Below are 54,886 nucleotides of genomic sequence, written 5' to 3' on the forward strand. Positions count from 1 at the left end.
GCTCAGGCGGGCGCGACCGGCTGCCGGAGGACGGTCTTGAGCTTGTCCGGGGCGCTTCGCCGCGGGTCGCCGAGGTAGACCTCGTGGTGCAGCCCGTTCGGGCGCAGACCATGCTGGGCCAGGAACTCCCCGTGCAGCCGCGCGAGTGCCGGCCCCTCGTCTTCGTAGGGTCCGACGTGCAGCAGCTGAGCGCAGAGGCCCTCGTCGAGGGACTCGATGCGCACGCTCGCGAGGGCCGGAAGCTTCTTCTTCGCCCTGGTCGCCGTCACGGCCTCGTCGATTGCGGCATCCGTCACCCACTCGGGCTGGCTGATCAGCATCGTCCAGCTCCAGGAGGCCTTGTCGCCGGCCGCGAACGCGGCATAGCCGGCCGGGTCATCGGCGTACCAGAGTCCTTCGAGCGGGGCGACGACGAGGTCACGCCCGAGGCCGCGCTTGGCCGCGAACTTGATCGCGTACGCAACGGCATAAAGCGCCTCGACGGCCTCGGTGTATGCGGGCGCGACGTTCGGGTCGCCGCGTCCGTCGACCGCGATGAACCGTTGCACGGGAACCTCGATCAGCTCCCAGTCGCGGTTCGTCGGCGCATACAGGGGCTTGTCCTCCCGCTTCACGTCGTACGGTCCCGTCACCCGCGGTGCGGTGTTCCGCGGCGCACGCAACTGACCGGTGCGCCGGTCGGTCGTGAACGGTACCTCGTCACTCATCGGGCTGTGCCGACTCCTCCAGCACCGAATCTTCGAGCACCGAGAGGATGTTGCCGGCCGGGTCAGTGAACCAGGCAATCGTCGGTCCGTACCCGCGCATGATGCCCTTCTCGTCCTGGGGCGAGCCCTCGTACCGTTCGAAGACCACCCCGCGGGCCATGAGCGTGTCGACGGCGGCGTCGATGTTGCCGACAGCAAGGTTGAGCATCGTGTACGTCGCCGGCGCGTGGTCGGCCTTCGGATAGACGATCACGTGCGCCCCGCCGGGCAACTCGATGCGCAGCAGTCCCATCCCGCCGTCGGTCACCTCGAGTCCGAGCGTGCCGCCGTAGAAGGCGCGGGCGGCCTCGATGTCGGGGACAGCGAAACCGCTGAACACGTCGAGGATGCCGATGCCCCGGTCGGTTGTCGCCGTTCCGGTCTCTGAGTCAGTCATGTCGAACTCCCTTGCTCGAACGGATGGAACAGGTTAGTCGGTGGAACAGGTGAGTCGCTGGATCACGCCGGTCGTGTCACGTTACCGCGAACTGATCGACGCGAACTTGCGGATGCAGAGCGGCACGAACACGACGAGCATGACGGTGATGCCGATCAGCACCGTCTGGATCGGGTGCTGCATGGTCCAGATGTCGGGCACGGGCGCGGTGCCCTCGTTGCCGAAGAGCTGCCGTGCCGCCTGCACGAGCGAGGAGACCGGGTTCCACTCCGCGAAGATCCGCAGCGGGGTCGGCAGGGTGTCGCTCGGCACGAAGGCGTTCGAGACGAAGGTGAGCGGGAACAGGATGAGGAACGAGGCGTTATTGATCACCTCGGGGCTCTTCACGCTCATTCCGAGCAGCGCCATCAGCCAGCTGAACGCGTAGCTGAACAGGAGCAACAGCCCGACGCCGGCCAGGAACTCGGCCGGCGAGGAGTTCACCCGCCAGCCGACGGCGAGGCCGGTGGCCATCATGATGACCATCGAGATGGTGTTGAGCACGAGGTCGCTGTTCGTGCGGCCGATCAGCACCGCGGACGAGCTCATCGGCAGGCTGCGGAACCGGTCGATGATGCCCTCCTTGAGGTCGAGCGCCATCGCAGAACCGGAGAACGTCGACCCGAACACGACGGTCTGGGCGAAGATGCCCGCCATCAGGAACTGGGTGTAGTCGGTGCCCTGCACCTGAATCGCCCCGCCGTAGACCTGGCTGAAGAGCAACACGAACATGACCGGCTGGATCACGGCGAAGACGAGCATGTCCGGGGAGCGCTTGATCTTGATGAGGTTGCGCTTGGTGACGGTCCAGCCGTCGGAGTACCAGAGCGAGAACGGGTTCCAGCTCGGCAGGGTCGTGGAAATCGCGCTCATCGGGTCTTCACCGCCTCCTTCGAGTCGAGGGCGTCGTCATCCGCTGCGCCATGCGCCTTGTCGGCCTTGTGCCCGGTGAGCTTGAGGAACACGTCGTCGAGCGTCGGACGGCGCATGCCGGCGTCGTGCAGCTCGATGCCGGCGTCCCCGAGTGCCGCGAGCACGAGCTGCAGCGCGCGCGGGCCGTCGGTCACCGCGACCTCGAGGCCGCGGCCGTCGCTCGTGACGCTCGGTTCGCCGTCGCCGAAGCGGGCGAGGATGCCGCGAGCCGCCTCGCTCGCGCCGGCGCCGGCGTCGACGAGCGCGACTTCGAGGCGGTGGCCGCCGATCTGCGCCTTGAGCTGATCGGAGGTGCCCTCGGCGATGACCCGGCCGTCGTCGACCACGACGATGTCGTCGGCGAGCTGGTCGGCCTCCTCGAGGTACTGGGTCGTGAGCAGCACGGTCGTGCCGTCGGCGACGAGCCGCTTGATCACGTTCCAGAGCGCGATGCGACTACGCGGGTCGAGCCCGGTGGTCGGCTCGTCGAGGAAGAGCACCTTGGGGTTGATCACGAGCGCGCCCGCGAGGTCGATCCGCCGGCGCATGCCGCCGGAGAACCCCTTGACCGGTCGGTTGCCTGCCGCGGTGAGCTCGAAGAGATCGATGAGTTCCTGGGCGCGACGCCGGGACTCGCTCGCACCGAGGTGGTAGAGCCGGCCGACCATCTCGAGGTTCTCGAAGCCGGTCAGGTTCTCGTCGACGGCCGAGTACTGGCCGGACACCCCGATGATCCGGCGCACGGCCTTCGGGTCGGCGACGACGTCGATGCCGTCGACGAACGCTGTTCCGGAGTCCGGCCGGATCAGCGTCGTGAGCATCTTCACGACGGTGGTCTTGCCTGCGCCGTTCGGACCGAGCAGGGCCTTGACGCTGCCCCGCGGCACCGAGAGGTCGAGCCCGGCGAGCGCATGCACCGGCCCGCTCTTGGAGCGGTAGGTCTTGGTCAGGCCCGTGGCCTCGATGATCGTCATCGTGTTCATCCCCGCGGTATTGTGGACGTTGTACACATTGTGGATCCAGCGTAACGAGGCGGCCTCACTTTGACAACCACGAACACCGATTCAGCCACCGAAGGCCATGGTCGCACGACCTACCGACACGGCGACCTGAGGCGTGCCCTGATCGACGCCGGCCTCGAGCTCGCCCGGTCCGGCGGCCCGTCCGCCGTCGTGCTCCGCGAGGCGACTCGCCGTGCCGGGGTCACCCCGAACGCCGCCTACCGTCACTTCGCCGACCGGAGTGCGCTCCTCGAGGCGGTCTGCTCGGAGTGCCAGTCCGGCGTCGCCCGCGCGATCGAGGACGGGCAGGCGGCGCTCCCAGCCCCGCCCGCGGCATCCGCCGCGCCCGCAATCGCCCAGGCGGATGCCGCTCCGGCGCCGGCCCCGGCCCTCACCGCGGCGACGGCCCGGCTCCGGTTCCGCGCCGTCGGCACCGGTTACCTGCGTTTCGCCCTGGCCGAACCGGGGCTTTTCCGCACCGCGTTCACAGCCTCGTCCGACCTCGAGAGCGCGACGAGCGCTGCACGGGCCGGTGCGCGCGGGCTGACCCCGTTCCAACTGCTCGGCGAGGCGCTCGACGACCTCGTGACCACCGGGGTTCTCCCCGCCGAGCGCCGACCGGGCGCCGAGTTCCTGGCCTGGTCTGCGGTGCACGGCCTCGCCTCGCTCCTGCTCGACGGCCCGCTCCGCGCCCTGCCCGCCGCCGCGACAGAGGCGCTCATCGGCCGCGTCGTCACCATGGTCGAGCAGGGCCTGTAGCCGCGAGCGCGCTACTCGTAGCGGAGGGACCCGATCGGGTCCTGCCGCGCGGCGCGCCAGGCCGGCAGGGTGCCGGCGAGGAACGCGATGCCCATCACGATCAGGATGATCGTGATGATCGACGCCGGAGTGAACGAGATCAGCTGGAGGCCGGGCAGGTCGGCGAACAGCCTGGTTGAGAGCGCGCGGCTCACGACGGTGCCCACGATCATGGCGATGCCGGCGCCGATCGCGCTGCCGAGGAAGCCGATGAACGCGGCCTCGATGCTGAACAGGCCGAAGATCCGGCCGGCGCCCATACCCATCGCCTTCATCAGGCCGATCTCGCGGGTGCGCTCCTGCACGCTCATCAGGAGCGTGTTGACGATGCCGAAGCTCGCGGCGAGCAGGGCGATCACGGCGAACGCGTTGAGCACGAGCACGATCGCATCGATCACCGACTTGAAGGTGCCGATCTGGTCGGCGACCGTCTTGGCGGTGAAACCGGCGTCGGTGAAGCGGGCCTGGAGCGCGGTGACCTCGCTCGCCGAGGCGTTCGCGTCGAAGTGCACGACGGCCTGGGCGTAGCTGTCCTTCGCGGTCGCGCTGCGTCCGACACTCTGCGCTTCGTAGAGCGCGGTCGTGAGCGCCGCATTGGCGGTCGCGTTCCCTGTCGCTCCGAGTCCCGCTTCCGAGACCCCGACGACGGTCGCATCGATGACGCTCGACGTTCCCGCGGCAGACGTGATGCCGATCTGCACGGTGGTGCCGATCGCATCCGCGTCGCTCGCGAACCCGAGCGGTGCGACGAACGACACCGGCAGCGCGATCTGCAGCTCTGACGATGCCGGGTCGAGCTGGGCGCCCGCGGACAGCTGCAGGGTCGTCCCGGTGACGAAGCTGCCGAGCCCGAGCCGGTATTTCTTGCTGCTGCCCGTCGTCACGTAGTCCGGGGTGGCCGAGAGGCTCGGCTCGACGGAGGTGACCCCGTCGATGGCGGCGATCGTGGTGAGGTCCGTGGACGTGATCGCGGCGACCGTCGTGCTGCCCGGTCCCGCCGCGGCGCGGCTGGTGATCTGGTCTGCCGAGTATTCCTGCGGGCCGGTCGCTGTCGCATCCGCCGACACCTTCGTCACCGTGAGCACGTCGTTCGCGCCGATGGATGCGACGGTGTCGGTGATGTAGGCGTTGATCCCTGTGCCGAGGCCGTTTGTGATGGTGAGCGTGAACGCGCCGATGAAGATCGCGAGCACGGTGAGGGTGGTGCGGAGGCGGCTGCGGAAGCTGTTGCCGATGGCCGAGCCGACGACGTCGATGGCCCTCATGCTGCGACCCGGGCTTCCTCGGCGACGACGAGGCCGTCGCGAATGTAGATCCGTCGGTCGCAGCGGGCGGCGAGGTCCTCGTCGTGGGTCACGATGATCAGCGTGATGCCCTGGTCGCGGTTGAGCCCGAAAAGGATGTCCTCGACGATCGTGCCGGTGGCACTGTCGAGGTTGCCGGTGGGTTCGTCGGCGAAGATGATCCGCGGATCGTTGACCAGGGCGCGTGCGATCACCGCTCGCTGCTTCTGGCCGCCGGAGAGTGCGTTGGCCTTGCTCCTCGCCTTGTCGTCGAGCTCGAGGCGTTCGAGCGCCGCGTGGCCGCGCAGCTTGCGACCTCGGGAACCGACCCCGGCGATCTTGAGCGGCAACACGACGTTCTCGAGCACGGACGCCCCCGGCGTGAGGAAGAACTGCTGGAAGACGAACCCGAAGGTCTTGTTGCGCGTCTCGTTGAGGCGCTTGCCCCTCAGGGTCGAGGTGTCGCTGCCGCCGAGCTGCACGGTGCCGGTGCTCGGCTTGTCGAGCAGGGCGAGCAAGTGCATCAGGGTGGACTTGCCCGAGCCGCTCTTCCCGACGATGGCGACCGATTCGCCGGCGAAGATCTCCAGGGTGACCCCCTTCAACGCGTCGAATCGGTTCTGGCCGCGACCATACGACTTCTTCAGGTCGTAGGCGGCGAGGATGGGGTGGGACATCGTGTTTTCCTCCGTGTGCTGTGGCGCTCTGGGTGCGCCGGGCCGGGCGTGGCGGATGCCGCGAGTCGGCACTGTCCCAGCGTCGCGGCATCCGTCGCGCGGGGCATCCTCCTGCGGCAGCAACCTGCCGTACCGCGGGCGCGGTACGACCCCTCCTCCCACGGGAGGATGCCGCAGCCCGGTGCAGGGGGCATCCTTGAAAGATGACCTCGATGTACAGCCATGCGCACGTGCCGCGCTGGGCCGCCGACGTGCTGGTCAGCCTCGCCGTTCTGGGAAGCGCGTTCGTGCCGGCCGGCCAGTACGCCAGAGTCGCGTCGAGCCCCACCGGCGTGCTGATCGCCCTCGCAGCGGTCATCGTGCTGCTGCCGCGCCGCCGCTGGCCGCTGCCGGCACTCGCGGCGTGCGTCGCCCTGTTCGTGCTCGCCGGCGCCCTCGGCGTGCTCAATCCGGCGTTCTCCCTCGCGACGGCGATCGCGGTCTGGAACGTCGCCATCCGCACCGACCGGCGCACGACGCTCATCGCCACGGCGATCGCCGCGGCCACGCTCGTCGGCACGAGCCTCGCCGTCACAACGGCCGAACTGCTCGACGCCCGCGTGGTGCAGTATGCGGCGGTCATCGCCTTCGCCGGTGCTGCGGGGGACGCGATGCGGTCGCGCCGCGCATACATCATGGCGATCACCGAACGCGCCAGGAACGCGGAGGAGACCCGCGAGTCCGAGGCGCTGCGCCGGGTCGCCGAGGACCGCCTGCGCATCGCCCGCGAGCTGCACGACGCCGTCGCCCACCAGATGGCCGTGATCAACCTGCACGCCGGGGTCGCCGCCCAGGCCCTCCCCGACCGCCCGGCCGATGCGCAGGACTCGCTCACGACGATCCGCCAGGCCGCGCAGGCGGTGCTGCGCGAGATCGGCACCCTGCTCGCCGTGCTCAGGGACGACTCTGCCGGCCGCCCCCGCCCCCGGCCGCCGAGATCGGCCTCGGCCGCGTCGACGCGCTCCTGGCCGACTTCGCCCGCGACGGCCTCGCCGTGACGGTGAGTGCGCGCGGCGCGGGCACCCGGCTGTCGGCCCCCGTCGACACCATCGCCTACCGGATCGTGCAGGAGGCGCTCACCAATGCGCACAAGCACGGCGCTGGCCACACCGCAGAGCTCCGCATCAGCTACGGCAGCGGCAGCGTCGACATCGAGGTCGAGAATCCGGTCGCGTTCCACGTGCTCCACCCCGCAGCGGATGCCCCGGCCGGCCACGGCCTCGTCGGCGTCGCCGAACGCGCGGGCACCATCGGCGGCACGGTCGAGTTCGGCGTGCGTCCCCCGGACACCTTCCGCCTCGCCGTGAGCCTGCCGATATCGAGCGCCGGGGCGGATCCCTCCGCCGACATCCCGAACACCGGGCCGCCGGCCCCTGCTCGCATCTCGGCCCCGACCTCGGTTCCGGACCCTGCAGCAGGAGCGACCTCGTGATCAGGGTCCTGATCGCGGACGACCAGACCCTGATCCGCACGGCCGTGCGCGAACTGGTCAGGCACGAGCCCGACCTCGAGGTCGTCGGCGAAGCCGCTGACGGGGCCGAAGCGCTCGCACAGTCCCGGCTTCTGCTGCCCGATGTCGTGCTGATGGACATCCGCATGCCAGTACTCGACGGCATCGAAGCGACCCGTGCGATCTGCGCGGATCCGGGGCTCTCGACCGTGCGCATCTTGATCCTGACGACCTTCGAAGAGGACGAATACGTCGTGCAGGCCCTTCGGGCAGGGGCCGGCGGCTTCGTCGGCAAGGGCACGGAGGCCGCCGACCTGATGCGGGCGATCCGCACGATCCACCAGGGCGACGCGCTGCTCTCCCCCACGGCGACGCAGAGCCTGATCCGCCGCTACGTGCTGCCGGCCGGGCCCGGGCGCGCAGCCGTGGTGCCGCCGAGCCTCGCGCACCTGACCGATCGGGAGCGGGAGGTCCTCACGCTCGTCGCGCGCGGGCAGTCGAACGAGGAGATCGCGGCCCGCCTGTTCATCTCGCCGCTGACCGCGAAGACCCACATCAACCGGACCATGGCCAAGCTCTACGCCCACGACCGCGCGCAGCTCGTCGTCATCGCTTACGAGAGCGGACTCCTCGTGCCGGGCACCGGCAGCTGACCCCGGTCGCGCGCGCCGCGGCATCCGCCACCCCGACACCGGCCCCGAACCAATTCGACGGAGATTTTCGGTTCTGAACCGGTTGATGAATACCGCCCACGTCTCAGAAATCCAAATACTCCGTCGAATTGGTTCCGCCATTGTTCGGGCATCGGTTCGGGACCTGCTCGTGCTCGTGCTGCCGGTGCTGCGTTCGTTGCGCCTGCTCCGCCTCGTGACCGGCCTCTCCGCCTTCCCTCGCTCGCCGGGGACAGCGATGCGGTCCCGCGTCGGCATCTACGTCACGCCCGCGACCGTCCTTCTCGTGTTCCTGGCCTCCCTTTCAGTGCTCGACGCCGAGCGGCGCGCTCCCGGCGCGAACATCGCCTCGTTCGGCAACGCGCTCTGGTGGACCTTCGTCACGATCGCGACGGTCGGCTACGGCGACTTCACCCCCGTGACGATCGAAGGCCGGCTGGTCACGGTCGCCATCATGCTCGGCGGGATCGCCCTCATCGGGGCCGTCACGGCGACCGTTGCTTCGTGGGTCGTCGACCGCGTCGCCGATCTCACCCGCGACCAGGGCGCCGACAAGTGATGCGGCGCGCCGATTGAGGTCCCCGCGCCCCGCCGCCGCTACCGAATCCGCAGCCCGCTACAGAAACGGCGGGCGCGGGCTGCCGGAACCGGCGCGGCGGCGGATACATCTGGGCGCGGGCTGCCGGAACCGGCGCGGCGGCGGATACATCTGGGCGCGGCCTGCGAAAACCGGCGCGGCCGCGGATGCGTGTGGGGGCATCCGCTCAGTGCAGGCGCACCAGGGAGTACCGGTCGTCGCGCGGCAGGGTGTCCACGGTCGCGGTCACGGTCAGGTCGCGGAGGAATACCGCGCCGCCGACCGTGGTCAGGAAGGCGGTGTCCGCGGCGTCACGGCCGGTCGCGATGCGCAGGAGCGTCTGCCGTGGGGCGAGTCCGGTGGCGTCCACGACGTGCCAGGCGTCGTCGACGAAGACCTCGGCGACCGCGTGGAAGTCCATCGGCGAGAGCCCGGGCGCGTAGACCGAGACGACCCGGGCCGGCACGTCCCGCGCGCGCAGCAGCGCGACGACGAGGTGGGCGAAGTCCCGGCAAACGCCCTGCCGGTCGATCAGGGTGCGCACGGCGCCGTCGGTCGGCAGGCTCGACCCCGGTTCGTAGCGCAGCTTCCCGCCCACCCAGTCGGCCACCGCGTTCATGAGCACGGTGCCGGAGAGCCCGGCGAATTCGGCAGCGGCCGTGCCCCAGAGCCGGTCGGATTCGCAGTACCGGCTCGGGCGCAGGTAACGCACGAGGTCGATCTCCGAGTAGCCGGCGTCGCTCGTCTGCCCGGTCGCGGTCACGGAGTAGTCGATATCGACCGAACCGGCCTCCGCCTCGACGACGTGCAGCCGGGTGCCGTGCTGGTCGAACACGATCCGAGACTCGAGCGGCGCGCCGTCCTGCACCGCAGTGAAGGTCTCAACGACCGAGACGGCCGGGTCGTCGGCGACGCCGATCGAGAGGATCAAACGGGCGGGCGCGCGCACGTCGAGAGCGAGGCGAGCGGATGCGTTACGTTCCATCCCACGATGATGGCATGCGCCCGGCGCGTCGCGGTACCGCCCTCGCCAGCGCGTCGCATCGATGCCGCAGACCCGGAGAGGACACGCCGTGCGGCGCGGTCCGGGCTGGTGCACCTCGCCAGGCGGGTCCATGCTGGGGACATGCTCGGGGAATTGAACAATCGTGAAATCGACGCAGTCCTGCAGACCAGTGTGGTCGGCCGGATCGGCTGCCACAGCGACGGCCGCACCTATATCGTGCCGATCACGTACGCCTATGATGATGGCACCGTGTACGCCCACAGTGCCGCCGGCACCAAGGTCGACATGATGCGGGCCAACCCCGACGTCTGCTTCGAGGTCGAGCAGCTCGACGACCTCGCGAACTGGCGCACGGTCGTCGCCTGGGGCGAGTTCGAGGAGCTCCATGACGCGGATGCCGACGACGGCCTGCGCAAGCTCCTCGCCCGGCTCGCACCGTACGTGACCTCGACGACGGCGCAGCCGGTCTCCGGTCCCGACGGCACGTTCCACGGGATCAGGACGACCGCGTCGGAGCCGGTGCCGCCCTCGGCGGGCCGGGTGGCGGCATCCGGTCAGGCCCCGGTGATCTACCGGATCCGGCTGACCGAGAAGACCGGCCGATTCGAGGAACGCTCGACGTCAGGCCGTGAGCGGCGGGCGGCTGAGTCCAGCGACATGTACACCTGAGGGGTCCGAGTCGACCGCGACAATGCGGTTGTCCGCGTCGACGTGCACGACGACGGGCACGTAGCTGCGGGACTCTTCGTCGCTCATCTGCGCGTAGGAGATGATGATGATGAGGTCGCCCTGCATGCCGAGGCGGGCCGCGGCGCCGTTCAGGCCGATGACCCCGCTGCCGCGTTTGCCGGCGATGAGGTAGGTCTCGAAGCGGCTGCCGTTGTTCACGTCGACGATGCTGACGCGCTCACCGGCGAGCAGGTCGCCTGCCTCCATCAGGTCCTCGTCGACCGTCAGCGAACCGACGTAGTGCAGGTCGGACTGCGTCACGGTGGCGCGGTGGATCTTGGACTTGAACATCGTGCGCTGCATGGTGGAACTGGGCCTTCCGGCGGCGGCCCGAAGGCCGCCGCCTGGTGCGGGTGTCTGGTTATGCGGTTACGTTGCTACGCGATCACGCGGTCGCGAGGATGTCGACGACGAACACGAGGGTGTCCGTTGCCGAGATGCCCGCGGTCGTGTTGCCGGTGCTGCCGTAGCCGAGCGCCGGCGGGATGACGATGACGACCTGCGAGCCGACAGTCTGGCCGATCAGGCCCTGGGCGAAGCCGGGGACGACGTTGGCCGTCGCGAAGGTGGCCGGGCCGCCCTTGCCCCAGCTCTGATCGAAGACGGTTCCGGTGGCCCAGACGACGCCCGCGTACTGCACGGTCACGGTCGCACCGTCGGCGACGGTCGCGCCGTCGCCCTTCTTGAGGACCTCTGGTCTTGAGCTCGGTCGGCGCGTCGTTCTTCGGGACGGTGATCGTCGGGGCGCCGTCGTCGGCGAGCACGACGGTGGGGAAACCGTCCTGCGGGGCCTGGTCCGTGCCGCTCGCGCGGGTGGGAACCTTGCCCTTGACGTCGATCACGAAGATGATGTTGTCGGTCGCGGACACCTTGAGGTCCGTGTTGCCCGTGGTACCGAACGCGTCGGCCGGCGGGACGACGACGGCGACGCGCGAGCCGATGTTGGAGCACGCGATGCCCTTGAGGATGCCGGGGATGACGGAGCCGGTCTCGGCGACGGTGACAGTCAGGCCGGCTGCGGCGCCGTAACCGCCGGCGTTGAGCTTGGCGCCCGAGGTTGCGTTGTACGCGGTGTAGGCGATCTCGACGGCGTCACCGGTGTTGACGGCTTCGCCGTCGCCCTTGGTGATCACGGTGCGCTGGGTCGCGGTCGCCGCGAGCGGCGCCGTGAAGGTAACGGTGGGCTCGACACCGGCGTCACCGGCGACGGTGACGGCGTCGGAGCTCGTGCCGGGGTCGGTGCACGTCAGTGCGGCGGCGGATGCCGTCGGCGTCGACGACGGGGATCCGCTGCACCCGGTGAGGGCGAGCACCGCGACGGTTGCGACGGCGAGGAGGGCAGGAAGTTTGCGCACGCTGATCTTTCTTTTCGAGAATGGTCTCTTCGATGATGGGCCTCGGCCAGTATGGACCATGCATCTATGAGGAACCTGAGTCGGCCAGCCGGCGGAGGCCCGACGGCGGCACGCGGAAGCGGGCACCCGGAAGCGGAAGCCCGGCGGCAGTCGCTAACCGACGTTGGTGTCGGGAGCTCCTGTCGCGGGGACACCGGTCGCGACGGGCGCGGTCGCCGCCGCCGTCAGCACGTCGACGACGATGACGACGTTGTCATCCGCGTGGAGGTCGAGGTCGATGTTCTCCTTCGCTCCCCAGGCGTCCACCGGACTCGCGACGACGGCCACCCGGGAACCCACCGTCGAGCAGGTGACGCCCTTGACGATAGCGGGCAGTGTGCCGTTCGGTGCGTCGAGGTTCACGCCGACGGGGGCTCCGGTGTCGAGTCCCGAGGTGCCTGGCCCGAATCCGCGGGCGTCGATCTTAGCCCCGGTCCTGCCGTTGTAGAACGCGACGCCGAGTTCCACGTAGTCGCCGGTCTGCACCGGGACGCCGGTACCGACGGTCATGACGGTGCGCTCGGTGTCCGCGGCGGTCAGCGGCGTGGTGAAGGTGACCTCTGGCGCACTGCCGATGGCCCCCGGCGCGACCACGGCGTCGGAGGCGGCCCCCGGCTGGGCGCAGCCGGCTGGGGCGGCGGGCGACCGGGTCGCTGCCGGGCTGCATCCGGCGAGCGCGAGCACAACGCAGACCGCGACGAGACCGGCGGAGACTCCGAGGGAGATAAGGGCGGGGTAGCTGCGCACGGGTGGACCTTCTTGTCGGCGGGCGGCCCCGATTGGCGCGCCCGCCGTGCATTATGGCGTATCGAGGCGAACGGGAAGGTTCACGTCCCCCGCTCCGGACGCGGCCTACAGCCCTTCGGCGATCGCCGCGGTCGCGTAGAGCCAGGCCTCACGGGTGCGCGGGGCGAGGGCGTCGATGTTGAGCGGCCCGCCGGCGACGAGCGCCGGATCGTACGGCACGTCGACGACGGTGCGGGTGAGCTGGCTGAAGTGGTCGTGCAGCCGGGCGGACAGGGCGCGGTCGGCGGTCTTCGCCGGGGACGCGAGTACGGTCACGGCCTGGGCGACCTTGTCGCCGTGCCCCTTGAGCCGCAGCCCGTCGAGGAGGGACGCCGCGCCGTACGCGGTGTCCTCGCGAATCGTCGACACGACCACGAGCTGGTCGGCGGTCTCGACGGCCGCCTCCCAGTTGGAGGCGCGCATGTTGTTGCCGGTGTCGATGATCAGGATCCGGTAGAAGCGGCTGAGCGCGGCGTGGAGCTTGCCGAACGCGACGTCGTCGATGCTCGCGGCTCCGGCGGGGTCCAGGTCGGAGGCGAGCGCGTCGAAGCGTGCGTCGCCCTGGTTGCGCACGTACTTGTCGAGGTCGCCGACCCTGGCCGACGTCGAGTAGGCGAAGTCCTCGAGGTCGCGCAGCAGGTCAACGGCCGTGTTCGTGTGCTGGGCGCCCTGCGCCCGCACGCCGAGGGTGCCCATCGTCTCGTTGTTGTCCCAGGCGAGGGTGTACCCGCCACGGTGGATGCCGAAGGTCGCGGCGATCAACAGGGTCGCGGTGGTCTTGTGCGCGCCACCCTTGGGGTTGAGCACCACGATCGTGCGAGGACCGCTCAGGCTGCGCTGCACGGCCGCGATCGCGGCACGGCGGGCGAGTTCGCTCCGGCCGGGCGAGGGGTTCACGAGTCCGCCGGTGACCCTGCGCACGGTGCCCTGCCAGCCGAGGAGGGCCGGGCCGGCCACGATCGCGGGGCGGGAGCTCATGAAATCGGCGAGGTTCGGACCGTCTTCCGCTGCGACAAGGGTCGGGTGCTGTGCAGGCACGAGCAGAGCGGAGGACGCGGAGATCGGCGTGGACCGGAAGGCTGCCAACGGGCCGGCCGCGATCTCCTCATCGTCATCGTCGGCGTCGAGATCGCGGTGTTCGAAGATGATGTCCTCGAAGAGTCCGGGCGGCGGTACTGGCGTGCGGCGGGGTCCGGCGGGCAGGGACTCGGCGGCCTGCGAGGCGTCGTGCCCGGATGCGGGCTCACCCGCGCCGTCCGTGCCTGCGAGGGCATCCGCTTCGGCTTCCGCTTCTGCTTCGGCTTCTGCTTCGGCTTCCGCCTCACGCTCCAACACTGACTCGGCGTCCGCCTTGTCGACGGAGGTCCGCGCCGCGGCATCGAGGGGGTCACCGAGGGCCGCGAGCTCTGCCAATTCCTCGAGGGCGTCGATCGGTTCCATCGGTTCGGCCATGAATGCCGCTGCGCTGCGGTCTCCGGAGTGCGCCATGGTGCGCTTGGCGGCCTTGCCCTGCGACGCTGCGGGAGCTTCGGCTTCGGTGCGTGCGGCGGCCGGGATGAAGTCGCCCGCGGCCTCCACTTCGCCGTCCGGGTGGACGACAAGGGGCCATTGGCCCTGCTCGTCGTCGGCGGTCAGCCGCACCGGGCGACCGAGTACACGGGCGGCATCCGTCACGCGGTTGATGATCTCTTCACGAACACCAGCCTCGTCGCCGGCCGTCACCTGCTGGCCAACCCCGTCGATGATCAGCTCGCCGGTTCCGTTGCTACGAATCGTTGCCTGGATGCGAGGAGGTACGGATACTTCGTGTTTCATGGTCAGCCTTTTTTCCGTCGAGCTCAGCTCTTCGTTCTTTGGTGCGCTCCGGAATAACTGGACCGCGCCACAGACCAGCCTAACGGGCGGGAGTGCTTACCCCTCGTTTAGGCGTGATTCTTCCTCAGCTGTGCCCTCGGCGACCACGCACCGACGTGCGGAACGCACCCCTGAGCGCACCCGACCTCGCGAGAGTCGCCGTTCGCGCCGACGGTTGCCGCCATACCAGGGTCACTCGACGGAAACGGCGACTCTCGGTGGTTATCGCGTGCGCCTGTGGTCGCAGGCGCGAGTCGTATGCTCGGATGGCCGGCGCCGTGTGCGGATGCCGAGCCGGGCATCCGCTATCGGCGAACTCCGTTCGCCTGTTCAGCCCAGAGGCTCAGCCCGGGAGCGGCAGGTTTTCGGCCTCGGGGTGCCAGCGGATGGCGCGGAGGCCCGAGCGGGTGGCGTGGGTGTCGTCGTGGCCGTTCTGGCGGCGGCACTCGACGAGGTCCTGGGTCGACGTGATGTGCGGGTCGCGGCAGGAGTTGGCGTAACTCGTGTAATCCGTCTCGAGCAGGAGTTCATCATCGGTCATGGCGGTGCATTTCTGGTTCCCAGCACTGTTTCGTGGTGCACGACACCGCCGGCCTGCGTCGTGCGCCGGCAACGGTGCCTGGTGGTTCAACTGCTTCGGACGGTGGTGAGCTACACCCACTGCGGGCATCGAGCCGGTCGTCACTCTCGCGTGGGGTGTCGACGGATCGACACTCCATGCACGGTGTTCTGCTGCTGACCAGATTAGGGCCGGGGCCGACGGATGCCCAGTAAAACTGATGAATCGTCACATAAACGTCACTGTGTTACGGGCGTGTCACCGGGCCGGAATCGTGCGGGTGCGGGTGCGGGTGCGAATGCGGGGGCGGTGGCGGGCCGTCGTGCGGATGCGGGCGACCGTCGACCTCGTGCTTGCGCAAGTGAGGCGGGGGCGGGGGCGGGGGCGGACCGTCATGCGGCCCGTTCGGAGCATGCGGAGGGGGCGGATGCGGACCGTCAGGCGGGTGGGGATGCGGATGGTCCGGGGTGGGCGGCGCACCCGGAGACTGCACCTGCCGCGCCGGGGTGCCCGTGGCATCCGCTGCTATTTCGGTCGGTTCGACGGAAACGCTCGACTCGGCCGACTCGGCCGACTCGGGCGTCTCGGGCGACTCGGGCGACTCGGGCGACTCGGGCGACTCGGGCGAACCACCCGACTCGGGCCCGGAGGTGCCGTAGTAGCCGTAGAGTTCGTTCTCCTCGTCGGCGGTGATCGATCCACGGTCGCTCTCGATGCGGGGGCCGTTGCGGATGCGGTCGCGGTCGAAGGCCACGACCACGCGCGGGCCGTCGATGGTCGCGCCGGCCAGCGGAACAAACGATTCGAGCATGCCGAACAGGCCGGTGCGCACCGTGACGAAGGCCGGCTCGCCGGAGTCCTCGCTCAGGAAGACCTGTTCGACCGAGCCGAGCTTCGCACCGTCGCTCGTCACGACGACACCGCCGTTGACGACGATGTCGTCGATCCCTTCGAGGGTGATCATGCGGTCATTCCTTCACTGGAGGCACGCGCTGGGGGCACGGACAGGTTTCTGTATTCTCGCACCGTCCGGTGCGGCTGCCCAGGCGTCACGCGGTGACCAGGATCATCGTGAGCACGCTCAACCCGACCGTCACCGGGGCGAGCACGAGGCCGAAGAGCGCATACCCGCGCCAGGGGATCAGCACGTTCATCTTCTCGAGCCTGCTGTGCCAGAGCAACGTCGCGAGCGACGCCCACGGGGTGACCAGCGGGCCGACGTTCGCGCCGATCAGGACGGCGAGCAGCCGCGGGGTCGAGTCGGCGACCGGTTCGAGCGCGAGGTAGGCGGGCAGGTTATTGGTCAGGTTCGAGCCGACCAGACTCGTGCCGGCCAGGCGGAACAGGTCCCTCGGCGCGTTCCCCGCCCCGGCAAGCGCGGTGAGCAGCACGGGCAGCCCGAGGTTCTGCAGGGCCTCCATCGCGAGGAACAGCCCGCCGCTGAACAGCAGGAGCGACCAGGGAATCAGGGTCATCCGGAGAACGCTCTGGCGCCTGACGAAGAACACGACGGCCAGCACGAGTGCGGCGATGCTCGACGGCAGCCATACCGGCACGCCGACGACGAGGGCGGGCAGCAGGGCAGCGAGCACGAGCGCGCTCGTCCCGAGCAGCACCCGGTCGACGGATGCCACCGCTCCCGACGTTCCCGCGACGCGCATCCGCTGCACGGGGACGCTCGAATACCGTTTGCCGAGGTCTTTCCGGAAGACGATCGCAACCATTGCCATCGGCACGACCACGGCGACGAGCGCCGGGGCCGCGGTCAACCCGGCGAAGGCGATCGGTGAGATGCCGCCGAGGCGGTTCTGGGCGAGCAGGTTGGTCAGGTTGCTGATCGGGAGCAGCAGGCTGCCGGTGTTGGCGAGCCACACCGTCGTGAGCGCGAACGGCAGCGGCGGCAGGCCCGCCTGCCGCGCGACGACGACGACGACCGGCGTCAGGAGCACGGCGGTGGTGTCGAAGGAGAGGAACACCGTCGTGACGATCGCGATGCCGGCCACCCACAACCAGAGCAACCAGGCCCTGCCGCCACCCCAGTGCCGCAGCCGGCGGGCGATCCAGCGGAACACCCCCGCTTCGCTGCAGAGCTCGGTGACGACGGTCATGGCCACGACGAACACGAGGATCGGCGCCACCCGGTCCACGAGAACGAGCAGTTCGGGGAGCGGGAGCAGGCCGGTGACCGCGGCGACGGTGCCGAGCAGGAGCAGACCGGCGCCGATGAGGGACAGGACCATGAATGGGAGTGTATCGGCCAGGAGCGCCACGCCTCGCAGGGTGAGCGGATGCCTGGTGTGGCGGGAGCGGGGCTGGAGGGGGCGGGCGGGCGGTGGGGAGGGAGGCGGGTCAGCGGAAGGCGCTCACGCCGGTCAGGTCGCGGCCGATCAGGAGGGACTGCACGCTCTCGGTGCCCTCGTAGGTGTGCAGCGACTCGATATCGGCGAGGTGCCGGATCACGTGGTTCTCGAGCAGGATGCCGTTGCCGCCGAGCACGTCGCGCGCCGTCGCCGCGATCTCGCGGGCGGCGCGAGTGTTGTGGTACTTGGCGAGGGACGCCTGGATCGGACGCATGGTTCCGGCCGCGTCGAGTTCGGCGAGGCGCAGGCAGTAGAGCTGCATCGCGGTCAGCTGGGACAGCATCCGCGTGAGTCGTTCCTGCACGAGCTGGAAGCCGGCGAGCGGCTTGCCGAACTGGATGCGCTGGTTCGAGTAGCTGAGGGCGGCCTCGAAAACCGCGGTCGCGTGGCCGAGCGCCGACCAGGCCACACCGAGGCGGGTGGCGAACAGCACGGTCGCGGTGTCCTTGAAGGTGCGGGTGCCCGGCAGGAGGGCGTCGAGGGGCACGCGCACGTTGTCGAGCACGATGCGAGCCTGGTGGATGCCGCGAAGGGAGCCCTTCCCGGTGATCGTCTGGGCCTGGTAGCCGGGGGTGTCCTGCGGCACGAGGAACCCGCGCACGTTGCCGTCGTCGTCGCGGGCCCAGACCACGGTCACGTCGCCGACGGAGCCGTTGCCGATCCACTTCTTCTCGCCGGTGATCACCCACTCGTCGCCCTCGCGGGTCGCGGTCGTCTCGAGCGCGACGGAGTCGGAGCCGTGGTCGGGTTCGGTGAGGGCGAAGGCGCCGAGCTTCTCGGCGCGGGCGAGGGGGATGAGCCACTCGGCCTTCTGGGCTTCGCTCCCGTAGAGGGCGATGCTGCGGAGCGCGAGCCCGCCCTGCACGGCCACCACGGTGCCCATCGAGCCGTCGCCACGGGAGATCTCCATGTTGACGAGGCCGGCGGCGAGCGGGGACATCGGGGTAAGGCCGGGGCCGACGACGCCGTCGGTGAGCAGGTCGAGTTCGCCGAGCCTGCGGACGAGGTGCAGCGGATACTCGGCCTTGTCCCAGGCCTCGGTGACCTCGTCGAGCGTCTCGATCGCGAAGGCGCGGGCCCGGTCCCAGAAGACGCGGTCGGCGGCGGGCACGTCCCGGAAGAGTTCGTAGTAGTCGGTGTCGAGCGGCACGGATACGTCGTAGTCGGGCACGGTTCCCCTTCATTGGGTTCGGCTGGTGTGACACTCAGTGTCGGGTCAAATGACACTGAGTGTCAAGTTGCGCGCCCCGGCGTGCTCGCGGCGCGGCGTCCACCGAGGGCGCGTGCGACCTCTCGGGAGAGCTCGTCCGGGGAAATCGTTTCGGAGAACACCGCTACGACGAGCTCGGCTGAGGCCTCCCCGCCCGCTGGTGCCCGTCCGCGTGCTGCCCGGCCTGGTCAGGTGCCGCGTCGGGGTGGAAGAGGCGCCCCACTTCGCGGAGCTCCGCGGCGAGTTCCTCTGCGAGATGCGCGGCATGCTCGGCGTCCCGCGCGGCATCCATGTCGGCGTCGCTCACTGAGACCGGCTCGGCGTTCGACGCGGCGTTCGACGCGGCCCCCGTTTCGGACGAGGACGGGACAGGGCCGCGGATCAGGCGGCGGAGTTCGTAGTTGTGCGTTGCTGTGATCGCTGCGGCGTAGCGGATGGCGGTGAGCTGCGGCACGTCGGGACGGGCGGAGCGGAGGTAGGCGGCGAACATCCGCTCGTAACGGATGGCCATGATCGTCTCGCGGTCGCGGAGGGCCGGGGTGTCGCGCACGATGAGATCGCGGACGCGGACGTTGTCGAGCCGTTCGCGGAATCGCTCGAAGACCATCGTCGCGGCGTCACGGACCGCAAGCCAGGGGTCGTCGTGTTGCGCGGCGAAGTAGGCGGCGATCTGCACGGCGAGTTCGTCATGGTCGGCGAAGATCACATCTTCCTTGGATCGGAACTGCCGGAAGAAGGTGCTGCGCGAGACGCCGGCGGCCCTGGCGACGTCGGTCGCGGTCGTGGCCTCGTAGCCGTTGGTGCGGAACAGGCGCACGGCGATGTCGGCCACCTCGACGCGGGAGCGGGTGCGAGCCGGACGGGGCTGGCCGGAGGCCTCTGTTGCGGAAACGGACATCAGTCGTGAAAGTAGCACGGAATCGCGCAGTCTCCTTCCCACCCGAACGCCTGGCGCAGGGCGGGTTCAGCGCAGGGCTGCGAGCTCCTCCGTCTCGGCGATCACGTCGACCATCGCGGTGCCCCGGAGCACGGTGACCGGAAGCGGCATCGGCGTACTGACCAGGCCGAGGTATGCCCGGCGCACCCTGCCTTCCCGCTGAAGCGTCTCGATGATGCGCCGGGACGTGGGGTTGATCGGCACGGCGGGGCCGAGTCCGACCTCTGCGGCGGCCGTGTTGATGCCCACGACGGTGCCGCGCGAGTCGGCGAGCGCCCCACTGGAGTTGCCGGGGTTTGACGGCTGCATCCGTCTGGATGACGTCTTCGATGACCCGGGCAGCCGACGCGGAGAGTGTCGGCGTTGCCGAGCCGGGCGGGCTCCGGCGGGGTCAGCGCACGGGAACGGACCACGGCGAGGTCGGAAAGCGGGTCGGAGCCGACGATCTCGATGGCGCTGCTCGTGCTGTCGGAGAAGAGGGCGAGGCCGGCATCCGCCCCGAGCACGACGTGAGCGTTCGTGAGCAGGTAGCCCTGTGCGGAGTAGAGCAGGGCCGAACCGGCGCCGCGGCGCACCCGTCCGCGCGGCGTGGCGACCGACATCTCGATCGCCGCGACCTGGCGGGTCACGGTCGCGGCGACCTCGGTCACGACCCGGGAGTACGCGTCGAGCGGACCCTCCCTCGGGTCGTCCGTTTCTTCGGCCAGCTCCTCTCCTCCCGTTCTCGCTCACCGCGGTCGCCGCGGATGCCGCCCCCTGTAACCGGGGTCTGCCCGCGTCACCGCTCCCCGGTCAACGCCCTCGGCGCACACAGCAGGCGGGCTGAGCGCACGTTTCTCCCCGGCCGGCAGCGCGAGGCTGCGACGGGCGCGATCACCCTCGAGGTGCGGGAGTTCTGCGCCCGGGCGCCCCGGCAGGACCAGGCCGAGCGCGCCTGACCGCAACCTGACCGCGCACCCGATCCGTCATTGTTCCTGGCCCGCCTCTCCGTAAGTTGGGGAGCGGACGAGCGGAGCACACGTGGCAGAGATCGATCAGAATCCCCTTCCGATAACTGACCGGGCACGGGTTGCGGAGCCTGCGACGCCTCTGGGCACGGCCGAGGAGACGGCTCCGCGTGGCCAACGGTTGCGTGTCCCGCGGTTCAGCGGCCGCCCGATACTCAGCAAGGTCCCCGAGGTGACCGCCGCGTTCTGGGTCACCAAGGTGCTCACGACCGGGATGGGCGAGACGACGGCCGACTACCTCGTGCACCAGATCGACCCGCCCGTCGCCGTCGGCCTCGCGGGCCTCGGCCTGTTCGCCGCCCTGCTCCTGCAGTTCGCCGTTCGCCGTTACGTCGCGTGGGTCTACTGGCTCGCCGTCGTCATGGTGAGCATCTTCGGCACGATGGCAGCCGATGCCGTGCACGTAGGCCTCGGAATCCCCTACCTCGTGTCCACGGTCGCCTTCGTCCTCGCGCTCGCTGCGATCTTCCTTGCGTGGCGGACGACCGAGAAGTCGCTCTCCATCCACAGCATCGTGACCCGCCGCCGCGAGTTCTTCTACTGGGCGACGGTCCTCACCACCTTCGCCCTCGGCACCGCTGCCGGCGACCTGACCGCGATGACCTTCGGCCTCGGCTACCTCGCGTCGGGAATCGTCTTCGCTGTGCTCATCGCCATCCCCGCACTGGCGTATCGCCGCTTCGGCATGAACGCAACGCTCGCATTCTGGTTCGCGTACATCCTGACCCGGCCGCTCGGGGCATCCTTCGCCGACTGGGCCGCCGTCTCGCTCGAGCGGGGCGGCCTCGACTTCGGCACGGGACCGGTGAGCCTCGTGCTCTTCGGCGCAATCGTCGCCCTCCTTGCCGCCCGCGCGATCCCGCCGCGCTCTCCCGCCGCGCTCCCGCGAGAATGCACGTTTGGCCCTTAAGTTACCGGCGATAAGGGCCGAAAGTGGACTCTCGCGGCGGGAAGCGGGGCTATTCGGTACCGAGGCCCGCGGCCGAGACCGGCTTCTCACCGGCCGCCGTGCGCACCTTGTTGAGCGCGGTCAGGTCGAACAGGCCGTTCAGGTCGCCGGTCTTGGTGGTGCCGGCCGACACGCCGTTCTCGAGGCTCACCGCGAACGTCGACGCGAGCGGGTCCGTCGAGAACGTCACCTTGGTCAAGGCTCGCGTGATCACGGCATCGGAGAGAGCCTTCCCGCTGTCGGCCGTGAGCTTCTTGTTGATCACGGTTGCCGCATCCGTCGGGTTCTTCGTGAGCCAGTCGACGGATGCCGCGTTGCCGGCCACGAGGGCCCGGACCGTCTCCGGGTGCTCGGCCAGGAATCCCTTCCGCACCAGGAGTACGGTCGTCGGGAAGGCGCCGTCCGGCCACAGCGAGGACTCGTCGACGAGCACTTTGGCGCCGGCGTCGACGACGAGGCGGGAGACCCAGGGCTCCGGTAGCCAGGCGCCGTCGATGGCGCCGCTCTGGAACAGGGTGAGGGTCTGTGCGTTCTCGGTCGGCGTAATCTTCACGTCGCCGCCGCCGGAGGTGTCCGTTGTGAAGCCTTTGCTGCTCAACCAGGCTCGCAGTGCGACGTCCTGAGTGTTGCCGAGCTGCGGGGAGGCGAGGGTCTTGCCCTTGAGGTCGGCGGCGGAATTGATCCCCTCGCGCACGACGAGGGCTGCTCCGCCGCTTGTCGCGCCTGCGACGATCTCGACCGACTCGCCTTTGCTCTTGATGTAGCTGTTCACGGCCGGGCTCGGGCCGATGTATGCCGCGTCGATCGCGCCGGCGCTGAGCGCCTCGATCGTCGCGGGGCCGGCGTTGAAGATCTGGGTGCTGAGCTTGGTGCTGCCGAGGGAATCCTGCAGCAGGCCGTTCTCGATTCCGACGAGGGCAGGGGCTTGGGTGACGTTGTCGAAGTAGCCGAGCCGGAGCTCTGCGGCCGGACCGGCTGCGGTGGCACCGGAGGTGGCATCGGCCGAGGCGGCGCATCCGCTCAGGGTGGTGGCGAGCAGGGCGACGGATGCCGCGCCGAGGGCGAGGCGCATCCCCGTGCGACGAGCAGTGGTGTGGGTCTTGGTGGACATGGGCTTCACTTCCATTCGGTGGACGGCGTACGCTGCGGCACCCGGGGTGGTCTCGAGACCTGGGGTGGTCTCGAGACGACGTTATTCACCGAATGACCTGAGCGACATTCCGGCCGGTCACGCCCGGTCACGAAACGTAGCGCAGCGTCACACAGCATCGACGAGCCTCGGCGCGACGGCGATGAGACTCGGCAGGAGCGTTGACCCCGCTGCTCCGCGGATGCTGCTTGACTGAGGTGTGCGCACACCGAAAACCCGCTGCTACCGGAACGGGGACCTCGTCGACGAGGGCTTCCCGCTCGCCGACGTCTCCGAACACCTCGCCGACGAGGGCTGTGTGGTCTGGGTGGACCTGTGCTCGCCTGAAGAAGCGGACCTGGACCTGCTCGCGGAGGAACTCGGCCTGCATGCCCTCGCCGTCGAGGACGCCTTGAAGCTGCACCAGCGTCCCAAACTCGACCGGTACTCCGACCACCTGTTCCTGTCGGCGTATTCGATCACGTTCTCGCCGGAGACGGCCTCGGTGGAGACCTCGGAGATCGCCGCTTTCATCACCGAGCGGGCCTTCGTCACCGTGCACAAGGACCCTGACTTCGACGTCGACGCCGTCGTCGCCCGCTGGGACTCCTCCCCGACCTCGCCTCGAACGGTGTCGCGTTCCTCCTGCACGGACTCCTCGACTTCCTCGTCGACGGCTACTTCGAGGCCGTCGAGGCCCTTGACGAACAGGTCGAGGAGCTCGAGAGCCAGCTCTTCGAACCGAGGAGCGACCAGGAGGCTGTGCAGCGCCGCTCCTTTGATCTCCGGAAGAGCCTCGTGCTGATGCGCCGGGTGATCCTGCCGATGCGTGAGGTCGTCAACACCCTGTTACGCCGCGACGTGCACCTGCTGCCAAACGACATGGCGCCGTACTTCCAGGACGTCTATGACCACGTGCTGCGCGCGATGGAGTGGACGGAGAGCCTCAGGGACCTGGCCACGAGCGTGCTCGAGGCGAACCTCGCGATCCAGGGCAACCGGCTCAACGTGATCACGAAAAAGGTCACCGGCTACGCGGCAATCATTGCGGTGCCCACGGCGATCACCGGTTTCTACGGCCAGAATGTTCCGTACCCGGGCTTCAGCGAAGTCGGCGGCTTCTACAGCTCCATCGCGCTCATCGTCGGCCTGTCCGCCCTGCTCTACCTGCTCTTCAAGCGCAACGACTGGATCTGAGACCGGCACGACAGGCACGACAGGCACGACAGGCACGACACGCGCGCACAGGGGATGCCGGGCGCGGCCCAGGGCGGCGCGACCGGCATCCCCTGCCATTACAAGGCCGGGGCTCCGACCGTGTCGAACATCGCGTAGTCGTCGGTCACGAGGGTTCCGTTGCTGAACAGGTTCAGCCCGAAACTGATCGCGGTGGCACCGGCCGGCAGGGCCGGGGTCGTGAAGCTCGCCTGAGTGTACGCGGATGCCGTCGCGAGCCACGGGCTCGACGTCCAGTATTGCCAGGCCCCGCTCGCATCCCGGTAATAGACCGCGAACTGGGTGGAGGTCGTCGACGTGTACCAGGCCCGGAGCGAGTAGGTGCGCCCGGCTATCGCGGGCGGGGCGCAGGCCCCGCTGTCCAGGCTCGGCAGCAGCTTCGCGTCGCCGTTCGCGTAGTTCGTCACGACGAGCTTCTCCGCCTTGGTGCCGGTGTGCGCCGTCGCGACGGTCGTGAACGCAGCCATGTTGGTGCCGTAACCGCCGATCTGGTAGCACTGCGGGAGGGCGGCGACGCCGGCGGTCTCCAGACTCGAGTTCTGGATCAGGTTGGCGCCGGGGGCCGGCGGCGGGGATACGGGCAGGGTTGCGGCGTCGAAGGCCGTGTAGTCGTCCGTGGTCAGGGTGCCGTTGCTCAGGAGGTTGAGGCCGAAGGTGATCGCGCTCGCCCCGGCGGGCAGTGCCGGGGTCGTCCAGCTCGCCTTCTGGTAGGTCGCGGACGCGGCGAAGAGCGGGCTCGCGGTCCAGTAGGTCCAGGAGCCGAGTCCGGTCCGGTAGTAGACCTCGATCTGGGTCGCTGCCGTGGACTTGTACCAGGCCGCGAGCGCGTACGCCGTGCCCGGGGTGGCCGCGGGGGCGCATCCGCCCAGGTCAGGGGTCGGCAGCCATTTCGCGTCACCGTTGGAGTAGCCCGTCATGGTCAGGCGGGCCGCCCGGTTGCCGCTGTGGCCCGGGGTGACCGTGGTGAAGGCGGGGGTGTTCGTGCCGTATGAGGCGCCCTGCCAGCACTGGGGTAGTCCGGCGGTCAGGGTTTCGAAGCCGGGGTTGGAGACCAGGTTGATGCCGGCGGGCTTCGGCGTGACGGCCGGGCCGGAGACGACGGCTTTGACGGTGCCGCCGATGACCTGGTCGACCGTCTTGACCGTCGTCGTCGCAGGGCGGGTCTTCAGCCACTGCACGAACTGGGTGAACAGGGTCGGGCTGATCGTGAGCGGGTCGGTGAGCCCCGTCGCGATGTGGTGGAAGGTCAGCTGCTGCCAGCCGCCCGCGGTCTCGGCCTGGGTGACGGTGTTCTGGAGGTCGGTCAGGCTCCAGGTGTTGTCGACCTCATCCGGAGCCTGGGTCAGGTACGGGTCGGGCGGCGGGACGCTCTCGGTGAGCGCGCATCCCGTGCAGCCGAACCGGGTCTGGATGTCTCCGAGGCCACGGGCGCTGTTGTACCCGCAGTTCTTGACAATGGTTTCGGTGGCAGGGGTCAGCAGCGAGGCGAAGGGATAGGCGAAGCTCGTCACCCGGAATCCCCAGTTGGTGAGGTTGACCCGGTCGTTGCAGACCTGGCGGGTCGCCTCGTCCGTCGGGAGGGTGGCGAGGTCGGGGTGCGTCACGGTGTGGCCGCCGATTTCGTTGCCGTCGGCGACGAGAGTCTGCACCTGGGCAAGTGTCATGTAGCCCGGCTGGTTGATATACCCGGACGGCGTGTAGAAGGTGCCGTGCAACCCATTCGCCTTAAGGATCGAGGCCGCGGTCAGCTGGTCCGCGTTCGCGTCGTCGAAGGTGAGCGTGATGACGGCGGGAACGGCAGCGCTGGCCGGAAGGGCAGCGAATCCGTCGGCGACTCCGACGGAGACGAGTGCAAGCACGAAGGTCGAGACCCAGGCGAGCCAGCGCGGGCGGCTCCGACTGAAATTACCGGTCAGCCGGTGTTTGGCGGCCGCAGGATTGCCTGACTGAACGTCCATATCGCTGAGCTCCATTCTGGGCCCCTGTCTCCCGCGCCGGGATGGCGCGGAAGACAGTCGGGTTAGGGCGCCGGAATCCCCATTAACGGGTGACCTCTCGGCCCTGTCAATGCGCGGCGCCCCACCAGAATGGGGGGTAGAACGGATGCCTAGACCGCGCGGCGGCGACCCGTTGCGAGTCCGTAGATCAAGAGGACGACGATGGAGCCGCCGATGGCGAGAAGCCAGGTCTGCAGCGAGAAGAAGTCCTGCAGCGGAGCGTTGAACAGGATGCCGCCGAGGAACCCGCCGAGGAGTGCGCCGACGACGCCGAGGAGCAGTGTCACGAACCATCCGCCGCCCTGCTGGCCGGGGAGGATGAGTTTGGCGATGGCCCCGGCGATCAGGCCGAGGAAAAGGAAGCCGAAGAAGCCCATGGGGTGCTCTTTTCTGGATTGGTCACACGTGGTTGCGGATTTTGAAACGGTCTAGCGGTGGAGCGGTCTGGCGGCGGAACGACGGCGGCGCGGCAGGCCGGGGCCCGCCGCGCCGGAAGAGGTCTAGTCCTTGAAGATGTCCTTGATGTTCTCGCCGGCCTTCTTGGCGCTCGCGGATGCCTGCTCCGCACGCCCCTCCGCGACCTTGGAGTCGTCGTTGGTGGCCTTGCCGATGGCCTCGTTGGCCTTGCCCTTGAGGTCTTCGGCCGCGTTCTTGATCTTGTCTGATGCGCTCATCGTGTTGTCACTTTCTCTCGGTGTTTCTCTGGGGGTGCCCGACGCGGTTGCGCGGGAAGTCTGGTCGTCTTCCGAGGGGTGGTGCACGTCATTGATCGTGACGTTCACCGCCGACACGCCGAGGCCGACGAAGTCCTCGATCGCCCGCGTGATGCTCGCCCGCACCTCGGCGGCGATCTGGTGCACCGGAACCGGGTACTCGGCCACGATGACGATGTCGACGACCACGTCCGTGTCACCGACCGTGACGCTGACGCCCTGGCTCAGGTCCGTTCCGCTCAGGGCCTCGCGAATGGCGCCGAAGGCCCGGACGGGCGCGCTGCCGAGGGAGTGCACCCCGGTCACGCCACGGGCGGCGACGCCCGCGACCTTGGCGACAACGCTGTCGCTGATGACGGTCTGTCCGCCGACCGAATCGCCGCCGGAGACACCGCCGGACGAGTCGCGATCGGAAATACCGCGGAGAGCACGGGAGAGCGGCATGTTGGGTATTCTTTCGTTGTCGATGGGCGAAGATCGTGATGATCGTCACTGGTATGACGTAGGCCGCCACCGGTTCGTCACGCGGAGATCGAAAATCTATTGGGCGCACCACCGGGTGAATCGGGAAGGACGTGATGACCACCGTTACGAGGCACGCCGTCCCATCCGCTCTCGACGCGGCATCCGACGCCCTGCTCGCCGACCGCGCGGCCGACGGCGATGTTCGCGCCTTCGAGGTTCTCGTCCGTCGCCACGGCCCTCTGATGCGCGTGCACGCGACCCGGATCCTGGGTTCGAACGACGAGACGGACGATGTGGTGCAGGAGTCATTCATCACGGCCTGGCGGCAACTGCCGACCCTTGAGAACTGCGCCGCGGTGAAGAGCTGGCTGATGCGGATCTGCGGTCGCAAGAGCATCGACCGGGTTCGCGCCCGCCGCGACCACGCCGACATCACCGAAACGGATGCCGCGGCTCCGGCGGCGCTCACGCCGCACCACGTCGCCGAGACGCAGGAACAGGCCGAGGCGCTCGCGCGATGCCTCGCGGAGCTGCCGGACGACCAGCGGCGCTGCTGGACCCTGCGGGAACTCGGCGAATACAGCTACACCGATATCGCCGAAGAACTCGACCTGCCCGTGTCGACCGTGCGAGGCTTGTTGGCACGCGCCCGAAAAACCCTGCTGCGGGAATTGGAGGACTGGCGATGAACGCCCCAGACACCCCCTTTGTGGCTTTCGACCCCGAAGAGCTGGCCGAGGAGCAGGCCCGCCTGTCCGGGCACACGATCGAGGACCTCAACGACTACCTCGACCGAGGTCGCACCCCGAGCGACTCGAGCATCGACGACTCCCCGGCGTGCACAACGGCCCTCACCCGCCTCGAGCGGCTCCGAGCAGCGCTGCGCCGGGTCGACTCGGCCGCCGTGGACCGGGAGTCGTCACGGACTGACGGCTGGGTCGCGACCATCATCGACAGCATCCGGCTCGAGACCCGGGCCGGTCGGCGGATCCCGCTCACGTCCGACTCACCGGTCGCCCGGCTGGCGCTCACCGAAGGCGCGGTCATCGGTGTCCTGCGCACGGCGGGGGACGGGATCGACGGCATCCTGATCAGTCGCTGCCGCCTCGACGGCGACGTCACCGAGCCGGGAGCCCCGATCACGGTGCGCCTCGAGGTGTCGGTCGGGGCCGACGGGATGAATGTCGGCGAGAGCATCACGGCCCTCACCGCACGCCTGCGCGCGGCGGTCTACGCCGTGCTCGTGCAGCAGACGGAACTGTCGATCGCCGCCGTCGACATCACGGTCACCGACCTGTACCTCACGACAGCCCTGCCGACCCCCGAAGGAGAAGCCGATGAGTGAGCCCGCTGTCGCTGCCGACCAACTCGACGACTACATTCTCGCGGTCCCCGGCGTCGACGCGCTCTACCCGGCCGGCCCGCTCCTGACCACGGTCGTGGCCTCAGTCGTCGCCGCGCTGATCCCGAGCGTGGCTGCGCCGAATCCAATCGTCGTCGTCGAGAGGTCCGGCGCACTCTCGATCGCCGCGAACATCGGCGTCGGCCCCGATCATGCGGCACCGGATGTCTGCCGCCGCGTTCACGATGCCATCGCCGAGCACTTCCGTCACGCCGGAGACCCGGTCATCTCCGAGATCGCTGTCACGGTCGCCCGCATCGGCTGACGCCCGTGAGTCGCGCCGCAGACTCCGATACGGCAGGATGAGTTCCGTACCGATTGGTTCACAATCTTCCGGAGGAACCCATGCTCATCGCCGCCCAAATCGTCGCCACCATCGCCGCACTCCTGCACGTGGTCTTCTTCCTCTTCGAGAGCGTGCTCTGGATGCGCCCCGCCGTCTACGGGCGGTTCGGGATCGCATCCAGGGACGAAGCGGCGACGATCCGCGCGATGGCGTACAACCAGGGCTTCTACAACCTCGCCCTCGCGGTCGGGGTGCTCGTCGGCGTCGTGCTGCTCGGGCAGTCCGGTTCCGCGTTCATCGCGGGCAAGACGGCGGTCATCTTCGGAACCGCCTGCATGTCGGTTGCCGGCGTCGTCCTCGCTTCAACGGGACCCTCCTACCGACGCGCGGCCGCACTCCAGTTCTTCCCCGCTGCCCTCGCCCTCGTCCTGGCGAGCCTCAGCTAACCCCACGAACAGCGCCCGCCGCGTGGCGACCACGCTCGGCGCGCACGCCGACGCTAGTCGACCGCTGCCTGCGCGGTCAGCAGACGGGTCACGGCCGCGAGCATGGGTGCGCCCCAGCCGGTCGCCCGCGTTCCGCGGTCGTGCTCCGGAATCGTTCGGTTGTAACTCTGGTCGAAAACGACGACGCTCCGTCCGGCCTTCAGCAGACCGGTCACGACGGGCGGGGCGTCGTCGACGAACAGGTCGATCCCCTCGAGCGCATGCTTGTCGAAACCCGAATGCACGACCGTGGCCAGGGGCAGTCCGTTCGACGCGATCCACTCCCGCGTATCGGGGTTGAACTCGTCACTCCTGGCCGTGACGGCAACAAGCTCGCATCCGGCAGCCTCAAGGGCGAGAAGCGTCACGACGGCCTCGTCGAACACCGCGAGGCCCAGGTAGAAGCCGTGGCGTTCGGCATGACCAAAATGGCCGAGGAAGTCCGGCATATCGACAAACCACGCGTCGTCGCCGATCCACATGGCGTACTGGTCGAGGTCGGGGAATCGCGTGGACCGTTCAGCCAGGGGGATCGAGAGCTTCTCCCCCATCCAGTTTCGGAGACCACCGACCGTGTCGGCGGTCGTCGCATCGAGGTCGACCCCGATACGCGGGGCGCGGCCATGCGCGGTCCGGAACCGATCAAGCGCGGCAGTCAGATCGGCGGGAGCCACAAATGCGTTCGGAGTCATTCGAGAGTGTCCTCTTTCAGAAGTTGGGTGATGGTGCGCAGAGTCTCCGGGGAGACATCGCCGAGAGTCCTCGCGGCGAAATTCACGACTCGTTGTGCGCGGAGCTTCTTGACAAAGGCGAGTTGGGTGTCCACTCGGACGGGGATATCGTCGTCGGAACCCAGGAGGTAGGCCGGCGGGATCCGGAAGAATTCGGCAATTCCGGTCAGGAGTTTCTCGTCTGTCACGAGAGGGCCGGTCCCCGCGATCATATATGCCCACCGGGCTCGGGAGAGGGAAAGCGACCGGTCCCGCAGGCCCTCGGCTATCTCGCGGTAGGTATACGGGGTATTTCCCTCTGCGACGACGACGTCGAGCAGAAGGTTGAGCTTCCTCGCCAGTTCCATCTGCGCGCTGAGACCCTGTGCGGTCGGAGGAGTCTTGCCGTTCACGTCAGGCGTTCCCCTCTTCATCGGTGCGCCGTCCCCGCTACGTCTCGTCGCATCACGGCTGCCCCTCCACAGTCATAACGGGCAACGCTCGAGCGCCACCCGGGGAAACGAGGTGCTCAGCGGTAGCCAACAGCGCCTGGTCCGACCGCGATATTTCCTGAGGATACAGCAGGAGGCAATCACGAACCTCGACATAGCGACGGTAGAGTCGCGCAGCGGCGCCGCGGGTCAGAACCAAGTGGATCCTCGCCTCAGGAACGTCAAGGCTGAGTTCGGGCGACTCGGACAACAGCCGCTCCCAGAGAGGTGCGAGCCTCACCAGGAGAACGCGAACCTGGACTTCCCGTTGGACTCGTATGACGCCGTCCACCGCCGCCGTGAGGCCGAATCCAACGGCCAGGCACGAGGGCGCGATCAATAGCGCCGCATAGTAGACGCCGCCCGTCCCGGTCGCGAAGTCAGCATTGTGGTTGACGTTCGCCATGACCGCATTGAGGAGGCTGACGACGGCGTACACGATGACACCGGCGCAGCCGACAACGACGAAGCCGAGTGAGACCCGGGTCAGCCGTCGTCGCTGCCTTCGCCGGTCCGAGAGACATGCCGCCGCCACCGTGACCGAGAAATACGCCAGGGCCACCCAGGTGGTCGCCGCGTACGCCGTGTAGTCCCACCGATCGAGAAAGCGGATGTCCGGCAGCAGTCGCCAGTCGGCCCCAAAGAACAACACTGACTGAATGAGAATGACCACCCCCGGGAAGATCGCAGAGAGAGGTTTGATCCGCCACCCACCGGGGTGCGCCGACGATGCGGCCCGCACGAGTTCGTTGAGAAGTGCTATTGCGATGACCGCAGTGACGTGGAAAAGGTAATACGTCACGTTCACGCCGCCGAGAGCGGCATCGAGCACGTCGAAGACAAGATCGGTCTGCAGCGACATCGTCAGCGCGAACACCGCAAGAAACGAGAACAGCAGGCGCCGACGGCCCCGCACGACGGACGGGAGGCAGAACAGGGCGGCCAGCCAAAGGAGCGCGCTCACGCCACCAGCGATGAGGGAGGCCACTACAGCACCCGCCCGAATCCGGTCCGGGCGCCGTCACGGGCCTCCGCGCGGTCACTCAGCATAGTCAAGGCGAGCCGGTCGCCGATCGCTTCGGCGAGTGCTTCCAGCTCGTCGGTCAAACTGCTTCGCAAAAGTGCGTGCACGATGGCGTCATAGGGGATCAGGGGCGCGAATCGCGCGACTTGATCGGCCGAGAGTAATTCCTTGTCGTCGCTGAGGATCATATGGCCATATTCATGGTTGATGAGCTGCTGCCGATGCACTGCTGAGATCGTCGGGGCATGGTGGATGCGCTCGAAGGCTTCGCCGGCGACCTCGATCCAGAGTCCGCAGACACCAGCGTGCAGCATCGTTTCGCTGCCCTCGCGGATCACAATCTGTTTTTTCCGGAGGCTCTCCATATGCGCGTGGAGCCGCTCGGGCGTGAGCGGCCGCGGCAAATCGAGTGCCGCGACAAGCTCGTGCGCGCGCTTCTGGCGTTCTTGGTGATCCATGGTCTTTCCCCCGGTCGATGCCACGTTCAGCCAACCCCGGACCTCAACATTGGACATGTCTATCGTCTGCTACGCTTGCCTTCGGTTGGACATGTCTAGGTTACAGTTCCGGGGGAACGCCGTAACCGGCATGTCCGAACCACGCACGATGCGGATTCACGGGCGACAGCGGGGCGTCGCCGTGCGCGTGGTGCGGAGCTGCCCACAGGCCTCCGCACCACGCAGCCGCCTCGCCACATCGTCTTCTCGCCGCACAGGCTCCTCACCATGCCGCCCCTGCGCCACGCTGCCTACCGTGCCGCCCATGACTTGCGGCTGCGCTTGATCCGGAATCTGGCCTTTTCCGACACCTTTCGCGTGGCGCGGAGCAAAATGTGCTCCTGTGGTCTGACCACAACAGGTAGTATCGATCTCACGCCCCAACCACTAGATATGGTCTTTCGCCCGACTAACTGTCCCGCTCGATTGTCGTGGGGAGTATTAGTCAAGGAGGCAGCAGCGCGTGTTGAAGACAGAAGACCCCGGCACAGGAACGCCTACGGCTGGCAGCGGTCTCAGCACCCTTATGGTGTCGAAACGCGACGGTCGCCGGCTCGCCTTCGATGACGCCCGGATCTATGCCGCACTGGCCAAGAGCTTCACGGAAGTGAACGGCGAACTGACCCCGCTCACGCACCGGATCATCCGTGACCTGGTCACTCGTATCGATCGCGAGATAGCCTCGCGCTTCGCGGTCGACATCAAGATCTACGAGGTCCAGAACATCGTGGAACACGCCCTGCTGGACAGCAAGGAATACGAAGCCGCAGAGGCGTACATCAATTACCGGATCCAGCGCGACTTCGCGCGCAGTAAGTCCACCGACATCAACCACTCGATCATCAAGCTGATCAGCAAAGACGAAACAGTCGTCAACGAGAACGCCAACAAGGACAGCGATGTCTTCAACACCCAGCGTGACCTGACCGCCGGCGCGGTGGGCAAGGCGATCGGCCTGAAGATGCTGCCGCCGCACGTCGCCAACGCCCACCAGAAGGGCGACCTGCACTACCACGACCTCGACTATCACCCCTATGCCCCGATGACGAACTGCTGCCTCATCGACTTCAAGACGATGCTCAGCACCGGCTTCCGGATCGGCAACGCCGACGTCGACCCGCCCCGCTCGATCCAGACGGCCACCGCGCAGATCTCGCAGATCATCGCGAACGTGTCGTCGAGCCAGTACGGCGGATGCTCGGGCAACCGGATCGACGAGGTGCTCGCCCCGTACGCGGAGAAGAACCTCCAGAAGCACCTCGCCGACGCCAGGACATGGATCGCCGATGAGTCCCAGCACCAGCAGTTCGCGGAGGAGAAGACCCTCAAGGACATCTACGACGCGATGCAGAGCCTCGAATACGAGATCAACACCCTGTTCACCTCGAACGGGCAGACCCCTTTCACCTCGCTCGGCTTCGGCCTCGGCACCAGCTGGTTCGAACGCGAGATCCAGAAGGCGATCCTGCAGATCCGCATCGAGGGACTCGGCAGGGAGAAGCGCACCGCGATCTTCCCGAAGCTGATCTTCACGGTGAAGCGCGGCCTCAACCTCGACCCGACCGACCCGAACTACGACATCAAGCAGCTCGCGCTCGAGTGTTCCACCAAGCGCATGTACCCCGACATCCTGAACTACGACAAGATCGTGGAACTCACCGGCAGTTTCAAGGTGCCGATGGGCTGCAGGTCCTTCCTCCAGGGCTGGACGGACGAAGATGGCAACGACGTCTCAGAGGGCAGGATGAACCTCGGAGTCGTGACACTCAACCTGCCGCGGATCGCCCTCGAGGCCGCCGGCGACAAGGACAAGTTCTGGAGCATCCTCGCCGAACGTGTGAGCATTGCCCGCGACGCCCTGCTCTTCCGGATCGAGCGCTGCAAGGAAGCGACCCCGGAGAACGCACCGATCCTCTATGTCTACGGCGCCTTCGGCCAGCATCTGGAGGCCGGCCAGTCCGTCGACACCGTGTTCAGGAACAAGCGCGCCACCGTGTCGCTCGGCTACATCGGCCTCTACGAGGTGGCCTCGGCTTTCTACGGCGGAGCCTGGGAATCAAACCCCGAGGCGAAAGACTTCACCGTCGACATCCTCCGCACGCTCCACGACCGCACCCAGGAGTGGAGCAACGAGTACGGCTACCAGTTCAGCGTGTATTCGACCCCGAGCGAGAGCCTGACCGACCGGTTCTGCCGGCTCGACACCGCGAAGTTCGGTTCGGTCGCTGACATCACCGACAAGGACTACTACACCAACAGCTTCCACTACGACGTTCGCAAGAGCCCGACGCCGTTCGAGAAGCTCGACTTCGAGAAGGTCTATCCAGAGTTCGCCTCCGGTGGGTTCATCCACTACTGCGAATACCCGATCCTGCAGCAGAACCCCAAGGCACTCGAGGCGGTCTGGGACTACTCCTATGACCGGATCGGCTACCTCGGAACCAACACCCCGATCGATCGTTGTTACGCCTGCGGCTTCTCGGGCGACTTCGACGCGACGGAGCGCGGCTTCGAGTGCCCCGAATGCGGCAACGCCGACCCGATGACCTGCGACGTCGTCAAGCGCACCTGCGGCTACCTCGGCAACCCGCAGGCCCGACCAATGGTGCACGGCCGGCACATGGAGATCACCTCCCGGGTCAAGCACATGGCGGGCGGCACCGGCATCAGCGGGGCGGATGCCCCGGCACCGGTCTCCGAGGATGCGTAACCCGCGGCCCGGCGAGTGGCTGTCTGAGAAGCTGAGCCAGCGATACGTCGGGGACTACAAGCCCTTCGTCTTCGTTGACGGCGAAGGCGTGCGGTGCAGCCTCTACCTGTCCGGATGTCTGTTCGCGTGCGAGGGCTGTTTCAACGAAGCCACCTGGAGCTTCCGCTACGGCCAGGAATACAGCCAGGAACTCGAAGACCAGATCCTGGCCGACCTCGGCCAGGAGTACGTCCAGGGCCTGACCCTGCTCGGCGGCGAACCCTTCCTCAACACCGGGGTCTGCCTCGGGCTGATCGACCGGGTGCGCCGGGAGTTCGGCTCGTCGAAGGACGTGTGGTCCTGGACCGGATACACCTTCGAGGAGCTCTTGCTCGAGAGCCCGGACAAGCTCGCCATGCTCCGCGGAATCGACGTCCTGGTCGACGGTCGGTTCGAGCTGGCGAAACGTGACCTGAAACTGCAGTTCCGGGGCAGCAGCAACCAGCGGATCATCGACGTCCCCGCGTCCCTGACCGCCGGAGAGGTGGTCCTGTGGGGTGGACTCCGGGATGCGACGAACACCTTCGAACAGATCGAGAAGCGCCAACTGATCTAGTCCCCGGGTCGGGGAACACAGCGCACGCCGCGACCGCCCCCGGCAGCGGCCCGTCCTCAACAAAGTTTCTCTGACCGGGTTTTCCACAGGCCATTTGTGGGGTGGCGGATGCCGGTGGAATGTCGGTGGTGGTCCGTAGAGTGCCCCCATGACAGTTGAAGAACCCTCAGAATCTCACCTGGACAGCCCCGTGGACAGCAGTGTGGACAGCGCTGCGGAACCCCCTCCCGGGACCCCTCCCGAGAACCCTCCCGCCATCCCTCCTGATGTCCCTCCCGACAGCAGCCTCAACGCCCAGCACCTCGGCCTGGTGGAGCCGTCCCTCGCCGATTTCTATGACGCGATCCGGGAAGCAGACCGGGAAATCAACCGGGCCACCGCTCGCCGGGCCGCCGCGATCTATACCGCGCAACGGGTGCTGGCCGATGCGGGCCGGGCCCGGGCGGAGGCCGCCGAGCAGGCCGGCGGGCCGCGCCCGCCGTGGTCGCCGGAGGAGGCCACCAAGGAGGAGTTCACCTGCGAGGTCGGGGCCCTGCTCCGGCTGCCGCGGCGCACGGCGGAGACCCTGATCGAAGCCAGCCGCACCCTCGCCGAAGACCTCCCCGCAACCCGGGACGCCCTCGCCATCGGGGCGATCAGTTACCGGCACGCTCAAGTGATCATGGACCAGGCCTGGGGCATCCGCATGGGAGACGACCCGGAAGCGGCCGCCCGGGCCCGCGCCGTGTTCGAAGACGTCCTGGTGCCCGTCGCGGAAGTCCTCACCGTGGCGAAGCTGTCCGACCGGGCCCGGCGGGTGCGGGAACGCACCCACCCGGAAACCATCACCGCGAGGCACCAGAAGAGCGTCGAAGACCGGCACGTGGTCTTCCAGGCCCTCAACGACGGGATGGCGTCGTTGTATGTGACCGGGGACGCGGAGAAGGTGCAGGCCGCCTACCACCGCACCCTCGACACGGCGCTCTGCCTGCAGGGCCCGGAGGAAACCCGCACCCTGACCCAGCTGGCTGCAGACGTGCTCACCGACGTGCTGCTCAGCGGGGTCACCCCGGACGGACTGGGTGCCGGGGTGGCCGCGCAGGTCAACGTCACCGTCCCGGTCCTGACCCTGCTGGGCACGAGCGAGGAACCCGGGTATCCGGCCGGGTACGGACCCATCGACCCCGACACGGCACGGCGTCTCGCGGCGGGGGCGCCGAGCTTCACCCGGCTGCTCACCCACCCGGAGACCGGGGTCGTGCTCTCGATGGGACGGGACACCTACAAGGTCCCCGCCGCGCTCAAGAAGTGGCTCGAGGTGCGCGATGAAACCTGCACCTTCCCCGGCTGCCGCCGCTCGGCGAAACGCTCCGACGTGGACCACAGCGTCGAGTGGCAGCACGGCGGCGAAACCAACGCGATGAACCTCGCCCACCTCTGCCCGTATCACCACGCGGTCAAGAGCTACAAAAGATGGACACCGAGACACCTGGGCGATGGTCGGATCGAGTGGACGTCCCCGGCCGGGTACCGCTACATCGTGGAACCCTCCGCCGACATGAGGCCACCCCGGAAACCCAAACCCGCACCGAAACCGCGGGTTCCGTTCGTGGATGTCTGGACCCTCGACCCCGAACCCAACGACCCCGACAACCCCGACAACCCAAGCCCGTTCTAGTCAGCAGCGCAGCCGAAGAGGCGCCAGCGGGCTGGTGCCTGCGGACGCCCCTGGGTGCGGTGATGCTGGGTACGGTGATGCTGGGTACAGCCCGACTTGGTACTGCGCCGCTAGACGCTCGCTACTTGGTACTGCGCCGCTTGACGCTCGCGACTTAGTACCGCGCTACTGGGTACTGCGCTACTTGGCACTGGTTGAGCTCGTGCTCTCACCGATGATGCCGTGTTCCCAGCGGCGTTCGTCGAGGTCGTTGGCGATCCTGCGGTACTTATCGTCGGACACGGTGTAGATGAAGTAGATGATGATGGCGGCGATGACCAGTGCGAGGGCCGGATACAGCGTCATGACCGCCTTGATACCTTCGAGCGTCTCGCCCGACTGGCTGGTGGCCTTGGCCACATATCCGGTGACGGCGAGCATGCCGGCACCGACCACCGCGGCGCGGGACTGGGCGAGCTTGCGAGAGAAGCTGAAGGCGGCAGAGGTCACGCCCTCCTTGCGCACCCCGGTGTGCCATTCGCCGTAGTCGATCGTGTCGGAGACGAACGCCCAGGTGATGCCGTTCGGGATGGCCAGTGCGGCGGAGCCGATGGTGACGAGGATCATGAACGTCCACAGGTTGGTCGGGATGATGAAGTCCAGCCCGTTGGCGACGATCGCGATGATGAAGCTGCCCATCACGGTGCGCTTCTTGCCGAAGCGCATGACGAGCCTCGGGATGAACATGATGCCGACGATGGAGGCACCGATCATGACGAGGTTCAGTACGGCCTGGAGTGCGAGGTTCCCGAGGTTGTACTGGGCGAAGAAGATCATCATCATGTTGTTGACGTTCATCGACGAGATCGTGAAGAGGGACATCAGCACGAGGCCGAGCAGCGGGCGATTGGTGAGAACTGCCCTGGCGTAATCCTTGATGCCGTTCTTCCCCGAGCTCGCTGCCCGGTTGATGACGACATTCTCCTTGGTGCCCCGGTAGCAGAGCACGAATGAGACCATGGTGAAGGTGACGACGGTCATGACCGCGAGGAGGATCGCGCTGACCATCATCACCGGGCGGAACTTGCCGCGCTTGCCGATCTTGCGGCTGTCGATGAAGATCGCGGCGAGCGGGTCCATGACGGCGTCGAAGAGTTTCACGAGCACGAAGATCAGGGCGACGACCGCCGGGCCGATGCCCGCGGTGTCGATCCAGAACTTGGTCAGGTAGGCCTGACCCAGGTCGAACATGAACCCGCTGCCCAGGTCGCCGAATCCGTAGGCGACCTTCTCCTTCGTATTGAGTCGGGCTTCTGAACCAAAGACGGCGGGGGTGGGCTCTGCGGCAGAGACAATCTCCGCGTTCTCTTGGATGGTCATGGTCGCTCGACGCCAGGAACCTGCGCGTGTGGACGCAGCGCAGCAAAGTGGCACTGTTTCCCTCGTCGTGCGGCGAGCCCCTGGTGCAGCGCACGACAAAGCCCCTGCCTCCCGGTCAAATGCGGGAGGCAGGGGGCTTTGTCGTGCCCGTTACTCGGCCAGGCTCTCGCCGGATCCGTTGCAGAGGAACAGGGTGGCACCCGCCGCGATCACGGTGACCACGAGTGTGGTGATGCCGATCACGATCGGGATGTTGCTCGTTCCGGGAGGAGCCATCAGGGTGAAGATCGCCGGCGCGAACGCGGCAAGCATCAGGCCGACGTTCTGCGAGACGGCGAAGCCGGTGACGCGCAGCCGGGTGGGGAACTGCTCCTGGTAGGCCGTGGCGAATGTGGCGTTCCACATCTGGAAGAAAATCGACATGGCGAGCACGCCGAGGATGAGCACCATGGCGAAGTTCTTTTCCTGCACCGCGAAGAGGAACGGGATCGAGGTGAGGCCGCCGCCGAGGGCGCCGGTGATCATGAGCGCCTTCCTGCCGAAGACGTCGGAGAGCTTCCCGAACAGCGGGATCGTCAGGGCAGAGACCGTGTTGATGATGAGGATGATCCACAGGAACTCACTCGTCGTGAAGCCGACTCCGTAACTCTCCTGCTTGCCGTAGGTGACACCGAAGACCAGGGTCGCGGTGCCGATCACGTTGGCGAGCGTGCTGATGACGCAGATGAGGAGCATGCGCGGGTAGCGACGGAACAGTTCGATCGCCGGGGTCTTGAACTCCTTGACCTGGGACTGCTTCAGGTAGGCGGGCGGCTCTTCGATGTTGCGGCGAATCAAGTAGCCGGCGAGGATGACGACCGCGCTGAGCAGGAACGGAATCCGCCATCCCCAGCTCTGGAAGGCGTCGGCGGGGAGCGCGGATGCCAGCGGAAGCATGAAGGCGAGGGCGAGGATGCTGCCGATCTGGGACCCCTGCAGGCTGAAGCTTGCGAAGAAGCCCCGCTTGGCATCGGGCGAGTGCTCGACGATGAGGGCGTTGGAGGCGCCCAGCTCCCCGGCGACGGCGAAGCCCTGGACGAGCCGGAGCACCACCAGCAGGATCGGCGCGAGAATGCCGACCTGGGAGTACGTCGGCAGAACGCCCACGAGGAGCGTGGCCAGGCCCATCATCATCATGGCGATGACGAGGACATGCTTCCGCCCGTGGCGGTCGGCCAGGTTGCCCAGGACAATGGCGCCGATGGGCCGCGCGACATAGCCGACGCCGTACGTCGCCAGCGAGGCGACGATGGCGACGGCCGGGCTCGCGGTGGGGAAGAACACCGTCGGGAACACGAGTGCTGCTGCTTGGGAGTACAACGTGAAGTCGTAGTACTCCAGTGCGCTTCCGATCCACCCACTGAAGGCGGCGCGCTTGAGATTGCGGGATGAAACCTGTTTGTCGTTCGACGGCGTCCTCTGTGACGTTGCCGTGTTTTCGCTCATGACGAAACCCTTGATCTTCCTTGATAAGTGGTTCTAGTGTGATCGTTCGTGGTGCAGAGTGCAGTTCGCCGGTCAGGCGAGTGGCGCGAGGATGTAGTCGCGCACCTCCCCCGGTTCGGCGTTTGCGATGAAATACTCCGTGAAGTTCTCGGTGGCGATGGTTTCCTTCAGGAAGTCCTGATCGATTTCCTTGAGCACCTGGATGAGGGGCTTGTACACGACCGCCTTCACCTCGTTGAGGATGCGTGCATTGCGCTGCTCAGGGACCACCCGTTCCTTGGGGTACCCGCCACCCATCGGCTCGGCGAACAGGCGCTCGAAGATGAGCGTGAGGTTGAGCTCGGCCCCCAGCCGAAGCCCTTCGCATAAGGGATGGAGAGCGCGTTGCCTCCGTTGATCTGGGAAAAGAGGTAGGCATCCGTCGGTTCGATGGCGATGCCGCAGACCACGCCGGGGAAGCTGTTGCAGGCGAGCATGGCCCCCACGCCGGTGCCGCAGCCGGTGACGACAAAGTCCACGGCCTTCGTGCCCAACAGGATCGAGGCGAGGAGACCGTTCTGAACGTAGGTCAGCCGGCTCTCGCCCTCTTTCCCGGTCATCCCGTAGTTAAAGGACTCGTGGCCTTTCTCGTCGGCCACATCCTTGAGCGCCTTGTAGATGATGGCGTTCTTGGAAGCCTGGGAGTTCTCGTTTATCAAAGCAATCTTCATTGGTTCTTCGACCTTTTTCATTGATGGTGCTCACGATGTGGTGCGGGCAGTCCCGCGTTACTGAGGGGTTTTCCCGATGTAGGCGAGGATGCCGCCGTCGACATAGAGGACCAGGCCGTTGACGAAGTCGCTCGCGTCGGAGGCCAGGAACACTGCCGGCCCCATCAGGTCCCTGGGGGTCCCCCAGCGCGCGGCCGGGGTCCTCGCGATGATGAACTGGTCGAAGGGATGCCGGGAGCCATCGTCCTGGAGTTCACGGAGCGGGGCCGTCTGCGGCGTTGCGATGTAGCCAGGGCCGATGGCGTTGCACTGGATGTTGGCCTCGGCGAATTCGGAGCAGATGTTGCGGGTGAGCATCTTCAGGCCACCCTTGGCTGCGGCGTAAGCCGACACGGTTTCGCGCCCGAGTTCCGACATCATCGAGCACATGTTGATGATCTTTCCGTGGCCGTTCTTGATCATTCCCGGCAGCACGGCCTTGGCGACGATGAACGGCCCGTTGAGGTCGACGTCGATCACCTGACGGAAGTCGGCGACGCTCATCTCGAGCATCGGGACGCGCTTGATGATGCCGGCGTTGTTGACGAGGATGTCGATGGTGCCGACCTCGTCCTCGATCTGCTTGACCATCGCAACGATCGCGTCTTCGTCAGTGACGTCCGCGACATATCCGTGAGCCTCGATCCCGGCTTCCTTGTAGGCGGCGAGTCCCCGGTCGACGGCCGCCTGGTCGCGATCGTTGAAGACGATCCGGGCGCCCGCCACCGCATACGCCGAGGCGATTGCCAGTCCGATGCCGTAGCTGGCGCCGGTGATCAGGGCGACTTTGCCGCTCAGGGAGAAGCTCTCCATGTCAAACTTTTCGGCTCTCCTGACGTTACCGTGGGTGGTTTCCGAGCGCCTTAACGAGTGCACGCCGCTCTCCGTCTAGGTTTCTAACTGACAAAGGCAAGAAACACAGGGACGAGAAAACGGCGTGCAAAACTCAACACTATGGCGGACTCTGCTCGGAGTCGACAAAACCATCGTCGAAGCGGTCGATCTCGACGCGGATACGGGCATGCTGGTCGCGTCGGTGCGCCCAACGGCATCGATGCGGAACCGGTGCGGGGCCTGCCGGAAGCGCTGCCCGCGCTACGACGCCGGTGACGGGCGGCGCCGCTGGCGATCCCTGGACGCCGGCTCGGTGCAAATCCACTTAGAAGCTGCGGCGCCGCGGGTGAGCTGCCGGGTGCATGGCGTGACGGTCGCCGCCGTGCCGTGGGCCCGGCATCAGAGCGGGCACACTTTGTTCTTCGATGACCAGGTCGCGTGGCTGGCCACGCAAACATCCAAGTCCGCCATCACCGTGCTGATGCGCATCGCGTGGCGCACCGTGGGCGCGATCATCACCCGGGTTTGGGCAGATACGGAGAAGCAGTTCGACCAGTTCGCGGGCCTCACCCGGATCGGGATTGACGAGATCAGTTACAAGCGCGGCCACAAGTACTTGACCTGCGTCGTGGACCACGATTCTGGCCGTCTCGTCTGGGCGGCACCAGGCCAGGACAAGGCCACCCTCGAGACGTTTTTTGATGCGTTGGGGCCGGAGCGTTCGGCACTGATCACGCATGTTTCCGCGGACGGTGCGGCCTGGATCGCCAGTGTTGTCGCGGAACGAGCGCCGAACGCTGTTCGCTGCGCTGATCCGTTCCACGTCGTGAAATGGGCCACCGAGGCCCTCGATGAAGTCCGCCGGGGCGCGTGGAACGAGGCCCGCAAAGCCGCCCGGCACAACGATGCCCGACGCACTCGCGGCCGGCCCCCAGCCGACGCCCCGGCACGCCCAGACAGCGCCCGGGCGACGGGCATCAAGAACTGCCGATACGCGCTTTGGAAGAACCCGGAAAACCTGACCGAGAAGCAACAAACGAAGCTCGCCTGGATCGTGCAGACCGACCCCCGGCTGGCTCGGGCGTACTACCTGAAGGAAGGCCTCCGTGTGATCTTCAAACTGCCTCTCGAGGAAGCGACCGAAGCTCTCGACAAATGGGTTGGTTGGGCTCGCCGCTGCCGCATCCCGTCCTTCGTGAAACTGCAGAAGAGCATCGTGAAACACCGCACCGCGATCCTGGCCTCCATCGAGCACAGCCTCTCCAACGGCCGCGTCGAATCCATGAACACCAAGATCCGCCTCATGACCCGCATCGCGTTCGGCTTCAAATCACCCGAGGCCCTCATCGCCCTCGCAATGCTCAGCCTCGGCGGGCACAAACCCGTGCTTCCCGGCCGGGACTAACCCACGGAAGAGTCAGGAGAGCCAACTTTTCGGTCATTTTCTTACTCTTTTCGTGGAAGGCATGGTCGTCTCAGCAGAAGGAGACGAGATATTCGGCGAAGCACAGCACCGTGAGCGATTGGCCGTACGGCATCGCCGTCTGGTCGATGTTCTTGTAGAAGTCCAGGTCGTCACCCATTCCGGTTCCGACCGAGACGTTCTGGACTTCGCCCTCGTCGGTGATCCGGTCGTACAGTGCGGCGACGGCCTTCTCCGCCACGGCCGCATAGCTCTTGTCGATGTAGCGCTCATGTACCGCTTTGAGCAGCCCGTATGCGATACCGGCGGTCGCGGACGACTCGAGGTAGGAGGTCGGGTCATCGAGCAGCGTGTGCCACATGCCGGACTCGTCCTGCAGCTCCGCGAGTGCGGAGACCTGGCTGTTCAGAATTTCGAGCAACCAGTCCCGGATCGGGTCTCCGGGCTTGAGTCCCAGGGTGCCGATGAGTTCCGGAATGGCGATGGTGATCCAGCAGTTGCCACGTGCCCAGAGCGCGTCTGCGTAGTTGTCACGGCGCTCGAACGACCAGCCGTGGAACCAGAGGCCCGTCTTCTTGTCCAAGAGGTACTGGGCATGGATGAGGAACTGGTACTTGGCTTCCTCGATGTATTCCGGCCGATCCAGGAGGCGACCGATCTTCGCGAGGGGCAGCACCGTCATCATCAAGGTGTCGTCCCAGAGCTGCTGAGAGTTCGGCCCGGCATAGGTCATGTGCTGCATGCCACCACCGTGAGTGCGCGGCATGTCGTGCATGGCCCATTGCGCCCACTGGTTGAGGTACGGGATGTACCTGCTGTCCTTGGTGTCCTCATACAGGCAGGCCATGGCGAGCAGCGGTGCCATCGTGTTGACGTTTTTCGGCGGAGCGCCCGCGGCGAGCGCGGTATCGAACCACTCGCGGACGACATCCGCTGCCAGGGAATTTCCGGTGATCCGGTAGTTCTTGTAGATCCCGTAGAGACCGACACCCTGGGGCCAATTCCAGACATTCCAGCTCTTGTCGTCGACGACGACATCACTGAAATGGAGTAAAAACTTACCTGACTCGTCCCTGATTGTGGTCAGGTTGGAGATCATGGCATCGATCTTTTGAACGATCTGCTCTCTGCTGACGGCAGTGTCTAGATGCATGGTTTCTCTTCACAATCTTCTTTGATTCCTTGTATTTGAAACGTTACAACCCCGGAATCCGTCGATATAGGCCCCGTGGTGTCGACCGTTGCTCAAAAACTGCCGTTTCTTGCAGCGGAGGCTGCGTGCCAGACTGTCGCCTGAGCTCTCGGAGAGGAGGCGCCGATGGAGCCTCGCCGCGCAGTGATCGTGAACACGATGGTCTCCGGGCATTTCGAGCTGTACCACGTCGACAATGCCGTCCGTGAGCACGCAAACCTGCACTATCACGACTTCCACGAGATCAATTGCGTACTGCGCGGCACGGGTGTCTTCCGGCTCGGCGGAACCGAGTACTCCACGGAACCGGGAACCGTGACCTTCGTGCGGAGGAACGACCTGCACAACATCGTCAGGCAGTCCAGCGAGTACTACGAACGTGCGTACATCCACATTCGCGAGGAGTTCCTCACGAGCCGTTCCTCAGACAGCACCAACCTCAACCTCCTGTTCGCCAAGGACGGCACCCCGACCAGCCAGGTCATCAGTGTGGATGCCGACTGGTTGCGCGAACAGATTTCTCACCTGGACGAGCCCGATCAGGAGGGCTTCGGCGCGGACCTCGTCCGAGAGAACCGGCTGATCGAGTTCCTGATCGACCTCAACAAGGCGGTCTTCGGCTCCGAGAACGCCGTCGTTCCCCACGACCTTCCCGTGTCGGCCCTCATCTCGGCGGTCATGGGCTACGTCGCCGACAACCTGGACGAGGATCTGTCACTCGATGCCGTCGCGGGCAGGTTCTTCATCAGTAAGTACTACCTGTCACGCCAGTTCAAGACGAACACCGGACTCAATTTCCACCAGTACACGCTCAAGAAGCGACTGCTGCACAGCAAAGACCTCCTGAGCACGCACGGGAACGCCCTGGACGTCTATCGGATCGCCGGGTTCTCGTCGTACACGCACTTCCTCCGCTGCTTCAAGGATGAGTTCGGCATGACGAGCAAGGAATTCATCCGCCGGAGTCGCAACCCCGAAGGCATTCACTTCGAGAATCCCGATTCCGTGTAGCGATCCACGGTCCTGGCAATCGCGTCGTTGACGGTTTCCTCCATGATGACGGCGAGACAGGGAGCGTGCGCGCTGATCGTGGCCAGAATCTGGGCGACCGGGAGGACCCCGTCGTCGATGTCGCAGCGGACGACGCGACCGTCCGAGAGGCGGTAGTCGTCGAGGTGGGCCGCGACGATGCGTCCCCCGAACCGTTCAAAGGCGTCGCTCGTCAATGCCGCAAGATCGACGGGCTCGTTCGGGTCGAGCAACGCCGTGGCGTCGAACACGATGCCGAGGAAGGGTGAGTCGACGTCGTCGAGGAGTTGCTCGACCCGATCGAGGTTATAGATCGGGTGGTTAATGCCCGGCTCAATGGCGACGATGGTCCCCACGCGTTCGCCGAATTCCGCGAGCCGCCGAATCACCGCTGCGGCCTCCCGGTACGCCTCATCCGTGAAGTTTGCCCGGGTATAGGCAAAACCCTCCGCATTGACGCTCCCCGTCTCGGTCGCCACCATCGGGGCACCAAAATGCCGAGCGTTGAGCAGATAGGCCTCGAACTTCCGCAGGATCGCCTCCCTGCGATCGGCATCCGGATGAATGATGTTGTCGTAGCAGCCCAGCACGGCGATATCCACGCCCTGGGCGGCCATCACGCGGCGGAAGTAAGCGCCCAGGCCGGGGTTGACAGCGCGTGCGCCATTCAGTTCGGGGAAGGACCGGCCCAGGGCCAGTTGCACGTTGTGCACCCCGTATCCCGCCAGGCCACGCGCCAGCGCCTCGGGAGTTGACGCCCACGTCACGTCGTGTCCGCGAGCGCCGAAATTGATCGTCATATCCGTACCTTTCACCGCTGTGGCCAACTCGCCGAACTGTACACCTCTGCCTGGGCGAGCCCTGACCTGGTCATCCGGGCGGAGAATGGCGGCCCCGTGACCAGCGCAACCCCCACGCACGGCGATAATCAGACCATGGGCGCAGATCGAGACAACGAGGATGCCAGACCTCGTGCCGCCAGTGTGTTCGATGTGGCCAGGGTCGCTGGAGTGTCCCACCAGACGGTCTCCCGTGTCCTGAATGATCACCCCAGCCTTCGCGCAGCCACGCGACAGAAGGTGCTCGATGCCATTCGGGAGCTGAACTACCGGCCGAACGCGGCCGCCCGCGCGTTGTCCTCGAGTCGATCGCGCCTGATCGGAATACTGTCGACCTCGAGTGGAGAGTACGGCCCCGCGACCATCGTCGCCGCCATCGGGGCAGCAGCACGCAGTCGCGGCTACAGCGTGACGATCGCGAACGCGGACGGACTCGACCGAAGATCAGTGGATGACGCACTCAGCCATCTGGCCGACCTCTCTGCCGAGGGGCTGATCGTGGTGGCCCCGCAGACCCAGGTGCTCGTCGCTCTCGAAGGCCTGACGATCCCGGTGCCATATGTGACGCTGCAGACGGCAGCGGGGAGCGGGCTGCATGGCGGGATGCTGGACCAGATCCGGGGGCCCGGCTGGCCACCTCGCATCTCATGGATCTCGGCCATCAGCGCGTGGGCCACATCGCCGGCCCGCCAGAATGGCTCGACGCGCAACAGCGCCTGACCGGTTTCCAGGAGGAGCTTCGATCGCGCCAGCTGGATCCGCGATTCGTAGAGATCGGCGACTGGAGCGCCGCGTCAGGTCATCGTGCCGCCCGTGCGCTGATCGAACAGGGCGTGACGGCCATTTTCTCCGGTAACGACCAGATGGCGCTCGGCGCCCTGAGCGCCGCGGTCTCCCTGGGGATGACCGTGCCGGGGGATCTCAGCATCGTCGGCTTCGATGACGTTCCCGAGGCCGCGTACTACCAGCCCGCGCTGACGACCGTTCGGCAGGACCTGGCCGAAGCCGGACGGCGCGCCGTGGCCCTTCTCCTCGGAGAAGCTGACGTGCGTCCTGCCGTCGACCCTGAGCTCATCGAGCGGGCGTCCACCGGAGCCCCGCCGGAGCGGCCGCGACCCGAATGCTGACGGTCGACATACGGGATGCCGATGTCGTAGACTGCATATGATCGCCAATGTGATCGATCACATGCGTAAGTCAAAGGAGTCTTGTGTCGACATCGAGTACCGTTTCCCCGGCGATTCCGCACGAGACGACCTCCGTGCGGGGCGCCTCTCGCTCGGGATCGAACTGGGGTCGACCCGGATCAAGGCGTGCCTGATCGGCGACGACCCGTCCCAGGTGATCGCGGTCGGCAGTCACGAGTGGGACAACGAGTTCGTCGGACAGGTCTGGACCTATTCGCTCGAGAACGTGTGGTCTGGCTTGCAGGCGGCCTACGCCGACCTCATCGACAATGCCGAATCACGCTACGGCTTACGCCCGGACGGCTTCGCGGCGATCGGCGTCTCGGCCATGATGCACGGATACCTCGCGTTCGATGCGGCCGGCGACCTCCTCGCGCCCTTCAGAACCTGGCGGAACACGACGACCGGCCCTGCTGCCGCGGAACTCACCGACCTGTTCGGCGTGAACATCCCGCTGCGCTGGTCCATTGCACATCTCCGTCAGGCGGTCCTCGACGACGAACCGCACGTCCCCGAGATCGCCTTTCTCACCACCCTTGCCGGTTATGTGCACTGGCGGCTCACGGGTCGGAAAGTCCTGGGAGTCGGCGACGCATCGGGCATGTTCCCGATCGACGCGCTCACGAAGACCTACGATGCCGAGCTGGTGGCGCGATACGACGGGCTCTCCGCGGCCGGCACGCCCGGATCAGGCATCGTCGACCTGTTGCCGGAGGTGCTTGTGGCGGGTCAGCCCGCAGGGGCCCTGACCGAACAGGGTGCCCGGCTTCTCGACCCGACCGGCACGCTCAAGCCCGGCGCGGCCCTCTGCCCGCCCGAGGGTGACGCCGGAACGGGAATGGTCGCGACCCGATCTGTCGCCCCCCGCTCGGGCAATGTCAGTGCGGGCACGAGTATCTTCGCCATGGTCGTGCTCGAACGACCGCTCGAGAATGTGCACCACGAGCTCGACGTTGTCACGACTCCCGCCGGGGACCCCGTCGCGATGGTCCACTGCAACAACGGTGCGAGCGAACTCGCGACCTGGGTCGGCCTCTTCGCCCGGTTCGCCGCGGTCGCCGGCCAGCCGCTCGCCAGCGATGTCGTGTTCGACGCGCTGTTCCGCGAAGCACTCGAGGGCGAGGCGGACGCCGGTGGGCTGTTGGCCTACAATCACCTGGCGGGCGAGCCGATCGCCGGCCTCAGCGAGGGCAGACCCCTCGTCGTGCGCACGCCGGACAGCCGGCTGACGCTCGCGAACTTCATGCGGGCCCAGCTCTACGGCGTTTTCGGCACGCTCAGCCTCGGGATGCGCGTCCTTGCCGACGAGGGCGTCGTGATCGAGGAGATGTTCGCCCACGGCGGCATGTTCCGCACCGCAGGGGTCGCGCAGCGATTCCTCGCCGGGGCGCTCGGCACCCCCGTCACCGTGACCGAAACGGCCTCGGAAGGCGGCGCCTGGGGCATCGCGGTGCTGGCGTCCTACCTGCGGGCCGCCGAGCACGGCCAGAGCCTCGACGACTACCTCGACGAACAGGTCTTCGCGAACACCGCGTTCAACACTACCCAGCCGGATCCGACAGACGTCGCCGGATTCACCACCTACCTTGCACGCTATTCCGCCGGCCTCGCCGTCGAACGTACCGCCGTTGACGCACTCTCACTGAAGGAAATCACCCTATGAGCAACCGCATCACTCCCGACCTGACCTCCTACGAGGTCTGGTTCCTCACCGGCAGCCAGAACCTCTACGGCGAGGAGACCCTTCGACAGGTGGCGGAGCAGTCGCGCGCCATTTCGGACACGCTCGCGGCAGCATCCGACATTCCGATCACGATCGTGTGGAAGCCGGTGCTGAAGGATTCGGAGTCGATCAAGCGCGCGATCCTCGAGGCGAATGCCGCCGACAACGTGATCGGCTTGATCGCATGGATGCACACGTTCTCTCCCGCGAAGATGTGGATCTCCGGGCTCGACGCCCTCCAGAAGCCCCTGCTGCACTTCCACACCCAGGCGAACGTCGAACTGCCGTGGGCGGACATCGACATGGACTTCATGAACCTGAACCAGGCCGCGCACGGCGACCGGGAGTTCGGTTACATCCAGACTCGCCTCGGCGTCGCCAGGAAGACGGTCGTCGGCCACGCCACGAGCCCCGCTGTCACCGCGCAGATCGGCACCTGGACCCGTGCCGCCGCCGGCTGGGCTGCGACCAAGAGCCTCAAGCTCGCCCGGTTCGGCGACAACATGCGTTACGTCGCGGTCACCGAGGGTGACAAGACCGAGGCAGAGCTGCGGTTCGGCGTGCAGGTCAACACGTGGGGCGTCAACGAACTCGCGGAGGCCGTCGCCCAGGCCACGGAGGACCAGATCGACGCCCTCGTCGCCGAGTACGAGGAACTCTATGACGTCGCTCCTGAGCTACGGGCGGGCGCCGAGCGTCACGAGTCGCTGCGCTACGGTGCCGCGATCGAAATCGGCCTCCGGTCCTTCCTGGAAGCGGGCGGATTCGGCGCGTTCACCACGAGCTTCGAAGACCTCGGAGCCCTCCGCCAGCTCCCCGGACTCGCCGTGCAGCGCCTGATGGCCGACGGCTACGGCTTCGGCGCCGAAGGCGACTGGAAGACGGCAATCCTCGTGCACGCCGCCAACGTCATGGGCTCCGGGCTCCCCGGCGGCGCCTCCCTGATGGAGGACTACACCTACGACCTGACCCCCGGAGCGGAAGTCATCCTGGGTGCCCACATGCTCGAGGTCAGCCCGAGCCTGACAACCGCGAAGCCGACGCTCGAGATCCACCCGCTCGGCATCGGCGGCCGGGAAGACCCCGTGCGCCTCGTATTCACGGCAGATCCTGGACCCGCCGTCGTGGTTGCGATGAGTGACATGCGCGACAGGTTCCGCCTCGTCGCCAACGTCGTCGAGGTGGTCGAGCCCACCGCTCCCCTGCCGAAGCTGCCGGTCGGCCGCGCCGTCTGGAAGCCGGAACCGTCCTTCGCGGTCTCGGCGGCCGCGTGGCTCACCGCTGGTGCGGCGCACCACACCGTGATGTCGACCGCGGTCGGCCTCGAAGCGTTCACCGACTTCGCCGACATCGCGAAGACGGAGCTTCTCGTCATCGATGCGACGACAGACCTCCGGAGCTTCGAACACGGGATCCGCTGGAACCAGGCGTACTACCGGCTGGCCCAGGGCCTCTGAGTCTCTGAGTCTCTGAGTCTCTGAGCCTCTGAGCCTCTGAGCCTCTGAGCCCAGGATCGGATCGCCTGGCCGCTTTCGGCCAGGCGATCCGATCGCTGTGTCCCGGCGCAGCCCACCAGACCGGAGCAAGCGCTCTTGCCATTCCGATCAGGCCGGGCGCACCGCTCGGAGCGTCGCGAGGATCGCTTCCGGGCTGAAGATCTCCGGGTTGCGGATCGCCTGGATCGAGGCACCCTGGACCAGAGCGACCACCGTCTCCGCGAGTTCGTCACCCTGGACGCGGGTCCCGGTGGCGACCTCACGACAGACCGGCAAGAACGCCGCGAGGTAGCGCCCGAAGCTCGATTCGATGCGGGCGCGGAACAGGTCGTCACGTCGGGAGAAGTAGAACGCGAAGATCAGTTCGACCGCATCGTGGTACTCGACCAGGCGCTCCAGCTCGACCCGGATCATCCGCTCGAGGCGGTCCCACGGTTCCAGCCGGGCCAGGCCGGAGTCGGACAGGGCGTCGAGCGTGCCGTCGAGCAGTACGCCGAGCAGCGCCTCCAGCAGACCGTCTTTCGACTGGAAGTGGAAGAACACGAGGCCCGTGGAGATGCCGGCCGCGGTGGCCACCCGGCGCGCGGTGACGGCATCGAGACCCTCGCCGAGGGCGATCTCGTACGCCGCGGCGAGGATCGCGTCGCAGCGCTCCTGTTCGGGCTTCTTGGGGCCGCCCATCGATCAGCCGTCTCCCTCGGTACGCCGGGCGGCGCGATACCGGCGCCACGCCAGCCAGGCGCCAGAGGACCAGAGCGCCCACAGCATCAGCACGGGCTGGAACAGCAGCCGCACGCTGCGCTCGAGGTCGGTGTTCAGCCCGAAGGAATCGGTATGCGTCGCCAGCTGCGAGATATTGCCGGGGAAGATGGCAACGAAGAAGACCGCCACGATCCAGCCGACCTGCACCCGGTACCTGCCCAGGGCGAGTAGGGAAGCGCCGAGGACGATCTCGACGACGCCTGAGGCCAGGACGACGAAGTCCCCCGCCATCGGCACCCAGGTGGGCACCTGGGCGAGGAACGCCTCCCGGTTCACGGTGAGATGACTGATGCCGGCGAGAAGGAGGAAGGCTCCCAGCGTCATCCTGAAGACGGTGCGAAGCACGGTCGCGCGCGTCTTCTGAGGTGCGAGGAGGTTCATGCTGCGGCTTTCGTGGGGGCGTGCGAGGGAGAAGCGATGCTCCGACTCTACATTGATCACTCGGTCAATGATCACTCGGTCAATCGCGGAGACTTGGCACGGTCAGTCGGACCCGAAGTGATCTCGATGGTTGGTCGGGGTGGTGTTGAGGCGGCGCCGGAACGCTCGATTCATGGTTTCAGGGGTGCCGAATCCGCATGCTCGCGCGATCTCCTCCACTGTCAGCATCGTCGTCTCGAGAAGACTGCACGCTGCCTCCATCCGCACCGCCTCCACATGCTCGGCCGGCGTGATGCCTACCTCGGACTTGAATACCCGACTGAACTGGCGCTCCGAGAGGTGGGCGCGAGTGGCCATACCAGAGATGGAGAGATCGGCGGTCAGGTTGTCAGGGAGCCAGGCCAACACGTCACGGATGGGCTCGTCGTTCGCGGACTGTGCGGCCAGCAGCGCTGAGAACTGCGCCTGGCCGCCCGAACGGCGGAGGTACACGACAAGGCGCCGCGCTACGGTCGCAGCGGCCTTGCGGCCATGGTCATCGGCAACAAACGCCAAGGCCAAGTCGATTCCGGCCGTGACGCCGGCCGAGGTCCAGACGTTGCCGTCCTGCACATAGATGGCATCGGGGTCGACCATGACCTCCGGGTAGGCCCGCCCAAGCACCTCGCACTCGGCCCAGTGGGTGGTCGCGCGGCGACCGTCCAGAAGGCCCGCGGCAGCGAGTAGAAACGCGCCTGAGCACACGGATGCGACCCGCCGCGACACCAACGCCAGCCGCCGAATGCTGTCGACCAGCCTCGGATCGCCCGCAGCTTCCTCCATATCCCGGCCCCCGGCGACCACGAGAGTGTCGATGTTTCCGACCACTGCATCGATCGGTCCCGTCGCGAACTCGAGGCCGCTCGTCGATAGCACCGGCCCGCCATCGGTGCTCACGAGTTCCGTGGCGTACCGAGCGATCGGCAGGAATCGTGAGGCGGTGGAAAACACCTCAAGGGGCCCGGTCACGTCGAGGATCTGCACGGACGGGAACCCGACGATCACGATGCGTAGTTCGCTCACTGTCTTCCTCCGTGGCCGAGATCGTCAACAGCGTGTCCTAGGTGGGCCGACAACCGAACCCTACCGTGAAGTCATACCCGCAAACACGCACGTCGGCGCGGCGAATCCGCGACCCCCTTACCTCCCGAATCCGATGGAGCCTGATATGAACTTCCCCAGAATCGCACGCGCCGCCGGCATCGGCCTCGCTGTTGTCCTGGCTCTCACGGCCGTCTCGACGACCGTCAATGTGGCACTGAACACCTCGGAACACGCCGACCTCGTGCCGTATGGGAAGAAGGTCGCCATCGACGCCGGCGACATCAATGTCTACCGCAACGGCGGGACCGGGCCGACGATGGTGCTCCTGAGCGGGTATGGGACGCCGGCACCGGCAATCGACTTCGCCCCGCTCATCCGCCAGCTGAACGCGTTCAACGTCATCGTGGTCGAGGGCTTCGGCTACGGCTACAGTGACCTGAACGTCAGTGATCGCACCATCGAGAACATCACCCGCGAGCTGCACGAGGTCCTGGCCAAGCTTCGGGTGGACGAGCCGGTGATCCTGGTCGGCCATTCAATCGGCGGCATCTACGCCCGCTACTACGCGAACGCCTACCCGGACGAGGTGATGGCGATCGTTGGCGTCGACCCTACCGCCGCCCTGTCGTCGTCTCTTGATGAGGGCGCACCCTCGACCGTCGAGAGCATGCAGGCCGCGACCGGGCTCTTCCGCGTGGTCACGACGATCGCACCCGACCTGGTTCAGCCTCCAGGGTCTGCCTATACGGCGGAGGAGCGGCACCGCATCGCCGTGATGACCAACTGGAACTACGTCAACGCGTCGGTCTCCGACGAATGGAGCCGCATCGGCGCCAACTCGACCAAAACCGCGATGCAGCCGTTCGCCTCGGACCTGCCGGTGCTCGAGATCCTCTCGAGCGACAGCGTTCGGACGATGCCCCAATGGTTGCCGAACCACGAGGCCGAACTCGAGAACGTCACGACGCACGAACTCAACGTGCTCGAAGGAAGCCACTACTTGCATTGGACGCAGTCCCCGGCGTTCGCTCGGATAATCTCCGACTTCCTTTCCCGTCTCACCCGCTAACCCCCGCTCACCAGGAGATCGTCGTGTCAAAAATCGCCCGCCGAGTCGGCAGCATCACACTCGCCACTACCCTCACTATTACCGCCTTCGCCGCCATAGCGGTCACCGGGTTGTCCCAATCGAGCGCTGAGACTGCCTCCGCGGCGAGCATCGGGGCGCCACCCCCTCAGCCTGGCGCCGTGCCGCTCCACGGGCAGTTCGTCGTTGCGGTCATTCTCGGCCGGTCCGGATCCGACACCGCCGACGTTCTCGCGCCATATGACGTTCTGGCCAGTTCACCCGACTTCTTCGTCTACACGATTGCCGCCTCCGCCGCCCCGGCGGTCGTCGACGGTGGCATGTGGGTCGTGCCGACCCACACTTTTGGTGAGGTGGCGGCTGGTGCTGCACCCACGCCTGACCTGGTCGTGGTGCCGGCCGTGAACAGTCCGTCGGGGCCCGAGGAGGCCGCGGCGCGCGAGTTCATCGTCAACCAGTACAACGCGGGCGCTCGCATCCTCGGCATTTGTGCGGGCTCCCGGCTGCTCGCCGCCTCCGGAGTTCTCGATGGGCTTCGCGCGACGTCCCATTGGTCCCGAATCGCCGCGCTCAGAACTTCGAACCCCGAGGTTTCCTGGGTCACCGGACAGCGCTACGTCCAAGACGGCCGAGTAACGACTACCGGTGGCGTGACCTCCAGCATCCCGGGCTCACTCAAAGTCATCGCCGACATGGCCGGTGATGCGGAAGCCAACCGGGTCGGCGAATCCGTCGGCTACCCAGGCTGGAAACTAGATGGTCCGACGGCGATGCCCGTCAAAGTCTTTGGGTTCGAAGACGCTGCCATTCTCATGAACACGGCTTTCCCTTGGGGGCGACCGAGGGTTGCCGTCGAGCTGAAAGATGGCGTCGAGGAGATCGATGCCGCTGCAATCTTCGAGGTCTATGGATACTCGCAAGGTGCCACCACCTCCGCCCTGTCGGCGAAAGGGTTCGTAACGACCAAGCACGGCCTCGTTGTGAAGACCTCGATTCTCGATGGCGCGACGACCACGGTGGTTGCCGGCGAACTCGGTGCACCAGGAAGCCCGCAGGGCTTCGACGCCGCCTTCGAACAACTGTCGAGGAGCAGCAGTTCGTCGGTCGTCCAGTCCGTGTCCAAGATGATCGAGTACCCCCTCGATCGGGTCAGACAGGAGAGGGCACCGCTGATCGCGCAAGCACGTACTTCGCTTCTCCTGGTTCTCGGCCTCCTGCTTGCGGTCGGCGTCGGAATGCTGCCCACCATCATCCTCGGCTTCGTCCGACGCCGCATGAGGGCTCGCGCCTGATAGTGCAACGGCGGCTACGACGTGCTGCACTACGACCTCGCCCTTCGTCACGCGCCACCGAGGGACCCCGCGGTACTGGTAGGACGCCTCAGCGGCGTCGCGACCATCACACTCCGCGCGAAGCAGAACCTGCCGTCGCTCAACTTCGATTTGCGCGGTCTCGACGTCACGTCGGTCCGGGTGGACG

61 protein-coding genes and 3 pseudogenes (2 of these 64 cut by a window edge) are annotated in these 54,886 nt (G+C 67.0%); 27 read left to right on the forward strand and 37 right to left on the reverse strand.

Annotated features, from left to right (window positions below):
* A protein-coding gene (locus RGU41_RS13940; protein WP_322136579.1) for a LysR family substrate-binding domain-containing protein crosses the window boundary here: on the forward strand, positions 1–78 show its 3' portion. 1,005 nt of this gene lie to the left of the window's left edge; 78 of the gene's 1,083 nt are visible here — the last part of the coding sequence; its start codon lies off the left edge, out of view; the stop codon is at positions 76–78.
* Here the strand turns inward: RGU41_RS13940 and RGU41_RS13945 are convergent.
* The 4 genes from RGU41_RS13945 to RGU41_RS13960 form a co-directional block, all read right to left on the reverse strand.
* Positions 3–707, reverse strand: a complete 705-nt coding sequence (locus tag RGU41_RS13945; protein WP_322136580.1) for a GyrI-like domain-containing protein — start codon at positions 705–707, stop codon at positions 3–5. The genes RGU41_RS13940 and RGU41_RS13945 overlap by 76 nt on opposite strands.
* Positions 700–1,143 (reverse strand): VOC family protein, encoded by a 444-nt coding sequence (locus RGU41_RS13950; RefSeq protein WP_322136581.1) that lies wholly within the window; start codon positions 1,141–1,143, stop codon positions 700–702. Before RGU41_RS13950 ends, RGU41_RS13945 begins: the two co-directional genes overlap by 8 nt.
* Positions 1,144–1,224: 81 nt before the next feature.
* Positions 1,225–2,055, reverse strand: a complete 831-nt coding sequence (locus tag RGU41_RS13955; protein WP_322136582.1) for an ABC transporter permease — start codon at positions 2,053–2,055, stop codon at positions 1,225–1,227.
* Complete coding sequence (locus RGU41_RS13960; protein WP_322137363.1) at positions 2,052–3,068, reverse strand: ATP-binding cassette domain-containing protein; 1,017 nt, start codon at positions 3,066–3,068, stop codon at positions 2,052–2,054. The genes RGU41_RS13955 and RGU41_RS13960 overlap by 4 nt, the downstream gene beginning before the upstream one ends.
* Positions 3,069–3,137: 69 nt before the next feature.
* Between RGU41_RS13960 and RGU41_RS13965 the strand changes: the two genes are divergently transcribed.
* Positions 3,138–3,854: a TetR/AcrR family transcriptional regulator gene (locus RGU41_RS13965; protein WP_322136583.1), complete on the forward strand. Its 717-nt coding sequence runs from the start codon at positions 3,138–3,140 to the stop codon at positions 3,852–3,854.
* 11 nt (positions 3,855–3,865) lie between these two features.
* On the opposite strand, the gene RGU41_RS13970 is transcribed toward RGU41_RS13965, so the two are convergent.
* A complete protein-coding gene (locus RGU41_RS13970) occupies positions 3,866–5,158 on the reverse strand; it encodes an ABC transporter permease (RefSeq protein ID WP_322136584.1) in 1,293 nt (430 codons plus the stop codon).
* On the reverse strand, positions 5,155–5,853 hold the full coding sequence (locus RGU41_RS13975) for an ABC transporter ATP-binding protein (protein ID WP_322136585.1): 699 nt from the start codon (positions 5,851–5,853) through the stop codon (positions 5,155–5,157). The genes RGU41_RS13970 and RGU41_RS13975 overlap by 4 nt, the downstream gene beginning before the upstream one ends.
* Before the next feature lie 203 nt (positions 5,854–6,056).
* Here RGU41_RS13975 and RGU41_RS13980 point away from each other — a divergent pair, with 203 nt between their 5' ends.
* The 4 genes from RGU41_RS13980 (at position 6,057) to RGU41_RS13995 (ending at position 8,572) form a co-directional block, all read left to right on the forward strand.
* On the forward strand, positions 6,057–6,890 hold the full coding sequence (locus RGU41_RS13980) for a histidine kinase dimerization/phosphoacceptor domain-containing protein (RefSeq protein WP_322136586.1): 834 nt from the start codon (positions 6,057–6,059) through the stop codon (positions 6,888–6,890).
* Positions 6,887–7,324, forward strand: coding sequence for a hypothetical protein (locus tag RGU41_RS13985; protein WP_322136587.1), 438 nt, complete (start codon positions 6,887–6,889; stop codon positions 7,322–7,324). The genes RGU41_RS13980 and RGU41_RS13985 overlap by 4 nt, the downstream gene beginning before the upstream one ends.
* The gene (locus RGU41_RS13990) at positions 7,321–7,995 is read left to right on the forward strand and encodes a response regulator transcription factor (RefSeq protein ID WP_322136588.1); all 675 of its coding nucleotides are present in this window, start codon (positions 7,321–7,323) and stop codon (positions 7,993–7,995) included. The genes RGU41_RS13985 and RGU41_RS13990 overlap by 4 nt, the downstream gene beginning before the upstream one ends.
* An 85-nt stretch (positions 7,996–8,080) precedes the next feature.
* Positions 8,081–8,572, forward strand: a complete 492-nt coding sequence (locus RGU41_RS13995; protein WP_322136589.1) for a potassium channel family protein — start codon at positions 8,081–8,083, stop codon at positions 8,570–8,572.
* Positions 8,573–8,777: 205 nt separating this feature from the next.
* On the opposite strand, the gene RGU41_RS14000 is transcribed toward RGU41_RS13995, so the two are convergent.
* Positions 8,778–9,575, reverse strand: a complete 798-nt coding sequence (locus tag RGU41_RS14000) for a transglutaminase family protein (RefSeq protein ID WP_322136590.1) — start codon at positions 9,573–9,575, stop codon at positions 8,778–8,780.
* 141 nt (positions 9,576–9,716) lie between these two features.
* On the opposite strand from RGU41_RS14000, the gene RGU41_RS14005 reads away from it, so the two are divergent.
* Positions 9,717–10,265, forward strand: coding sequence for a pyridoxamine 5'-phosphate oxidase family protein (locus RGU41_RS14005; RefSeq protein WP_322136591.1), 549 nt, complete (start codon positions 9,717–9,719; stop codon positions 10,263–10,265).
* On the opposite strand, the gene panD is transcribed toward RGU41_RS14005, so the two are convergent.
* The 12 genes and pseudogenes from panD to RGU41_RS14065 all read right to left on the reverse strand — a co-directional run.
* On the reverse strand, positions 10,218–10,628 hold the full coding sequence (gene panD, locus RGU41_RS14010) for an aspartate 1-decarboxylase (protein ID WP_322136592.1): 411 nt from the start codon (positions 10,626–10,628) through the stop codon (positions 10,218–10,220). The genes RGU41_RS14005 and panD overlap by 48 nt on opposite strands.
* 82 nt (positions 10,629–10,710) lie before the next feature.
* A complete protein-coding gene (locus RGU41_RS14015; RefSeq protein WP_322137364.1) occupies positions 10,711–10,971 on the reverse strand; it encodes an FKBP-type peptidyl-prolyl cis-trans isomerase in 261 nt (86 codons plus the stop codon).
* 244 nt (positions 10,972–11,215) lie between these two features.
* Positions 11,216–11,740 (reverse strand): annotated as a pseudogene (locus RGU41_RS14020) (FKBP-type peptidyl-prolyl cis-trans isomerase); the annotation flags it as partial.
* Between the two features lie 93 nt (positions 11,741–11,833).
* Positions 11,834–12,466, reverse strand: a complete 633-nt coding sequence (locus tag RGU41_RS14025; protein WP_322136593.1) for a hypothetical protein — start codon at positions 12,464–12,466, stop codon at positions 11,834–11,836.
* A 105-nt stretch (positions 12,467–12,571) separates the two neighbouring features.
* On the reverse strand, positions 12,572–14,320 hold the full coding sequence (locus RGU41_RS14030) for a chromosome partitioning protein (protein ID WP_322136594.1): 1,749 nt from the start codon (positions 14,318–14,320) through the stop codon (positions 12,572–12,574).
* Positions 14,321–14,702: 382 nt separating this feature from the next.
* A complete protein-coding gene (locus RGU41_RS14035; RefSeq protein WP_322136595.1) occupies positions 14,703–14,900 on the reverse strand; it encodes a hypothetical protein in 198 nt (65 codons plus the stop codon).
* 265 nt (positions 14,901–15,165) lie between these two features.
* Positions 15,166–15,882: a PRC-barrel domain-containing protein gene (locus RGU41_RS14040; RefSeq protein WP_322136596.1), complete on the reverse strand. Its 717-nt coding sequence runs from the start codon at positions 15,880–15,882 to the stop codon at positions 15,166–15,168.
* Between the two features lie 85 nt (positions 15,883–15,967).
* Complete coding sequence (locus RGU41_RS14045; protein ID WP_322136597.1) at positions 15,968–17,158, reverse strand: SLC13 family permease; 1,191 nt, start codon at positions 17,156–17,158, stop codon at positions 15,968–15,970.
* Between the two features lie 109 nt (positions 17,159–17,267).
* A complete protein-coding gene (locus RGU41_RS14050) occupies positions 17,268–18,449 on the reverse strand; it encodes an acyl-CoA dehydrogenase family protein (RefSeq protein WP_322136598.1) in 1,182 nt (393 codons plus the stop codon).
* Between the two features lie 163 nt (positions 18,450–18,612).
* Positions 18,613–19,386, reverse strand: a complete 774-nt coding sequence (locus RGU41_RS14055) for a helix-turn-helix domain-containing protein (protein ID WP_322136599.1) — start codon at positions 19,384–19,386, stop codon at positions 18,613–18,615.
* 66 nt (positions 19,387–19,452) lie between these two features.
* Complete coding sequence (locus tag RGU41_RS14060) at positions 19,453–19,734, reverse strand: hypothetical protein (RefSeq protein ID WP_322137420.1); 282 nt, start codon at positions 19,732–19,734, stop codon at positions 19,453–19,455.
* A 50-nt stretch (positions 19,735–19,784) separates the two neighbouring features.
* Positions 19,785–20,027, reverse strand: a pseudogene (locus RGU41_RS14065) (trypsin-like peptidase domain-containing protein); the annotation flags it as partial.
* A 144-nt stretch (positions 20,028–20,171) separates the two neighbouring features.
* Here RGU41_RS14065 and RGU41_RS14070 point away from each other — a divergent pair.
* Both RGU41_RS14070 and RGU41_RS14075 read left to right on the forward strand, forming a co-directional pair.
* A complete protein-coding gene (locus RGU41_RS14070; protein WP_322136600.1) occupies positions 20,172–20,363 on the forward strand; it encodes a hypothetical protein in 192 nt (63 codons plus the stop codon).
* Positions 20,364–20,604: 241 nt separating this feature from the next.
* Positions 20,605–21,342: a hypothetical protein gene (locus RGU41_RS14075; protein ID WP_322136601.1), complete on the forward strand. Its 738-nt coding sequence runs from the start codon at positions 20,605–20,607 to the stop codon at positions 21,340–21,342.
* Positions 21,343–21,391: 49 nt separating this feature from the next.
* Here the strand turns inward: RGU41_RS14075 and RGU41_RS14080 are convergent, their stop codons facing one another.
* Positions 21,392–22,492, reverse strand: a complete 1,101-nt coding sequence (locus RGU41_RS14080; RefSeq protein ID WP_322136602.1) for an ABC transporter substrate-binding protein — start codon at positions 22,490–22,492, stop codon at positions 21,392–21,394.
* A gap of 346 nt (positions 22,493–22,838) precedes the next feature.
* Between RGU41_RS14080 and RGU41_RS14085 the strand changes: the two are divergent.
* Together RGU41_RS14085 and RGU41_RS14090 are read left to right on the forward strand one after the other, a co-directional pair.
* Positions 22,839–23,081, forward strand: a pseudogene (locus tag RGU41_RS14085) (CorA family divalent cation transporter); the annotation flags it as partial.
* 74 nt (positions 23,082–23,155) lie between these two features.
* Positions 23,156–23,707 (forward strand): magnesium transporter CorA family protein, encoded by a 552-nt coding sequence (locus RGU41_RS14090; protein ID WP_322137365.1) that lies wholly within the window; start codon positions 23,156–23,158, stop codon positions 23,705–23,707.
* A 98-nt stretch (positions 23,708–23,805) separates the two neighbouring features.
* Here RGU41_RS14090 and RGU41_RS14095 read toward each other — a convergent pair whose 3' ends face one another.
* The 3 genes from RGU41_RS14095 to RGU41_RS14105 form a co-directional block, all read right to left on the reverse strand.
* Complete coding sequence (locus tag RGU41_RS14095) at positions 23,806–25,704, reverse strand: polysaccharide deacetylase family protein (RefSeq protein ID WP_322136603.1); 1,899 nt, start codon at positions 25,702–25,704, stop codon at positions 23,806–23,808.
* Positions 25,705–25,853: 149 nt separating this feature from the next.
* Positions 25,854–26,120: a GlsB/YeaQ/YmgE family stress response membrane protein gene (locus RGU41_RS14100; protein WP_322136604.1), complete on the reverse strand. Its 267-nt coding sequence runs from the start codon at positions 26,118–26,120 to the stop codon at positions 25,854–25,856.
* 123 nt (positions 26,121–26,243) lie between these two features.
* The gene (locus RGU41_RS14105; protein WP_322136605.1) at positions 26,244–26,900 is read right to left on the reverse strand and encodes an Asp23/Gls24 family envelope stress response protein; all 657 of its coding nucleotides are present in this window, start codon (positions 26,898–26,900) and stop codon (positions 26,244–26,246) included.
* A gap of 134 nt (positions 26,901–27,034) precedes the next feature.
* Between RGU41_RS14105 and RGU41_RS14110 the strand changes: the two genes are divergently transcribed.
* The 4 genes from RGU41_RS14110 to RGU41_RS14125 all read left to right on the forward strand — a co-directional run bounded on the left by RGU41_RS14110 (position 27,035) and on the right by RGU41_RS14125 (position 29,055).
* Complete coding sequence (locus RGU41_RS14110) at positions 27,035–27,610, forward strand: RNA polymerase sigma factor (protein WP_322136606.1); 576 nt, start codon at positions 27,035–27,037, stop codon at positions 27,608–27,610.
* Positions 27,607–28,266, forward strand: a complete 660-nt coding sequence (locus RGU41_RS14115; protein ID WP_322136607.1) for a hypothetical protein — start codon at positions 27,607–27,609, stop codon at positions 28,264–28,266. Before RGU41_RS14110 ends, RGU41_RS14115 begins: the two co-directional genes overlap by 4 nt.
* Positions 28,259–28,588, forward strand: coding sequence for a hypothetical protein (locus RGU41_RS14120; RefSeq protein ID WP_322136608.1), 330 nt, complete (start codon positions 28,259–28,261; stop codon positions 28,586–28,588). The genes RGU41_RS14115 and RGU41_RS14120 overlap by 8 nt, the downstream gene beginning before the upstream one ends.
* Before the next feature lie 80 nt (positions 28,589–28,668).
* Positions 28,669–29,055: a DUF1304 domain-containing protein gene (locus RGU41_RS14125; RefSeq protein WP_322136609.1), complete on the forward strand. Its 387-nt coding sequence runs from the start codon at positions 28,669–28,671 to the stop codon at positions 29,053–29,055.
* A gap of 53 nt (positions 29,056–29,108) precedes the next feature.
* Here the strand turns inward: RGU41_RS14125 and RGU41_RS14130 are convergent, their stop codons facing one another.
* Genes RGU41_RS14130 through RGU41_RS14145 form a run of 4 tightly spaced genes read right to left on the reverse strand, consistent with a single transcriptional unit; the run spans position 29,109 to position 31,834 of the window.
* On the reverse strand, positions 29,109–29,786 hold the full coding sequence (locus RGU41_RS14130; protein WP_322136610.1) for a 5' nucleotidase, NT5C type: 678 nt from the start codon (positions 29,784–29,786) through the stop codon (positions 29,109–29,111).
* A complete protein-coding gene (locus RGU41_RS14135) occupies positions 29,783–30,238 on the reverse strand; it encodes a hypothetical protein (protein ID WP_322136611.1) in 456 nt (151 codons plus the stop codon). Before RGU41_RS14135 ends, RGU41_RS14130 begins: the two co-directional genes overlap by 4 nt.
* Positions 30,239–30,269: 31 nt before the next feature.
* The gene (locus RGU41_RS14140; RefSeq protein WP_322136612.1) at positions 30,270–31,283 is read right to left on the reverse strand and encodes a DUF6545 domain-containing protein; all 1,014 of its coding nucleotides are present in this window, start codon (positions 31,281–31,283) and stop codon (positions 30,270–30,272) included.
* Positions 31,283–31,834 carry a hypothetical protein gene (locus tag RGU41_RS14145; RefSeq protein WP_322136613.1) on the reverse strand — a complete coding sequence of 184 codons (552 nt, stop codon included), beginning with the start codon at positions 31,832–31,834 and terminating at the stop codon, positions 31,283–31,285. Before RGU41_RS14145 ends, RGU41_RS14140 begins: the two co-directional genes overlap by 1 nt.
* A 445-nt stretch (positions 31,835–32,279) precedes the next feature.
* On the opposite strand from RGU41_RS14145, the gene nrdD reads away from it, so the two are divergent.
* The 3 genes from nrdD to RGU41_RS14160 all read left to right on the forward strand — a co-directional run bounded on the left by nrdD (position 32,280) and on the right by RGU41_RS14160 (position 36,778).
* On the forward strand, positions 32,280–34,526 hold the full coding sequence (gene nrdD / locus RGU41_RS14150; protein ID WP_322136614.1) for an anaerobic ribonucleoside-triphosphate reductase: 2,247 nt from the start codon (positions 32,280–32,282) through the stop codon (positions 34,524–34,526).
* On the forward strand, positions 34,519–35,121 hold the full coding sequence (nrdG, locus tag RGU41_RS14155) for an anaerobic ribonucleoside-triphosphate reductase activating protein (protein WP_322136615.1): 603 nt from the start codon (positions 34,519–34,521) through the stop codon (positions 35,119–35,121). The genes nrdD and nrdG overlap by 8 nt, the downstream gene beginning before the upstream one ends.
* A 190-nt stretch (positions 35,122–35,311) precedes the next feature.
* Positions 35,312–36,778 carry an HNH endonuclease signature motif containing protein gene (locus RGU41_RS14160; protein WP_322136616.1) on the forward strand — a complete coding sequence of 489 codons (1,467 nt, stop codon included), beginning with the start codon at positions 35,312–35,314 and terminating at the stop codon, positions 36,776–36,778.
* A 180-nt stretch (positions 36,779–36,958) separates the two neighbouring features.
* Here the strand turns inward: RGU41_RS14160 and RGU41_RS14165 are convergent, their stop codons facing one another.
* The 5 genes from RGU41_RS14165 to RGU41_RS14185 form a co-directional block, all read right to left on the reverse strand.
* Positions 36,959–38,137 (reverse strand): MFS transporter, encoded by a 1,179-nt coding sequence (locus tag RGU41_RS14165; RefSeq protein ID WP_322136617.1) that lies wholly within the window; start codon positions 38,135–38,137, stop codon positions 36,959–36,961.
* A 150-nt stretch (positions 38,138–38,287) separates the two neighbouring features.
* Entirely contained in the window at positions 38,288–39,622 is a 1,335-nt protein-coding gene (locus tag RGU41_RS14170; RefSeq protein ID WP_322136618.1) for an MFS transporter, read from the reverse strand.
* Between the two features lie 72 nt (positions 39,623–39,694).
* Positions 39,695–39,841, reverse strand: coding sequence for a hypothetical protein (locus RGU41_RS14175; protein WP_322136619.1), 147 nt, complete (start codon positions 39,839–39,841; stop codon positions 39,695–39,697).
* 8 nt (positions 39,842–39,849) lie between these two features.
* Positions 39,850–40,353, reverse strand: coding sequence for an RpiB/LacA/LacB family sugar-phosphate isomerase (locus RGU41_RS14180; protein WP_322136620.1), 504 nt, complete (start codon positions 40,351–40,353; stop codon positions 39,850–39,852).
* A gap of 36 nt (positions 40,354–40,389) precedes the next feature.
* Positions 40,390–41,184: a gluconate 5-dehydrogenase gene (locus tag RGU41_RS14185; RefSeq protein WP_322136621.1), complete on the reverse strand. Its 795-nt coding sequence runs from the start codon at positions 41,182–41,184 to the stop codon at positions 40,390–40,392.
* A 124-nt stretch (positions 41,185–41,308) separates the two neighbouring features.
* On the opposite strand from RGU41_RS14185, the gene RGU41_RS14190 reads away from it, so the two are divergent.
* Positions 41,309–42,610 carry an ISL3 family transposase gene (locus tag RGU41_RS14190; RefSeq protein WP_322135197.1) on the forward strand — a complete coding sequence of 434 codons (1,302 nt, stop codon included), beginning with the start codon at positions 41,309–41,311 and terminating at the stop codon, positions 42,608–42,610.
* Positions 42,611–42,680: 70 nt separating this feature from the next.
* Here the strand turns inward: RGU41_RS14190 and RGU41_RS14195 are convergent, their stop codons facing one another.
* Positions 42,681–43,727, reverse strand: a complete 1,047-nt coding sequence (locus tag RGU41_RS14195; protein WP_322136622.1) for a glycoside hydrolase family 88/105 protein — start codon at positions 43,725–43,727, stop codon at positions 42,681–42,683.
* A gap of 219 nt (positions 43,728–43,946) precedes the next feature.
* Between RGU41_RS14195 and RGU41_RS14200 the strand changes: the two genes are divergently transcribed.
* Positions 43,947–44,831 carry an AraC family transcriptional regulator gene (locus RGU41_RS14200; protein WP_322136623.1) on the forward strand — a complete coding sequence of 295 codons (885 nt, stop codon included), beginning with the start codon at positions 43,947–43,949 and terminating at the stop codon, positions 44,829–44,831.
* On the opposite strand, the gene RGU41_RS14205 is transcribed toward RGU41_RS14200, so the two are convergent.
* The gene (locus tag RGU41_RS14205; RefSeq protein ID WP_322136624.1) at positions 44,804–45,649 is read right to left on the reverse strand and encodes a sugar phosphate isomerase/epimerase; all 846 of its coding nucleotides are present in this window, start codon (positions 45,647–45,649) and stop codon (positions 44,804–44,806) included. The two genes, RGU41_RS14200 and RGU41_RS14205, sit on opposite strands and share 28 nt — an antisense overlap.
* 135 nt (positions 45,650–45,784) lie before the next feature.
* Here RGU41_RS14205 and RGU41_RS14210 point away from each other — a divergent pair, with 135 nt between their 5' ends.
* The 4 genes from RGU41_RS14210 to araA all read left to right on the forward strand — a co-directional run bounded on the left by RGU41_RS14210 (position 45,785) and on the right by araA (position 50,055).
* Positions 45,785–46,408, forward strand: a complete 624-nt coding sequence (locus RGU41_RS14210; protein WP_322136625.1) for a LacI family DNA-binding transcriptional regulator — start codon at positions 45,785–45,787, stop codon at positions 46,406–46,408.
* Entirely contained in the window at positions 46,357–46,815 is a 459-nt protein-coding gene (locus RGU41_RS14215; protein WP_322136626.1) for a substrate-binding domain-containing protein, read from the forward strand. Before RGU41_RS14210 ends, RGU41_RS14215 begins: the two co-directional genes overlap by 52 nt.
* 61 nt (positions 46,816–46,876) lie before the next feature.
* The gene (locus tag RGU41_RS14220; RefSeq protein WP_322136627.1) at positions 46,877–48,538 is read left to right on the forward strand and encodes a xylulokinase; all 1,662 of its coding nucleotides are present in this window, start codon (positions 46,877–46,879) and stop codon (positions 48,536–48,538) included.
* Positions 48,535–50,055 (forward strand): L-arabinose isomerase, encoded by a 1,521-nt coding sequence (gene araA / locus RGU41_RS14225; RefSeq protein WP_322136628.1) that lies wholly within the window; start codon positions 48,535–48,537, stop codon positions 50,053–50,055. Before RGU41_RS14220 ends, araA begins: the two co-directional genes overlap by 4 nt.
* A 147-nt stretch (positions 50,056–50,202) precedes the next feature.
* On the opposite strand, the gene RGU41_RS14230 is transcribed toward araA, so the two are convergent.
* The 3 genes from RGU41_RS14230 to RGU41_RS14240 form a co-directional block, all read right to left on the reverse strand.
* Positions 50,203–50,775 carry a TetR/AcrR family transcriptional regulator gene (locus RGU41_RS14230; RefSeq protein WP_322136629.1) on the reverse strand — a complete coding sequence of 191 codons (573 nt, stop codon included), beginning with the start codon at positions 50,773–50,775 and terminating at the stop codon, positions 50,203–50,205.
* A 3-nt stretch (positions 50,776–50,778) separates the two neighbouring features.
* Positions 50,779–51,237 carry a hypothetical protein gene (locus RGU41_RS14235; protein WP_322136630.1) on the reverse strand — a complete coding sequence of 153 codons (459 nt, stop codon included), beginning with the start codon at positions 51,235–51,237 and terminating at the stop codon, positions 50,779–50,781.
* A 102-nt stretch (positions 51,238–51,339) separates the two neighbouring features.
* Complete coding sequence (locus RGU41_RS14240) at positions 51,340–52,299, reverse strand: GlxA family transcriptional regulator (protein WP_322136631.1); 960 nt, start codon at positions 52,297–52,299, stop codon at positions 51,340–51,342.
* A gap of 145 nt (positions 52,300–52,444) precedes the next feature.
* Between RGU41_RS14240 and RGU41_RS14245 the strand changes: the two genes are divergently transcribed.
* From RGU41_RS14245 to RGU41_RS14255, 3 genes are all read left to right on the forward strand, one after another.
* Entirely contained in the window at positions 52,445–53,389 is a 945-nt protein-coding gene (locus RGU41_RS14245) for an alpha/beta hydrolase (protein WP_322136632.1), read from the forward strand.
* 179 nt (positions 53,390–53,568) lie between these two features.
* A complete protein-coding gene (locus RGU41_RS14250) occupies positions 53,569–54,699 on the forward strand; it encodes a DJ-1/PfpI family protein (RefSeq protein ID WP_322136633.1) in 1,131 nt (376 codons plus the stop codon).
* 21 nt (positions 54,700–54,720) lie between these two features.
* On the forward strand, positions 54,721–54,886 hold the 5' end (the start) of the coding sequence (locus tag RGU41_RS14255) for a hypothetical protein (protein WP_322136634.1). The gene runs 437 nt beyond the window's last position; 166 of the gene's 603 nt are visible here — the first part of the coding sequence; it begins with the start codon at positions 54,721–54,723; its stop codon lies off the right edge, out of view.

The organism is Cryobacterium sp. 10C3 (assembly GCF_034314285.1).
GTDB classification, from domain to species: Bacteria; Actinomycetota; Actinomycetes; order Actinomycetales; family Microbacteriaceae; genus Cryobacterium; species Cryobacterium glucosi.

Coding starts and splice junctions, on each gene's coding strand:
- RGU41_RS14115 (WP_322136607.1), top strand. CDS start 27,607: ATGAACGCCCCAGACACCCCCTTTGTGGCTTTCGACCCCGAAGAGCTG.
- RGU41_RS14095 (WP_322136603.1), bottom strand. CDS start 25,704: ATGGACGTTCAGTCAGGCAATCCTGCGGCCGCCAAACACCGGCTGACC.
- RGU41_RS14060 (WP_322137420.1), bottom strand. CDS start 19,734: ATGCAGCCGTCAAACCCCGGCAACTCCAGTGGGGCGCTCGCCGACTCG.
- RGU41_RS13980 (WP_322136586.1), top strand. CDS start 6,057: ATGACCTCGATGTACAGCCATGCGCACGTGCCGCGCTGGGCCGCCGAC.
- RGU41_RS14100 (WP_322136604.1), bottom strand. CDS start 26,120: ATGGGCTTCTTCGGCTTCCTTTTCCTCGGCCTGATCGCCGGGGCCATC.
- RGU41_RS14145 (WP_322136613.1), bottom strand. CDS start 31,834: ATGTCCAATGTTGAGGTCCGGGGTTGGCTGAACGTGGCATCGACCGGG.
- RGU41_RS14220 (WP_322136627.1), top strand. CDS start 46,877: ATGCGTAAGTCAAAGGAGTCTTGTGTCGACATCGAGTACCGTTTCCCC.
- RGU41_RS14070 (WP_322136600.1), top strand. CDS start 20,172: ATGCCGCCCCCTGTAACCGGGGTCTGCCCGCGTCACCGCTCCCCGGTC.
- RGU41_RS14040 (WP_322136596.1), bottom strand. CDS start 15,882: ATGATCACCCTCGAAGGGATCGACGACATCGTCGTCAACGGCGGTGTC.
- RGU41_RS14195 (WP_322136622.1), bottom strand. CDS start 43,727: ATGATCTCCAACCTGACCACAATCAGGGACGAGTCAGGTAAGTTTTTA.
- RGU41_RS14105 (WP_322136605.1), bottom strand. CDS start 26,900: ATGCCGCTCTCCCGTGCTCTCCGCGGTATTTCCGATCGCGACTCGTCC.
- RGU41_RS13945 (WP_322136580.1), bottom strand. CDS start 707: ATGAGTGACGAGGTACCGTTCACGACCGACCGGCGCACCGGTCAGTTG.
- RGU41_RS14005 (WP_322136591.1), top strand. CDS start 9,717: ATGCTCGGGGAATTGAACAATCGTGAAATCGACGCAGTCCTGCAGACC.
- RGU41_RS14165 (WP_322136617.1), bottom strand. CDS start 38,137: ATGACCATCCAAGAGAACGCGGAGATTGTCTCTGCCGCAGAGCCCACC.
- panD (WP_322136592.1), bottom strand. CDS start 10,628: ATGCAGCGCACGATGTTCAAGTCCAAGATCCACCGCGCCACCGTGACG.
- RGU41_RS13950 (WP_322136581.1), bottom strand. CDS start 1,143: ATGACTGACTCAGAGACCGGAACGGCGACAACCGACCGGGGCATCGGC.
- araA (WP_322136628.1), top strand. CDS start 48,535: ATGAGCAACCGCATCACTCCCGACCTGACCTCCTACGAGGTCTGGTTC.
- RGU41_RS13995 (WP_322136589.1), top strand. CDS start 8,081: ATGAATACCGCCCACGTCTCAGAAATCCAAATACTCCGTCGAATTGGT.
- RGU41_RS14230 (WP_322136629.1), bottom strand. CDS start 50,775: ATGGGCGGCCCCAAGAAGCCCGAACAGGAGCGCTGCGACGCGATCCTC.
- RGU41_RS14200 (WP_322136623.1), top strand. CDS start 43,947: ATGGAGCCTCGCCGCGCAGTGATCGTGAACACGATGGTCTCCGGGCAT.
- RGU41_RS14135 (WP_322136611.1), bottom strand. CDS start 30,238: ATGAAGAGGGGAACGCCTGACGTGAACGGCAAGACTCCTCCGACCGCA.
- RGU41_RS14120 (WP_322136608.1), top strand. CDS start 28,259: ATGAGTGAGCCCGCTGTCGCTGCCGACCAACTCGACGACTACATTCTC.
- RGU41_RS14245 (WP_322136632.1), top strand. CDS start 52,445: ATGAACTTCCCCAGAATCGCACGCGCCGCCGGCATCGGCCTCGCTGTT.
- nrdG (WP_322136615.1), top strand. CDS start 34,519: ATGCGTAACCCGCGGCCCGGCGAGTGGCTGTCTGAGAAGCTGAGCCAG.
- RGU41_RS14125 (WP_322136609.1), top strand. CDS start 28,669: ATGCTCATCGCCGCCCAAATCGTCGCCACCATCGCCGCACTCCTGCAC.
- RGU41_RS13955 (WP_322136582.1), bottom strand. CDS start 2,055: ATGAGCGCGATTTCCACGACCCTGCCGAGCTGGAACCCGTTCTCGCTC.
- RGU41_RS13970 (WP_322136584.1), bottom strand. CDS start 5,158: ATGAGGGCCATCGACGTCGTCGGCTCGGCCATCGGCAACAGCTTCCGC.
- RGU41_RS14110 (WP_322136606.1), top strand. CDS start 27,035: ATGACCACCGTTACGAGGCACGCCGTCCCATCCGCTCTCGACGCGGCA.
- RGU41_RS14235 (WP_322136630.1), bottom strand. CDS start 51,237: ATGAACCTCCTCGCACCTCAGAAGACGCGCGCGACCGTGCTTCGCACC.
- RGU41_RS14035 (WP_322136595.1), bottom strand. CDS start 14,900: ATGACCGATGATGAACTCCTGCTCGAGACGGATTACACGAGTTACGCC.
- RGU41_RS13975 (WP_322136585.1), bottom strand. CDS start 5,853: ATGTCCCACCCCATCCTCGCCGCCTACGACCTGAAGAAGTCGTATGGT.
- RGU41_RS14205 (WP_322136624.1), bottom strand. CDS start 45,649: ATGACGATCAATTTCGGCGCTCGCGGACACGACGTGACGTGGGCGTCA.
- RGU41_RS14080 (WP_322136602.1), bottom strand. CDS start 22,492: ATGTCCACCAAGACCCACACCACTGCTCGTCGCACGGGGATGCGCCTC.
- RGU41_RS14210 (WP_322136625.1), top strand. CDS start 45,785: ATGGGCGCAGATCGAGACAACGAGGATGCCAGACCTCGTGCCGCCAGT.
- RGU41_RS14000 (WP_322136590.1), bottom strand. CDS start 9,575: ATGGAACGTAACGCATCCGCTCGCCTCGCTCTCGACGTGCGCGCGCCC.
- RGU41_RS14030 (WP_322136594.1), bottom strand. CDS start 14,320: ATGAAACACGAAGTATCCGTACCTCCTCGCATCCAGGCAACGATTCGT.
- RGU41_RS13960 (WP_322137363.1), bottom strand. CDS start 3,068: ATGACGATCATCGAGGCCACGGGCCTGACCAAGACCTACCGCTCCAAG.
- RGU41_RS14170 (WP_322136618.1), bottom strand. CDS start 39,622: ATGAGCGAAAACACGGCAACGTCACAGAGGACGCCGTCGAACGACAAA.
- RGU41_RS14180 (WP_322136620.1), bottom strand. CDS start 40,353: ATGAAAAAGGTCGAAGAACCAATGAAGATTGCTTTGATAAACGAGAAC.
- RGU41_RS14185 (WP_322136621.1), bottom strand. CDS start 41,184: ATGGAGAGCTTCTCCCTGAGCGGCAAAGTCGCCCTGATCACCGGCGCC.
- RGU41_RS14130 (WP_322136610.1), bottom strand. CDS start 29,786: ATGACTCCGAACGCATTTGTGGCTCCCGCCGATCTGACTGCCGCGCTT.
- RGU41_RS14055 (WP_322136599.1), bottom strand. CDS start 19,386: ATGTCCGTTTCCGCAACAGAGGCCTCCGGCCAGCCCCGTCCGGCTCGC.
- RGU41_RS14045 (WP_322136597.1), bottom strand. CDS start 17,158: ATGGTCCTGTCCCTCATCGGCGCCGGTCTGCTCCTGCTCGGCACCGTC.